Raw genomic sequence first — 56636 nt, forward strand, 5'->3', positions numbered from 1 at the left:
TCCATGCCGATGATCTGGCCCATGCCGCCTGCCTTGCGCTCCTGCGCGGGCCACGTCTGCGCGTGTATAACGTGTGCGATGATACGCACCTGAAGATGGGCGACTGGTACGATGCACTGGCTGATGCCGCCGGTTTGCCCCGTCCGCCACGGGCTACCTGGGCGGAATGTGCAGCAAGTCTGTCGCCTGCCACCTTGTCCTTCATGGGCGAATCGCGGCGGATCTGCAACACCCGCATCAAGCGGGAGCTACGCTGGCAGCCCGCCTACCCGGACGTCGTGGCGGCCCTCCCTCAACTTCTAAAGGATTGAACCCATGCTCTACCTGTGGATGAAGGCCATACACGTCTTCTTTGTTGTCAGCTGGTTTGCCGGGCTCTTCTACCTGCCGCGCATTTTCGTGAATCTGGCCCAGGTGGCACCCGGTAATGCAGAGTATGACCGCCTGCTGGGCATGGCCCGGCGCCTGAAGCGCTTCATGCTGATCCTGATGGCGGGCACCTTCATTTTCGGTGGGGCGGTCATCTTCTCCAATGGCCTGGAAGGTGTGCCTTTCTGGCTTGTGCAGAAATGGCTCTGGGTAAAAGCCGTGCTGGTGATTGGGCTGGTTGCCTATGATTATGGGTGTGCCATCCTGCTGCGCGAATTCGAGCAAGGGCGCAACCAATACAGCCACGTCTGGTTCCGTTGGTTCAACGAAGCCCCCACCATCATTTTATTGATCGTCTGCATTCTGGCGATTGTCAAACCGTTCTGAGGCACGTATGTCCGATACATTTTTCCTGCCATGCCCGCGTGGGCTGGAGCAATTCCTGGTGGCCGAACTCAAGGGGTTTGGCGCCAAAAATATCGAAACCGTGCCCGGTGGCGTGCAGTGCGAAGGCGAATGGGAACTGGCATGGCGCGCCAACCTTGAATCCCGGATTGCCACACGCGTATTGTGGAAGGTGGGCTTTGGCCGTTACCGTGGCGAAGATGACATCTACCGGATTGCCTATGCCACCACCTGGGCGAAGTGGTTCGAGCCCACGGATACCATCCGTGTATATGTCACCGCCATCAAGTCGCCGCTCAAGAGCCTGAACTTCACCACCCTGCGCATCAAGGATGGCTTGTGCGACCACTTCCGGGCCGTGCGCGGAGATCGTCCATATATCGACACCGAACACCCGGACATGCGTATCCACGCATTCCTCACGGAAAACACTTGCACGCTCTATCTGGATACCTCGGGGGACGCGCTCTACAAGCGTGGCTTCAAACGCGCCAAGGTTGAAGCCCCCCTCAAGGAAAATCTGGCCGCTGGCATCATCATGCTATCGGGATGGCAACCGGGGGATGTGTTGCTCGACCCCATGTGCGGCAGCGGCACCTTCCTGATTGAAGCCGCGCAGATGGCGCTCGATATTGCTCCCGGCCTCGGACGCAACTTTGCTTTCGAGCGCTTCCGTCAGCATGATGATGGGGCGTGGCGCAGCCTGCGGACCACGGTCGAACAACGCCGCAAGCATATCCCGGAGCTGCCGATTTTTGGCTCCGACATTGATCCGCACCAGCTTAGCGCTGCGCAGGCCAACCTGGATGCAGCGGGGCTGGGGCGAGCCGTTGAGCTGATCGAAAGCGACATTCTGGACATCGAGCCCCCCTCCGATGAAGGCGTATTGGTCACCAATCCCCCCTACGGCGTCCGCCTGTCCTCTGGCGAGGAACTGGCCGACTGGTATCCGCTGGTGGGCAATGTGCTCAAGCAACGCTTTGCCGGGTGGAATTGCTACTTCCTGTCTGCCGACATGGAACTTGCCAAACGCATCGGGCTGAAAGCCAGCAAGCGCACCCCGCTCATGAACGGCGACCTTGACTGCCGCCTGTTTGAATATCGCATCGTTGCCGGGCAAAACCGTGGCAAGCGCGTGGAAGATGAACAGTAACAGAGTATCCATAAGGAATATCCACCCATGAACCTCAGTTACTGCCGTATCCACCTGCCCAAAGACATCGCCTTGCAGCGCTTTGCTGTTTGGCTCGATTTGCCCCCTGCTGGCCCGCTCAAGCGCTGCAGCTTTGAGGGCGCGATTGACAAGGCCTGCGACGCAGATGGCGCATGGCTCGGAGACGCTGTTTTTGTAGCAGAAATCGAAGGTTGGACCTTGTTCCAGGACCTCTCCGGCGGGCTTGGCGCGATCGCAGCGGAAGACTGGTCACGTCTGGCCGGTGAGGAAGAACTGATCGTCGCCGGGTACAACGACGCCATTCCCAGTGGGGAACTGATTGTTGTCCGCAAGGGCCAGATTGTGCGTGCACTGGTTGATGCACCAGACGAGCAGCGCAATATCGGAACGCCCGACAATGAGTTTGCATCCTTCAAACGCTGGCAGGATATCGCCCGGTATGTGGATGACGATGAGCTGGGCTTTGCCGAAAAGGGGTGGCTCTGGGTGTATCGGGAGCGTGAGGACGATTAGAAGCCGTAACAAAATGATTCTGGCGTTGTACTACAAAAAGTGGGCAAGACCTTGAGTGCGATGGCCTTGCCCATTTTTTTGTTAGCATGTTGCGTGGCAGGACAACTCAAACAGTTGATCTGCCATGTGTTCGATGTCTTCCCTCATGCATAGGCGCTGTAACCAGCGCTGTGGAATCGCGTCGGCGCCATAATATGCACCTGCAATCTGCCCGGTGATTGCTGCCGTGGTGTCGGCATCGTCTCCAAGATTGGCCGCTTTCAAAATTGCGTCAGCAAAGTTGTCTGTGTGGTGGAAGCACCATAAGGCGGCCTCAAGGGAACTGATGACGTATCCCGTGCCAAAGATCGCATCCTCTGTCTTTTGCAGGTAATCGCCTCGGGCAAGTGCTTGAACCTGAGCTTCGGTCGCTGAGTAAGCATGTGCGAGCAAAACATCCTGTTTTGTGGCTCCTTTGAGTGCCTGATACAGCATTGCCGCGAACAGCTCACAGCATTCGAGAGCTTCTGGTGCTGCGTGGGTCGTGCGAGAACTCTCCCTGGCCTGCGCCTGCATGGCCTCTACGTCCGGAAAATAGAATAGCGGCACGGGCGCTAGGCGCATCAATGATCCGTTGCCAGCACTTCTCGGGTCAGTTGAGCCCGCATACGGATTTTGCGTAGTGCGAAACTGTTCCAGTGCTGTGGCAACGGTCATGCCAATGTCAAAACAGCTTCCAGTGGAACTCATGTATCCCCACTGCTGCCAGTTGCAGTAGCGGGTCATTTGATCTTTGGCATCAAACCCCTTGCATTTAATCAGGCTTTCTGCCAGACACAGGGCCATGGAGGTGTCATCCGTCCAATAGCCAGGGGGCAAGGCAAAGCAGCCGCCCCCCACCATGTCGGTGACTGGCGCAAATGATCCCTTGGGCTCGAATTCGACCGTGGTGCCTACGGCATCACCGCAGGCCAGCCCGAGCAGACACCCACGAAAACGCTCCTGTAAGGTCGTCACAGATGCACGCTCCTGGAATCAATCCGTCAGCTTCAGGAAGTGGTCGAGTATGTTGAAGTGATCTTCAAAAAACTCGCCTTCCATTTCGCATAGCTTGGATATCGGCGTCCAGTGGGCTTCGGCCGCGTCGTCGGCGCCTTCCACCTGTGGCGGGCGGGCGTTCTTCAGGTCGAAGAAGTGGGCGTGGGTGATGGTGCGGCCACGCTGGCTGCGGTCCGGGTGGTCGAAAACGGCCACACCTGCGAGGGCTTCTTCCAGTGTTTCGTCGCGCAGGGCGAAACCGGTTTCTTCCCGCAGCTCACGGATGGCGCCTTGCAGCACACGTTCGCGGCCATCCAGAAAGCCACCAGGAACGGCGAGCAGCCCCTTGCCGGGGGCGCGACCACGCCGGATCAGCAGGATCTGGTCAGATGCTTTGACAATGGCATCCACGGTGATGAAGGGGCCGGTGCCCCAGACCTTCTTGTTCTTCTCAATAGCCAGATGCTCCTCGCGCAGGCGGGCAAAGTGCGGCAACTGTGCCCAGCCTTCGATGTAGCGCAGGGACGCAATCGGCATCAGTGGGGCGAGGAGCGAACGGGTGACGTTGGCGTCTTCGCCTTCAAACCAGATGCGGCGCAGCGCAGAGGCGTCGATTTCGCCATACTGGGGGGCGGCGACAAATTCCCAGTCTGGGAAGCGGTTCAGATATTGGCTGGAGGCATCCTTGAGGTGGCCGATCAGGGCCACGCGCTTGCCTGCGCCGCATTTTGCCAAAACGGTGGAGGTTGCAGTGGCGGCCCAGCGCTGGTCATTGTAATAGTCGCGCATGGGCAGGAATTCGACGCGTGCGCGCTCGCTTTCTGTGAGCGAGCAGGCGATCATCGCGGCGCGTTCTTCCCAGGTGAAAGGGTTTTTGGCGTTGCGGGCCGAGAAGGCTGAGCCGAGCAGCACGAACACCTTGGGGGCTGTGGCCAGTGCGGTTTTGAGCAGTGCGGCGTGGCCGTTGTGGAAAGGCTGGAAGCGGCCGATGAGTACTGCAATGTCATGAGTGGTGGTCATCATACAGTCCGTTCTAATCAAAATTCATAACGTGCGGCTATCGGCATCTGCCGGCCGCTGCCAAATGCGCGTGAGCGCAGGCGCAGGATGGGGGGCGCCTGGCGGCGCTTGTATTCGTTGCGGGCAATCATCTTCTTGATGCGGGCGACGAGCGCAGCGCCTTCGGCTGTACCGACCAGTTCCGTGAAGGCCGTCTGCACCTGGGTGCGTTCAGCCCCCTCCAGACGCTTGCCCTCGATGAGCTGCTTGAGGATCACGTCCAGCACCGGGTAGGGTGGCAGGCTGTCGGTATCGCGCTGATCCGGGGCCAGTTCGGCGGAGGGTTCCTTGTCGATGATCGCTACGGGAATGATCTCACGCCCGGCACTGTGGTTGATATGGCGGCACAGATCGAAGACTTCCGTTTTGTAGAGGTCACCGATCAGCCCGAGGCCGCCATTGGTGTCACCATACAGGGTGCAATAGCCAACAGAGATTTCGCTCTTGTTGCCGGTGGTCAGCAGCAGGTGGCCGAAGCTGTTGGAATATTCCATGAGGATGGTGCCGCGAATCCGTGCCTGCAGGTTCTCCAGCGCCAGCCCTTGCAGGGGTGCGGCGAAAGCAGCGTCAAAGCCACTGCCGTATTGGCTGACGATGTCGCGGATCGGGTGCTCCAGCAGGCGAATGCCGAGGTTCTGGCATAGGCTGACCGAATCACTGACGCTACCTGTGCTGGAAAAGCGTGAGGGCATGGTGATGCCGATGACATTGTCTGCGCCCAGTGCTTCAACGGCCAGCGCCATGGTCAGTGCGCTGTCGATGCCACCCGATGAGCCGATCACCGCCTTGGTGAATCCGCAGCGCCGGGCATAGTCGCGTAGCCCGAGCACGATCTGGCGACGATAGAATTCCATGGGAGGGAGTTCTTCTGCGCCTGCCTCGGCGGGGGATGTGAACACGCCTTGGGCGAAGTCCAGGTTGTGGGTGCATTCGACAAACGCGGGTGCCTCAAACACGACTCCCCCTGCCGGGGTGACGGCAAACGATGCGCCGTCATAAACAATCTGGTCATGCCCACCCACCTGATTCACATAGAGTAGTGGCAGATTGTGGTGTTGGGACGCTGCACTGAACAAGGCGTGGCGCTGTTCGCGTTTGCCCAGGTTCGAGGGGCTGGCGTTGATCGACACGATCAGGTCGGGTGCCGCGTCTGCGAGGCGTTCAAAGGGGTTGATGTCATAGTCATGGCGCTCGTCGTTCCAGCCATCTTCACAGACGAGGAAGCCGACGCGTGTGTCGCCAATACGCAGCACACGGGCAACATCCGGCCCCGGTTCGAAGTGGCGGCGCTCGTCAAAGATGTTGTAGGTGGGGAGCAGCTGTTTGGCATAGCGTAGGCATTCGTTGCCGTTGCATAGCACCAAGAGGCTGTTCCAGAGTGACTTGCCCGGGCCGGTGCGATGTAGGGGTGCGCCGATGACCCAATGTAGCCCCGGGGTGGAACGGCTGGCTTCAAGCAGATCGGCAATGCCTTGCTCGATGCGCGCCAGGAAGCCGGGTTCGTCCAGCAGGTCGCCGGGGTAGTAGCCAGTGAGTGAGAGTTCAGGGAAAACGACCAGTTGTGCCTTGTCGGCATGGGCTTTGGCCGCCGCCGCACGCATCAGGGCGATATTGCCGGCAATGTCGCCAATGGTCGGGTTGATCTGGGCGAGGGTGATACGCAGCATGGATTGTGTTCTCTAATAATGGGTGTGGGGTCAGGCCGCCAACAACGTCTGGCGGACACGCATGAGCACCTTGCCCAGGCGGTTCTGGCCCCGCCATTTGGAAGGGTCGTGCGCGCGTGGGTCTTCCTCTTCAAGGCCGATGCCCCAGATGCGGTCGGTGGGGCTGGCTTCGGCGATCAGGGTGTCGCCCGTGGCACGCAGGACCTCCAGCAACTCGGGATTCTGGCGGAATTTTTCCCGCAAGCCGGTATAGACCAGATCTTCGCATTGCGCATCCCAGATGGCTTCGTCAAAGCCGTGGACCTTGCGGCCCAGCTCTTTCTGGCGTCGTGGGATGGCTTCGGCCAGGATTTTGGCGGCGACTTCGTGGTCGCCAAATAGTTTGGCCTTGCTATACATCATCCACTGTTCGCCGCAGTTGAAGCCTTGGCCTTCGACCACGAATTCACTGGGATACCAGTTGGAGAAAACCTCATGGTTGCGCCAGAACAGGGTGAGTGTTTTGGTTTTGAGCATGGTGTTCTCTTTTCAGCCTACACGCGGGTGATGGAAAACCTGCCGCAGATAGGCGAGGAAGGTTTCATCATCACACAGGGTCTTGCCCGGGGAGTCGGAGAGCTTGGCGACTGGTTGGCCATTGCAGGCGGTGATCTTCATCACGATGTTCAGCGCCTTGTGCGGGGTGTCGTTGGTCAGATCGGTGCCAATGCCAAAACTCGTCTGGATGCGGCCCCGGAAGTGGCGGTACAACTCAATCGCACGGGGTACATTCAGGCCATCGGAGAACACCAGCCGCTTGGTACATGGATCAATGCGCAACTTCTTGTAGTGGGCAATGGCCTTTTCGCCCCATTCAGTGGGGTCGCCGGAATCATGGCGCAAGCCATCGAAGAGTTTGGCAAAGTACAGGTCGAAGTCGTTCAGGAAGGCGTCCATCCCTACTACATCCGTGAGTGCCGTGCCCAGGTCGCCCCGGTATTCCTGCACCCAGCCTTCCAGCGCAGCTTTCTGGAAATCCCGCAGGCGGAAGCCGAAGGACTGATAGGCCTGCAGGTATTCATGGGCCATTGTGCCAATCGGGGTGAGGCCATACTGTTTGGCCAGATACACGTTGGAGGTGCCACGGAACAGGGCCGGGGCTGCTTTGGCAAAACGTTGCACCACCTCTTCCTGCCATGCCCCTGAATAGCGGCGGCGCAGGCCGAAGTCAAAGAGCATGAAGGGGAATTTGCCATCGTCCAGCAGTTCAGTCTCTGCCGCGCAGAGCTGGGTCACCTTGGTGTCCAGGCGCTGGCGGGCCACATCCATCACACTAGTTTGGTCCAGGCGGCGGAAGTAGAGTTCATTGACGATGTAGAGCACGAAAATCTCAAAGCCCATCACGTGCACGAGCGGGCCGGTCGCGTGGATCACCAGTTGCCCGTTGTGGGTGGAAACCTGGATGAAGCGGCGCTGGAAGCGGAACACGGTGAGGAAATCCACAAAATCGCTCTTGATGAAGCGCAGGCTGGAGAGGTAATCCAGCTCATCCTGTGTGAAGTTGAGCGTGCACAGGTGGTCCAGCTCGGCTTCCACTTCTTCCTTGAGTTCGGCCAGTGGGAAGGCCGTGGCGTTGCGGCATACGAAACTGTATTCGGCCTGCGCACCTGGGTGGCTGTGCAGCAGCGATTGCCACATGGTGAATTTGTAGAGGTCGTTTTCCAGCAGGCTTCTTACGACGGGTTGATGTTGCGCGTCTCTCATGATCTTGTGTCTCTGCTCTCAATTCATATTGGCTTGCAACGTGGCGGCCAGGTCTTTTGCACGGGCAAACCCGAGTCCCTTGCTGCGCATGGCGGCGAAAAAGGCGCTCTGCTGCGCTTCAAATCCTGTCACAGCACTCATGCAGTCTTCAATCAGCACCAGCTTACCTAAATGCTCAGCGCCGATATTCTCAACGATATGCTCGACGGTTGCCTTAACACAGTGACTAGCGGCTTCTCCGGCGATGAAAATCCGATCAGCGCGACGTAACTGGGTGATGAAATCCATATTGAGTGCGGTGGAGGCGTCTGCGGGATCGGGCACCTCGGCCATCACCGCGCTGTAGTGTTCCGTCCAGGGGTTGGTGCCTTTGACGAGCTTGCCGACGATGTTGAGCTGCTGTTCTTCCCAAAGGTTGCAGGCGGCACGCAGGTCGTGGTGGATGTTGTGGCCCCAGGTGCCGATTTCGCAATGCACCGGCCACACCATGTGGGTGTAGCGCCCGGCGGCTTCCAGTGTATCCAGGTAGGCCTGCACACGGGGCAGGGCGGCTGCCAGCCGGGGGCGGAATTGCCCGGCGCGCACGGCTGCGGCGCTGATCTGGGTGAAGGGGGCGATAGGCTCGCCCTGTGCATCTTGCCAGAAAGTGGGGTGGGCAATATCCAGGTGCTGGTGCGAATCCAGGGTGACGGTGATTTCGCTCAGACCGGCGGCGCTAGCGGAAATCAACCGGGCTAGGCGTTGCATGTCGGCGTGGGCGCCAGCCACTGGCAGTGCAGGTGCCATGCGGGTGCCGCTGAGGGGGTCGGGCGGGCAGTAGGCGGCGGGCAGATCGCAGAAATCGTTCTGGGGGTCGATGATCAGCAGGTGAAAGGCTTGCTTGGGCATGATGGCATCTCCTGTAAGCGCACTCATGTTATCGAGTGCATGAGATTACTCTAAACTACTTAAAATAGTTTTGCAACTAACAAAGACAAATGGCTTTTCTTGTGCCACATCCAACACCAACTTGAAAGACAGGCGCTAAACTAACACCTGATCGGGGTGCATTGGCCCCCGCTTGATTGGTGGAGTGGGTAAAGATGGAATCGGTGATCTGCACGGTCGATGTGGTGCTGCTGACCTTGCGCGAAGGCAATCTGTATGTGGCCTTGCTCTTGCGCGATAAAGCCCCCTTTCAGGGCGCCTGGGCGCTGCCGGGCGGTTATGTGCACGTAGAGGCCGATGAGGATGCCGAGCAGGCCGCCGGCCGCGTGCTGGAGGAAAAGGCCGGTATCGTCAGCCCCTATCTTGAACAGTTGGCCACCTTCTCGGGTCGGGCACGTGATCCGCGTGGTTGGTCGGTCTCGATCAGCTACTACGCCCTGGTGCCGTCTGCCGTGATCGAACGCGTGGAGCGCAGTGACCTGCGTCTGGTGGCTGTCGATCAACTCAAGAATCTGCCCTTCGATCACCTGAACATTGTGCGGGCTGCACTGGAGCGGGTGCGTTCCAAGAGCAGCTATTCGTCCTTGCCAGTCTATCTGTGCAGTGAGCAATTTACGTTGCCGCAGTTGCAGACGGTGTATGAAGCGATCCTCAAGGAGCCGATCAACAAGGTGAGCTTCCGCCGCAAGATGGAAGAGCTGGGGATCCTTGAGCCTGTGCTGGGGGCGGTGGAAACCGGCAAGGCCAATCGTCCTGCGCAGTATTACCGGCTCAAGGCGCAATACCGGCATACCCTGTCGCAAACCGGGCGGGGCTTGAATCCCGGTTCATAGGCGTTGTGCGCACGGTCTGCTGCAAGGATATGCTTCTGGGTTGTATTGCAAGGTGTGCGCCGCGTACTTATTTCGACAGGCGTATGACTTTGTAATTTGCCCCGCCTTTGGGCGCAGGGGTGAGTTCCACGCGATAGGCAATCATCTTGCCGCTACTTTCAATCTGCCAGCGCTCGATATAGGTTGCGCCATCTTTACCCACGTAATCCGCCGCGATCAGACGGGGTGGCGGGGACGAGCGCTTGCCTGTGGCGGCTGCTTCGTAGGCGCTGATCGTGCGCATCACATCCTTGCGCAACTGGGCATCTGCCACCGATTTGATGCGGGCCGCAGAGGTTGAGGCGGAGACTTCGCTCTGAGGCGCCACGGCGGGCGCAGTGGTGCGGGCGTCCGCCTGGGGCGCCATGTCGGCGCAACTACTCAGAAAAAGCATGCCCACGGCCTGGGCAAGGATGATTGCGGTACTACGGGAGGTGTGCATCATATTCATGGTGTGAGACGGCCAATCAAGCGCTTCCTGCGCCATCATAACGGTTTGGCTGCGAACCACGAAATGCAGATGATGCATGGCCCCTGGTGGCCGGGGGCAGGGCGCGTTCTGTACTCCACACAACGCGCCTTGCAGAAACGCCTGAGGGATTTCTAGCGAATGCCCACTCTGAGTGAAGCGCTATCGCCGTAGGATTCGGGCAGGCAGGGGGTGTGCACGCAGGAATTGGTGTCCGCGTTGCGCAGCAGGCGCCATGCCCACCAGCGGTGATCGTACTCGTTCTCCTCCACGCTATATTGCGCACCGCAGAGCACGCAGCGGCACTCGTAGTGGTCTACCCACTTGCCATCAAGCAACACCGTTTTCAGAATATCGATATTCCCTTGGCGTGCTTCTTCTACCGGGTTGAACAGATCATCGGTCAAATACAGGGAGCAGATGCATTCGTGGGATCGCCTGACGTGTTCCAGCTTATGCAAGGCGAATTCTATGTCCATGAAATAGCCACGGAAGCCATCGTTGAATTCGATGTGATCAATGCACTCTCGGATGTGGTCAAGCTCCTGGGCCAGTGCTGCAAGCTCGCCCTTGTCGCGCAGGTGGCGAACGGCGTTGGAGGCAATCCAGGTTCTCTGGGCGTTCTTGGAAGTCAGGTCATTGAGTAGGGGCATCTTATAACTCTGCTAGTAATAAGGGATCGGGTACACCTTTTGAAAACCTTGCTAGGAGAAACTCCCCAGCTTGTAACAATTGGCGCATGTTTGCGCTATATAGGACAATCTGGCCGAAGGGGCATGACCCTGGGCGCGGGGAAGGGCAAAAGAGTCTGATACTATTATTGACAAAGTGACCTTGGTTGGATATCTGTATGGTATATCCTCTGTTTCCGCTCACATGAAATTAGTTCCTTACAAATCATGCTTTTGAAGGCCTAATCGATGAATACTCGCTTTGCTGCAGGAAATCCTCTGCATGCTTCTCTGTACTATAGACCAATGGGCAAGACTTCAAGCCCGGTTGTGAGCTGGTTTTTGAATGGGAAACGCAGGGGATGCGATCAATGAATTTTTCTCTCATGAAGGCGGGGCAGGTGACGAGCGGGCAGCTGACCGCGCTGGTTCCAGAGGATGCTGGTGGTCGTCAGGCGCGTACCAGGGCCGTGTTTGTTGAACGCAATGCGTTCGGCTTTTTTGACCCTTTTATCAGCCAATGTTGGCCTGACTACTCCAACTCGATCCGCAAGCGTGAATACCGGATTCCTACCGAGGTCTGGCGACAGATCATTGAACGCGTGTCAGACTTTCGTATGGCCCTGATGGCCGCGCAGGCGCCCGAAGCGCTGACAGGGATGGGATTTGTCATGGGCAGCCACTATGGCGCAGCGGGGAACAATTTTGCCCAGACACAGCAGGGCATCGCCGGCCTGATTAGCGAACTTGTCGCATGGCTTCAAAGCGAACTGCCGTGCTGTGGTTATGTTGATATCGTGGACTTATGAGCGCCAGCGCTTTGCCTGAAAATGGATAATGATTATTGCGATGACATGCGGCGCGTTGTGTACTAGAACTCTTCCCGACTGATGACACGAATCATCTTTTCCTGCGGGTCGAATGCAATGCTCACGCGTTGGCTGTTGTCGCGCAAGATCAGATTGGCTTGGAAGTAGGTCCAACTCACGTAGATTGTGCCATCCACGCCATAGATGACTTCAGCTGGGGCCCCCAAGGTGGATTTGGCGTCCTGCAAGGTGGTGACACCGGGCTTGAAATTGCGGACGGTATGGTCATCCAGACGCTTGCCAACCGAGGTACAGGCAGACAAGAGCAGGGCGATCAGGATGAGTGCTCTTTTCATGGCAACGTTCCCCGAGAAAGTGGGTTTTCTCCATTATAAAGAGTCTGGCCGCGTGTTATCCCTCCAGTGTGAAACTATTCAGGCTCGTATCCATCAGTTCAGCCAGGGTGGCGGGCAGCGGGGCGAAGCGCTGGGCTGTGGCCGGAACAAGGCGAAGCCACTGGCTGCTGGCGGGCTCGTCCTCCGACACCCAGCCCAGCAGTACCCCTCCTTTGGGGCGTGACTGACAGGCCAGTCGCAAGGCGTCCAGCGGATGGCGGGTGGTGAGGTAGCGCGCATCTCCTTGCCAGTTCAGTGCTTTGCACAGGTGAGCAAGTGCCTGATTGGCTTGCCCTTGCAGAAATCCCAAGGGGAGCGGTTGCCCATCCTGGGCTTCGACCAGTGAGTCACACAGCGCCTGCATGGGGCCCCGTGGGCTGGCGAGGCTGATCAATGCGTTGGCAGGCAGGGTGGAGGCGGAGGAGGTGAACTCCCCCGCATTCTCCAGGCAACACAGGGCACCATACAGCACCAGTTCCGCCCATGTACCGATACGCCGGGGTTTGTGGCCCAGGCGGATGGCAAGCGCTTGGCGCCAGTTGTCAGGCGGTGGGTTCAGGGCGCTGCGCCCAATGATCTGCCAGCCATTCATGAACGGTGCTCCAATATCACCGTGGCATGGCCCCCGCCAAAACCAAGGATGTTGCTCATCAGGTAACGCACGGCTGGGAGTCGGGGCGCAAATCCCGCATTGAATGCCGGATCGGTTGCGTAACGAGCTGCTGGCCAGATTCGTTGGTCAATGCAGGCGGTGAGCAAGGCCAACTCCGCAGCGCCCGAGGCGCCCAAGGTGTGGCCGATTTCCGCCTTGAAGCTGATGAGAGAGGGCAGTTGCGGGAAAATCTCGCGCAAGCCTTCCAGTTCTATCGGGTCATTACCGGGGCTTCCCGCTGCCTGGAGTTTGATCAGGTCGATGTCATCGGCATTGGCACCGCCATCAGCCAGTGCGCGCTGGCACATCTGCGAAACGGCCTCTGCACGGGCCCCGGCAGGATCACAGCCATCTACAACATTGGCACCACCGCAGATACGCCAGGGGCTGGTTTCGCAACTGAGCCGCAAGGCCGCAACGGCTTCACCCAACACCAAACCAGCGCGGTCCGCCGCCAAGGGGCGGGGGCGGCGGGTGTCCAATAACTGCATGGCGCCAAAGCCCGCACAGGTATAGCGGTTGATAAGTTCCACCCCCAGCACCAGTGCTTCCTGGGCATGTCCGTTACGCAGGCAGGATAGGGCAGCCAAGATGGCGTTGGAGGAAGACGTGCAGGCCGTGGATATCCAATACACCGGCCCTTGCCAAGCCAGCCATTCTGTGAGCATCTCAGAAAATTGCAGGCAGTCTTCTTCGGGGGCTGTGCCATCTTCAAATGCGCCGATATTGAGTGAGCAAGACGCGATGAAGAGTGGAATGTTGCGATTGTTGGCACTACTTTCCATTACAACCTGCTGGCATAAGTGGCGTGCCCGCGCGTACCAATCTGGCTGGGGATCGGGAATGGCAAAGTAGGGCCACGCCAATGCTGGGCCTACCGATAATGATTGCGGCGCCACGCCGCCTGCCTGCAGCATGCGCAATGCCGACGGAATATCCTTTCCCAAGGCGCAGGCCAAGCCGCATCCCGCCAGAAAGACTTCATTCATGTGCGCTGTGCGGCCAGATAATCAGCCAGGGTTTGCAGCGAGGCCATGGCCCGGCGCGTTTCCTTGCTGTCTGCAATGCGGATGCCCGTGCGCTTCTGGATGGCGACCGAAATCTGCAAAGCATCCAGGGAATCCAGTTCGAGGCGGGATTCAGGCCCGAACAGAGCCTCATCAGGGCTGAGGCCGCCTTCGGGTTCTTCCTTGTCGCAGGCTTCCAGAATCAGGTGCTGGAGGTCGGGTAGAGAAATGTTTGTCATGATTTGACACGGCGGTGGAACAACAAAACGGCAGTCATACCCATGAGCAGGGCAAAGCCTGCCAGTCGAGTGGCATAAGGCAGCACGGCAGCCAGATCCCCCCCGCGCAGGAGAACCTGCAACAAGCCCTCCAGCGCCCAGTTCATGGGGGAGAAGTGGGCAGCGGTCTGCATGATCGCAGGCATTACGAAGCTGGGCACCATCACTCCGCCAATAGCCGCCATCAGGATATTGCACATTGGCCCCAGGGTGGAGGCTTGGGCATGGGTGCGCACCAGGCAGGCCAGCATCAGGGCAAAGCCAATCGCCGCAAGGCTGGTACTGGTCAGCACGAGGATGAGCGCAGGCCAGTGAATGCCCGCCAGTGAAAGCGCTTCGCCGCCCAGGTGAGGCATCAGCCAGACGCCAACAGACAACATCAAGACTGCTTGTATTGCATTGACCAACAGGTAGGGCAGGGCTTTGCCCAGAATCTGCTTGCCCGCAGGAACGCCAATTGCATGGAGCCGGGCAAGCGTGCCATCGCGCTGCTCCTGCACAAACAAAGTGGAAATCGCAGTGACCACAAAGAACATGCCGAACACCAGCCACGCAGGTACATTCTGCTGCACGGAGGTGGGGTGGGTGCCTGCGCCGATACGTTCTGCCGAAACCATGGCGGGGATGTCTTGCCCCGGCGGGCTGCTGATCCCCATAAAGCGTTCCTGCAAGGCATTGGATCGTTGCATGCCCACGGCTGCGGCCAGTTCCGCTTCGGTGCTGCGGAACAGGGCATGTTCCAGACCCGGCTCTGCATACAGATGCACCTTGATGCTGCGGGGCGCATTCGGTGTGCTCATCGCCTCGGAAAAACCCTTGTCGATGACAAGCACGTAACGCAGCCTGCCTGCGCGAAGGGCCTCACGCCAATCGGCGGGCGAAGCAGTGGCTGCGTTGTGCAGATGTTGCCATTGGGCAAGCAGGGCCTTGGCCTGGGGGCCTTGGTCCTGATCCTGTACGGCGTACTCAAGCTGGCGATTCTTTGGGCTGTAATAGTCTTGCAGCGCCAGAGACATGATGACGATGAAGGCCATCGGCATCAGGAACAGGGCCGCCATGCCATGCGGGTCGCGTAGCAGGGCGAGGAGTTCCTTGCGGATCAGGGCGAAAAGCATCAGTCGTCCCTCAACTGGCGATGGGTCAGATGCATGAACAGGCGCTCCAGATCATGGCTGCCGTAGCGGGCCATCTGGAGTTCGATGCCGTGTGCTGCAATGGCCTGCAAAACTGCTGCAGGGCTTGCTTCAGGATTGAGCTGAAGCTCAATCTCGCCATCCCCGCCTTGCTGCACGCTGCCAAAACTTTGGAGCATTGTCTTTACGGCATCCAGGGGGGCAGCAACGCGTAGCGTCAATAGTGCGCCCCCTTCGGCCAGCAAACTTGCCAGAGGCGCGTGGCGCAGGATGGTGCCGTGATCGAGGATCGCCACGTCATCGGCAATCGCTTCAATCTCCTCAATGTAATGCGTGGTGTAGATCACCGTGGTGCCCGCCTGTGCCAGTGCTTTGACGGCATCAAGCAGAAAGGCGCGTGACTGGGGGTCGACCCCCACGGTAGGCTCATCAAGCAGCAACAGTTCCGGCTCCGCGAGCATGGCAATTGCCAGATTCAGACGACGTTTGAGCCCACCGGAAAGCTGGTTGGCACGCGTGCTGGCAAAGCGTTCGAGTTGCCCCAGCGCCATGCAGGCGGTGATGCGGACCACTTTGCGTGACCCATGAAACTGGCATGCCGAGGCGAAGAAGGAGAGGTTCTCGGCCACCGTCAGCATCGGGTAGAAAGCGTATTCCTGTGGGGCTAGGGCGATCCGCATAGGGCATTCGCGGCGGGATTGTGCTAGCGGCAGGGTATTGATATGGATTTCTCCATGCTGGATGGGTAATAGACCCACTAGGTGAGAGATCAGCGTGGTCTTGCCTGCGCCATTTGGGCCCAGCAGGCCCAGCACACGGCCACGTTCAAGCCCCAGCGATACGGCATTGAGCGTGGTTTGCGCTGCACCCGGATAACGGAAGGAAACATCCTGGATGTTCAGCATGGTGCCTAGACAGTCTTGCCCAATGCCCGGAAGAAAGCTTCTTCGCTGGCGGCCTGCTGCATGAGTAGCGCAGCGATGGCGGGTGGGTCGAGCGCGTCACGTCCCTTGACCATGCGGGCGGCCGCCAGTGCCACATCACGCCAGGCGTCACCAATTTCCATCAGGCGTTCGGAGCATTCGCCCAGCGCGGCAATGCCGGTAATATCACGCGCTTCCTGCAAAAATGCTGCGTAGATAAAGCGGAAACCAGCCCCGCCTGTGCCGATTTCCTCCTGCATGCGTACAACATGACCAATGAACGGGCTGCTCATGGCGTCTTTTGGATCAAGCTTGGCAATGCGCCGTGCCAGCATGCGGATGCCGCGCACGCCGATGATCGGGACCGGGGCCAGCATGTTGCGCGCTGTTGTGCGGATAGCCGGGCGGATGGCCTCGGGCTTTACGTTGTCATATGCAGGGGTAATGGGGTAGTACAGCAAGCCTTGCGGGGCCAGCGCACCTTTGGCAAAGCGGGCGCGGTTCAGGTCTGCTGTGGCACAGCGTTGTGGTTCTTCGGCCACAGGGTCGCCAATGAGGTAGTCGTCCCCCTCTTTGCCATACACAACGAGGTTATGCGCATTGAAGTGGAAACGCATGCTCTCGGGAAAGTAGGGCAGCCAGAATACTGATGTCTGCAAGCCTACGATCTGGCCGCTTGCCAGCAGTTCATCTAGACGACGCTGTCCGTCTTCCACAGAGCGGAATTTCTCGAAGCGGAATTGGGTGCCAAATGGCTTTGCGGCACCCTTGAGGATGGCTTTTGGGAGCATCCGATAGGCGATCAGGGGCAGGCCGTTGATGCGCACGAAAGGCAGGTAGGCAAACGATAGCCCTGCGGCAATCCCAAAGGCCATCGGCTCGGTGATTGTGGCGCCGTGGTGGCGCAGCAGGTTGGCGGCGGTGCCACTCTCGCAATGGGCCGCGTGCTGGTGTTGATAGCTCATGGCTGCTCCGGCAGTCGGCTGATCTGGTCAGGGGTAAGTCCCAGCGCATCGGCATAGCGTGCCAGGAGTGCAGGGGAAAGGCGGGCAAATACGGCGGGGCGCAGATGGCGGCGGATACGCCAGCGCCATAGGCCGGTGACTTGCGCAAGCATCTCTATATCCATGCGTCGAGCATAGATCCAGTATTCCAGCGGTGCGCTTTGCCCTGCCTGTATGCGTTGGCGGGCTGCGTCAGCCTGTGCCTGCAAGGTGTCGATGGCCTGCGTGGTGACGATTTCCTCCACCTCCCAGCCGTTGGATGGGGTCATGACCATGCGCCCGGACTCGTCCCGCGCATACATGGCCTTGCGATAGCCGCCAAGGGTCCGGTTGTTGTCCTGGGGGACTTCGTCAAGTTTCATACTGCCTCCAGCATGACAAAGCCACAGGAGAATCGCCCGCTTTCCGGCACAAACATCAGCAGGCGTTGCCCGCGATGGACGTGTCCGGAGCGAAATAATTCATCTAGCATAATATAAGGTGAGGCCGAACCGGTGTTGCCACGCGTGGTGAGGTTGGTGAACCAGCGCTCACGCGGGATGGGCAAGCCGATTTCCTTCAATGCCTGTTCAACCGGCTCAGCAAAATACATTGAGGAAATGTGCGGAAGAAACCAGTCAATGTTTTCTGCATTGAGCTTGCGTTTGTCCATCAGTGCCTGTAACGGGTCGCGCAAGGTGGCACGCACGATGTTGTCATTGAGGAGCTTGACGTCTTGCTTGACGGCAAAGAACGAGCGTGTGCCCCACTCCGTTTGCGGCGTGTGCCGCCAGCTGTGCAGTGCGTGCCCTTCGTCTTTGTCTGCGCCCATATACATGCAGGCGGGCAGTTCGTGTGCGGCGGATGAAAGCTCGATCCACTCGATGCGCAGCGAGAGCGGGCCACGCGGGATAGATTCCAAAAGCATGGCGCCCGCACCATCGGAGAGCATCCAGCGCAGAAAGTCCTTTTCGAAGGCGATCTGGGGCTGGGTTTGCAGCACGTCGATCTGGTGAGCCGTTTCTGCCTGGAAAAAGTGCCCGCGCAGGGCCGGCGAGGCCAATTCCGAACCGGTAGCCACTGCCCGTTGTGCCTCACCACTGCGCACCGACAACCAAGCATGCTTGAGTGCCGCCGTGCCTGCCAGACAGATGCCTGCAAAAGCGACGGCTTCAAGGCGTGGCCATTTCAATTCGCCATGCACCATCACGGCATGGTTGGGCATCAACTGGTCTGGCACAGAAGTGCCAGTGGCCAGACAATCGATGGGGCCCACATCGCCAAGTTCGCGGATGGCTTCGGCCGTCATCTGCGCATTGCTCATGGCATTTTTGCCGGAGGCCCGGTCAATAGCGTAGTGCCGGCTCTGGATACCGTTGCTCTTGAGGATTAGGCGGCGTGCGCGCGAAGGGCGATTACCCACCATGCCGAGCACTGTTTCAATCTCATCGTTATAAACCGGGGCAAACGGCAGAAAGGCTGCCGTGCGGGTAATGTAAACCTCAGAAGTCATATTGCGACAAACGATCTATGCCCGAGCCGGAGGGCTGTTCAAATTGCTGCTTGAGCTTGTCGAGACGCTTGGCCAGAAAGGGGCGCAGCAGGGTCTGCACGACAAGGCTGATTGGGACCACGCTCAGGATGATGGCAATCAGAAACAGTACGTAGAGCACCAGCAAGGGCTGGCGAAGTGTGGCGCCTGGGGGGCCTGCCCAACGCAGGAGCTTGCCCCACAGGTAAAAACTGCGTGTGCCTGCTTTTTCGCTCACCAGCAGGCGGGGGTTGGCCACCACGGCCTGCAGACCAGGGAGCAAGGGTTGGTCGTTGCACTCACGCCCCGCCAGCAAAGCGTCAAGCAGCGCGCGCCCGAAACGGATGCAGCGCTTGATCTCAAGTTCGGAGATGCCCGCAACGGGCAGGCATGCAAGGGCTTGGCGCTTGCCGGTAAAGAGCCATAGTGGCGTGGTGACCAGACTCGCCAAGGTAGGGGTCTGGTCTGTCAGCACCACATTGTCCAGCAAACGTGCTTGCAGCGCGGTGAGCAGACCACGCATCTTTTCGTGTGCCAACATCCACATGTTACGGCAGCCAATCACGGTGATCACCGGTTTGCCTTTGATCAGACATGCCGCGACCGGGTGCTTGAGGAAGGCGGTGATGGGCTGGCAGGGAGCCAGAAACCAGACCTGGTAGGGCAGGATCACCAGATCGAAGTCTTCCTCGCCGGTAAGTGTCAGTGGTGCCAGGGCGGGAGGGACTAGATGTGCCGATTCCGGGAAGGCATCAAAGAACCTGAAGAACGACCAGGGAAAGGGGAATGCTGGCTCCGGGCGCAGTGTTTCTACATGCACCGCGATACGAGCATCGGCGCGCAGAGGAGCCAGGATGCGCTCAACGATAGCGGCGAGCTGCCCGGTCTGGGAATAGGAAACGACCAACACGCGTTTCAGGGGGCCGGGTGACATGGCCTCGGGAACAGGGTGGGTCACGGAGTCATTCCTAGACAAGTTGTAAGAAAAGGTAAACGGCACATTCTAGCAGGATACATGGTTTCTCATAAGGAATTTGCCCGATGAACGTGCCTTTTGCCGCAAATTTGAAGAGGCTTCTCGTGCCTGCGGATCAGTCGGTCAGCCCCGTAAGCCAGCGGCGATCCGCCAGCCGGTCATCCAGAGGTCGTTAGCGTGGTGCTAGGATGCCCAGCGACAAATCTTGGGCGCGCCAACTGATGGGGGACTACCCTTCAAGAAGTGAAGCCTTCGCTGATTGATGGAGATTTTTATATGAAACCGGCTCAAATCCTTTTAGCTCTGCTTGCGGCACTGGTTGTGATGCCGACACAGGCTGCTGACGTTGGAGTATCCATTTCTGTTGGGCAGCCTGGCTTCTACGGGCGTATTGATATCGGCGACGTCCCTGCCCCGCAGGTAATTTATACCCGTCCCGTCATGATTGAACGGGTGCCGGACGATCGCCCACCCATCTATCTGCGGGTACCGCCAGGGCACGCCAAGAACTGGGGTAAGCACTGCCACGCTTACCATGCCTGTGGTGAACGGGTATTCTTTGTGCGCGATGATTGGTATCAGCGCGAGTACGTGCCACGTCACGAAGGGCATCGAGATGGCCCCGTGATGCGTGACGACCGGCAATTTGAGCACAGGGAAGAGCGTCGGGATGATCGACGTGATATGCGTCGGGACGAACGGCGCGATGACCGCCGGGGCGGTGATCAGGATCGTCGTGATGACAGAGGCGGGCGTGGTCATGGTAATGACCGCCGCGATGATCATGGACGTTAAACATACCTGATCCGCCACAGGCGCCTCCTTCCCTGGCGCCTTGTTCTGTATTGAGCGGCTCGCAAGGCCGCTCAATTTCATTCTGGGGTTTCGCCCCTGCCTCTGGCTTGCGTCCCCGCTTTTGTATCCCCTCTTGCAAAGAGAAATTGACTTTGTCATAGCCCAGGCCGCTCCGCTATGCGGGTGTTGGAGCCCAAGCCAATTCACAGATCGCAAAGTGCCCTGCTTCGGTTCGGGGTTTATGGGCGGTTCAGTAAAATCTATAGCTTGAGTTATTTTATTTGTGGATCAAACACTCGAATTGGATTTTCTTACTTGGGCCATTTAGTATTCGGTTAAGGGTTAATAAAAGACCCACCCCCTTACCAAGATAAAGAAAGAGAGCGCAAAATGGTTCCAACTTTTGGCATGTTTGATTTCCTTCCCGTGCGTCTGGCCCGTGCTGAAGCCGATGATCGGGAGCGTCAAGAATACCTCGGAGAAGTCCGCCGCAACAGCACCCAATTCGGTGCCCATGAAGCTGAAGGCCAAGCCCACGCTGATGCCTGCCTGCGCATGGCTATGTTGCTGAATCGCTTCTAAGCACAAGCGCTTCCCTCAGCAAAAACCCGCCTTTTGGCGGGTTTTTGCTTTTCTGCATCGGAATGCTGTAGCTATGATGAACTACTTTACCGTGCAGAAAATAGAAAACACAAAAATATGTAAATGACCTATTTGTGGCCCGCCGCAATTTTGAGTGTTGCTTATCGGCGTATAAACGGTTTCTTATTTCAAATAATTGATTCCCGAATCAAACACTCCAATTGGAAATGTTGTCTGACAACCTCTATGATTGAGTCATGGGATCAAGACATCCCTTCCCCAAACAGATATAGAAAGAGAGTTCAATCATGGTTCCGACATTTGGCATGTTTGATTTTCACCCCACCCATGTTGCGGCGATGGGAGCGGATGACGCTGAACGGGAAGGCTATCTTGCTGAAGTGACGCGTCACAGCACACAATTTGGTCATGGTGCGCGTAATGAAGCCGCTGCGCATACCGAAGAAGGTTTGCGTCTGGCACTGATGCATCGTTTCTGAGTGTATGTTAATACTATGGCATAGATAAAAGGCCTGCCGAATTTGGCAAGCCTTTTCTGTCATCAAGATAATTGGTGTGTGCTGATGATTAGCAGCTTGTATGACCTGGAGCTTGATTCGGCTTTTCAAGGCTGATACAAACGCAGTGTGGACTCCGTGTGGTGGTAATTCCAGGCCAACCCATGCGGATCGATAATATTTCTTACTATAGGCCGTTGTCTTTGTGTGGGGCAATGGCTGTGCGAACCATGGCTTCGTCCAGATCGGGTGAGCACAATTCGATGAAGCGATAGGCAAACCCCCTCAAGTAATGGCCTCTGCGCACCGCGATCAGGGAAGTATTGCGAGCAAACAGATGTGAGGCATCAATCAGGCGCAGATCAGGATCTTTGCTGGGGTTGAATGCATTCGGGGCGATGATGCCAACCCCCAGACCCAGCTCCACATAAGATTTAATGACGTCTGCATCAAGCGCAGAAAGCACTATGTCCGGCGCCAGATTGGCATCGGTAAACGCCCGGTCAATCTTGCTGCGTCCGGTAAAACCGCTGTGGTAGGTGATGATCGGGTATTCAGCCAGCGCTTCCAGACTCAAACGGGGCTCAGTGAGTAGCGGATGGCCTGCTTGAACCAGCACTGCATGGTGCCACTCGTAAAAGGGGAACGTGACAAGTTCGGGTTCGTTATCCAGCGATTCGGTGGCAATCCCCAGATCGGCTTCCCCCGAGAGCAGTAATTGAACAATTTCCTGAGGGCTGCCCTGGTGCAAAGCCAGATGAACCTTTGGGTATTCATGCTTGAAGGTGGCTACAACGGCGGGCAGGGCATAGCGGGCCTGAGTGTGGGTGGTTGCCACGGTGAGCTGCCCCTGATCGCGTTGTGTGAATTGATCCGCCAGTTTCTTGATGTTGCGCGCATCCAGCAGCATCCGCTCAACAATCACCACGAGTTCCTTGCCGGGTTCGGTCAGTCCGAGCAGGCGTTTGCCGCGCCGAATGAAGAGTTCCACCCCGAGTTCATCTTCTAGGTCCTTAATGTGCTTGGAGACCCCCGGTTGCGAAGTAAATAGGGCGTTGGCGACTTCAGTCAGGTTGTAATTTTGGCGCACAGTCTCACGAACGATGCGTAGCTGTTGGAAGTTCATGGTCTGTCTGCCCCTTGTTTGGACGATCAATAGAGGATGGATTCAGACTAACCATATTTATATGCACTTATGAGAATTATTGGCAATGCTATATTCCCAATCGCAATATCAATCGTTGGGATGAATAGCAGCGCTATCCAATTTGGTGCGTTTCCTACGCCAAACAAAATCCGTTTTGCACCATACCTAAGCAAAAGCTCGGTTGATTTTTCACCATTAAGGTGCGGGTGAATGTCTTTGAGCACTATAAGTGATTGATTTTACAATATGCTTCTTGTGGCCTGAATCGTGCTTAAGGCTCCACCATCGTGCAAAATGGAGTCCAATATGGAGCAGTTCAAGACCGCAAGTGATGCATTGTTTGTGCTGTTAGGCGCCATCATGGTGCTGGCAATGCACGCTGGCTTTGCCTTCCTGGAGCTTGGCACTGTACGCCGCAAGAACCAGGTCAACGCATTAGTGAAGATCCTCACCGATTTCTGTGTATCCACCGTGGCCTATTTCTTCATCGGCTACGGCGTGGCGTATGGCATCCACTTCTTTAGTGGGGCTGAAACGCTGGCACAAAACAGTGGCTATGAGCTGGTGAAATTCTTCTTCCTGCTCACCTTTGCTGCAGCGATTCCCGCCATCATCTCTGGTGGGATTGCCGAGCGCGCAAAATTCTCCCCACAACTGGCCGCCACCTTTTTTATTGTCGGCTTGATCTACCCTTTCTTTGAAGGTATTGCCTGGGGCGAACACTTCGGCATCCAGGCTTGGCTGGAAGCCACCTTTGGCGCTAAATTCCATGACTTTGCGGGCAGCGTGGTGGTCCACGCCGTCGGGGGTTGGATCGGCTTGGTTGCGGTGCTGTTCTTGGGGGCTCGGCGTGGTCGCTATGGGCACAACGGCTCCATCACCTCCCACCCACCTTCAAGCATCCCCTTCCTGGCGCTGGGAGCCTGGATTCTGACGGTAGGCTGGTTTGGCTTCAACGTGATGAGTGCACAAAAACTCGAAGCCATGAGCGGCCTGGTTGCAGTCAACTCCCTGATGGCTGCAGTGGGGGGCACGCTGGTTGCGCTGGTGCTTGGGCGCAACGACCCCGGTTTCGTGCATAACGGCCCATTGGCTGGGCTGGTTGCCGTCTGTGCTGGTTCCGACATCATGCACCCGATAGGCTCATTGGTCGTCGGCGGCGTTGCAGGCGCACTGTTCGTGGTGATGTTCACCCTGACCCAAAACCGCTGGAAGATTGATGATGTCCTTGGCGTATGGCCTTTGCATGGGCTATGTGGCGCCTGGGGCGGCATTGCCGCAGGCATCTTCGGTCAGCAGATGCTGGGAGGCCGTGGAGGCATCAGCTTTGCCTCCCAACTCATCGGCACCGCCGGGGGGGTTGTAGTCGCTCTTGTTGGTGGAGCCATTGTATATGGCATCCTCAAGAACACAGTGGGTTTGCGCCTGGATCAAGAAGAGGAATATAACGGCGCCGACCTGAGTATCCACAAGATCAGCTCCTCGCCAGAGAAAGAAAGCCTCTCGTAATGTTGATGATTGTAGGTAAAAATTAAGTCTGTAACACTAAAAACTAGTCTGTAACAGACCATCCCTAGACAAAAGGGCCACTGCATAGCGGCGGCCCTTTTGCTTTACCTTTCGTATCCAAGGGCAGTAAAAACCGCTCACTGTAGGAGGGCTCTAACCCTCAGCTACGTTAGCTAGACGCCTGAGCATCGTTCGTTGCACACATTCAGGCAGATCCAGTGTTTATTGTCGAACCAGACACCTTGTTTCGTTTTGGCCGCCTCTTAGCTATTTTCACAGCAGCACCGGAGGGCTTTGATTTTTTACTAATATCGCTTGGCAAATACCGACGACCCGGCACTTTGACGATAACGACATGCCTCGGCTCTGCTTCGCCTGATCGCTGTATCGGGCGACACTGCATCAAAGTTCGGATGTGTGGCGTACCTTCGAGTTTCGGCGCGGTTAGGTCAAGAACAAGCAGAAATCCCAATCGAATACTTACATTCTGGTAATCGGTCGTTTGTCCCGTATATTGAACTGCCAGCGAATCAAACGATGCGTTGTCCATTTCACGCTTGATTTCGATCACTATGCGCTCTCCCGTAGTCTTCAGAGCCACGTCGGCGCGGCCTCCGCCAAGGTTCGTGGGCTCTATTTCACCTGATGCGGATTGAGTACATATCCAGCGGAAATAATCGTCTTGAAGAGCACTCTCTGGCGGCAAGATGCCATCAGAGTCTTCAAACAGATAGGCGACCGATGGATCATCCTTCTTTGTAATTTCCAAACGATTTTTAAGAAATCTGGTCGTCCACAGTAAAACGGTGCTGAACAATTTTGCACCTCGAACACTATCCCTGTAGTCCGGGTGATGTTCCACCGAGGCCAAGCAATGGTCAAAGATATCGATCTCCGCCGTGCTCAATCCTTCGAGACTGAACGCATAGGCGTTCAAGACAACTTCGATTACGCGCCGCTCGGTTTCTTTACTGCAACGGGCTTGTGACAGTACGGCAGCGACCGGCGCCCAAACGGTGGCTGCCTCAGTGGGGTTTCGCTGGGCCTCTGCATCAGCGGCCATAAACCGATCAATGCCGCTCAGGATAGCATCGGCCTCGGGGACCTGCTCGTGCTCGCGGTTTTGTTCCAGCCAGCATTTCAAAAGGTACGCCTGTCCCTCGCGCTGCGCGATCGAAGACTCGATCCTGGGACGCAGTAAAGCTTCTAGATATCCATCTCGGCTGCGTTTCAAGATCGTTCGCCCCGCGCTATAAGCTGCGAGCACTTGGCATTCGATCACTACCCTAGGTTCCCACCAGCTAATCTGCTGCAAACTGTCGGCAAGCGACGCAAGCGTTCCTGCAAGATCGTTCCAGCATGCAGCCTGTATATGCCGTGCGCCCAACCATGTTGGCGAATTTTCGTCGGCATGCCAAGCAAGGAGTTCGAAGGCTGATTTCTGAATCGTCGCGCTGCGCGCTCTCAACTCAATGTTGGTCTTGTGGGCTTCGAAGTCTGTCAATAATGTGAGACATTCCCCATACAGCGCTGCCTCCGGTGCCGCTTCCTTCAATGATTCAGCTTTCTTGAACCACTGCAGGGAATCCAGAAAGATGGCATTTGCCATCTCTCTCTTCGGTTCGTCGAGCGCAGCAGCGAGACCTGCCATCCCCAACTCAAAGCTAGCTTCATAGGCTGCGTCTTCGCACTCGGAGAAGATGCGTAGCTTTTCCACCAACCCCGTTTCCCGCCAATGCGAGTGGGCGATTCCCATAATCTTGGCGGCATGACGAAGAAAATGCGGTTCGTCGGAAATTTGAATGCCCAACAAGGCATCCAGCAGGCGAAGCTGCATCCGACGATCAGACGCAGCCAGCCGGAAAGCTCCCTCAAGTGCTACAGCTCGGGCATAGCCTGTTATCGCACCGGAAACATCAACCGCTTTCTGCAAGAAAGCCATGAATACGTCATTTGCAGTACCGTCCGGCAATTGGCAAGAATTCAGCGCATCGACCATTTCGATCAACACAACATCACTTATGGCGGCTCGTACCAAACAATCGATCAGGTCTTTCCATGGATGTACATCCTTGACCAATGCGTCGCTCGCATCTCGGAGAACCGCAGACAAAATTTCGCCAGCAAAAGGGGATGCCCCCAGCGCTGGCGTAGCCTCAACAATTACTTCGAATCCGCCCAGATTGTCGACGTTCGGCAGTTCCCCTTGGCTCAACAACGTATGCAGCGTAACTTCCACCGGATGCAGTTGAGCCCCCTGCGCGGTCATTACCACAGGTAGCCTCCATTTGTGGCTTCTCTGCGATGGCTTTCAGGGACGTGATCGATCATCGCTTTCGAGGTTACGCCTGCAACGAAAATCTGGAGATGGGGAAGTTCGTCACGGATGTCTTTCAACCCCGAGAGCAATTCACGAAGATCTTCTGGCGCGATTTCCTGCGCAGCGGGCGAATCAATCATGATCAAGCCAGGGTGTCGTCCGACGCCCCTTCGTTCACCGACCTGAATCATGGCGAGAACTGTGGCGACTTTCAGCCTTAGGCGCTCACCTTTCGTCACTTTGCTGAACGATGTCTCGGCGCCACCCTTCGTCAGGATCAGATTCGCATTTCCACGCAGTTGAGCCTTTGACAAGCTGTGCATGCCAAAGCGCTGGGCGAAGTGAAGAAGACTGGCGGAGACCTCGCCTAGGAACTCGTCGCGGACAGCTTTGGACCGTGTGTCCGTCTCGCTGACAATGGCTTTGAGCACGGCAGCTTCATCATCCGTAACATCATCGCTACCAGGATCAAAGCCTGCTTCTTCAAGGCGACCTTCAAGTACAGCGATCTCGTTGGCAAGTAGCTTTCGAGCGTCGAACGACCCAAGCTGAAGTGTTAACGCTTCACTCTTGGTCTGGATGTTCTCTAAATCCGTTTGCAAGGCCTGGAGACTTTCATCGGCCAAATTACGATTCTTTTGGGCTTTGTCGAATGCCGCTTTTGACGCTTTGACGCTCGCCTCAAGCTCTTTCCTCAGAACATCCGCGTCCTCGCTGCTCGAAATATTCTCTCCGCACACAGAGCATGAATGGCTAGTCGCCTCTTTTTTCTTCCGTGCCTGATCGATTTCATGATCACAACGTGGGCAGCAACTCGGGTCGAGCAAACGAAAGACTGAACCCGCCGCCGTCGAATCTTGGTGGGCCTGTAATTCACGGCGATCTTGCAGATAGGCAGCGTTTGCCTGCTGCTCTGCGAGCGTCTCTCGATCAAACCGTTCTTGCATTGCCTTCTCTCTACGTTTGGTTTCTGAGTACCTGCTGCTAAGCACAGATAGCTCAGCCTGGATTGCCTCATCCGACGGTTGCGAATTCAATGCTTCTCGTTTCTCTGCAAGCGTTGCTTCGATCTCCTTGACGCGGGCTTGCTTGGCACGTGTACCCTGAATGCGACGGCGCGCCTCCAACTCATTTCCGGACTCGACGAGTTTCAGTGCCGCTGCTGCTGTGGCCAGCGTCGAAACCCATGGAACGCCGAGGTACATTTGCATTAAACGTGCTTGAGTTCCTGTCGTGGCGGGCAGATCACCGAGCACTACGTCATAGTTTGTGCCGATGAACATCGCGCCTGACAATGAAGGCCAGCCATGAACGACTGCATGACCGGTTTTTTCTTCGGAGTCACTTTCACGCCATGTCGCAAGTCCCTCCATGGAGAAAGCACGCAGAAAGAAGTCCGACATGACCATCTCGAACTGCTTATCACTATTGAAGGACGCGAGTACCGTAGGGTTTGCTGTTGCCGATGACCGTCGGCTTAGCGTGCCAGAAGCTCCGCTTTGACAATCGAGTTGCACCTCATGCTCAAGTCCATCAAGATCGAATCGCAAGCAAGCGTTGTGGATCCAGCTCTTGACGTCATCTTGAAGATTCGGAGATGGCTTGCCGCGCATCAGCCATCGCACGACTTCGATGATCGATGACTTCCCGCGCAGGTTGCGATCCGTCATCATTCCCCATAGTCCTTCATTCAGGTCTGGCCATTCAAAGGTGTAAAGTCCGTCGTCCTCAACGCCTTGCTTAGTTCCACCGAAGGCAATACTCAAAAGCTTCATCCTGCGTGGAGCGGGTAGCACCGGGGTTGGCACGATATGCCGTGCGGTCAAAACTGACTCCACGCGACTCGTATCGACCTTGGCTCGGCTTGCGATGGCGTCCAGCCATTCCATGCTCTCTTTTGCCATATCTTCCCCTTCAGACGGTTTGTTTGAGTTGATTTAGTCTTCGTTGTACATCCGTACCAATCGGAGGAATGATCCCGCCAAGTTGGGTTTGAGCATACGTCGCCTGCTCGTACTGCTTATCCTTCAGAGCGCCGCCGCCTCGTGTGCCAGCGATTTCCGCAACCAAGGCCGCCCGTTGGGCATACCATTCAAGAATTGGCTCCTGTACGACAGCGTTCGAGCAGACATCTACTCCGCGAACCGTCAAGATGAAATCGGTTTCGTGGACCTTCACCTTTCCTTTGATGCCCGTAATACGGACTAAGTCACGTGATCGAAGTAAGGAAAGCGCATCGTCGAGTCGTTCATAGGCACCAAACAGATAGCGGATCATTGGAATACGTCGCAAGTCAGGTTCATCGCTTTCGAAGATGGCTTCCGCAGCTTGACGATAGTCCGTGTTGCCCGTTGTTTCGTAGCCGTCCAACAGTTCGCTAGCCAGATAGTCTGGGTTGCGCATCCAGAAGTCGAAGGCATGCAATCGAGCCTCGCCTTTGAAAATTTTGGCGACTGTCGGATCATTTTTGTCCACCAATGGCGTACCACCAGCGTTCAGAATAAAAAGTATCCGGATTGCATCGCGGTGAGGCGTTCGAGCATTCATGCGCTCCCCCTTTTTTCTGAGCATCAGTTAAATCATCGCGAACAGGCGATGAAATAGATAATCAACATGATACACGTCGATGACGGCGACTTGGCTGACATCCGAGTGTCGGATGAGATGGTTATTTTCAACCTTCGTCAGTTTGACCGCTTCCATTTCCCAGAATTGATCTCAAAGTCGGTTCGGTGGCTATGGCATCAAGGATGCTTGGAGCTCATGCCAAAGAGATCAAACGTCAACAGCGAAATTTGCAGGGAATGAAATTCAATGCGGCCAGCCAAATTCATGCACACACAATATCAAACTCTGCCTGCGGCACTGACCGCGCCAGCCGCGCATGACGAAGCGCCGCCTGCAGCAAACCTTCGAAACCATCGACCCGCAGGCCATATTTTTCAGCAAGCTGCTGCCACGGCAACTCTGCGATGAAACCAGAGATCGCCCGTTCTTCGTCCGCCGACCGCAGCCCCATAGGGGTGCTCATCAGCGACAGCCTGATCTCAGCTTGGTTGAGCGCAGCCAAGGCGTCATCGGCGCTATCGAAAAGCAACGCAAGTGCGAGCGCGTAGTACTGAGCCGGATACGCCAAATCTGTGCTGCTGTAGGTCCGGCAAATAGATGAAGCTCTTCCCTTCGTGAAAACATCAGGGATGTATTCCTGTAGCCACCGACGATCAGTGCGTTCGATCGCGAGCTTGTCCATATGATCGCCATGCGATCCAAGACGTCCCCGAAGATCCAGAAAACGCGCCCTGTCACGGATGAGCTGCGCCATCTGCGCAAGATTGATGGGCGCATCCAGCGTCAGAAAGCCTGTGCAAATTTCGCCATAGCGCCGTAACACAGGATGGGCGACAAACTCCTCCGCCATCTCATCGGCCTGGCCCTCGGACACAAATGCCTCAGGTAGCTGCCGCATGGCGTCATCAGCCGCAGTGGAGTAAAGCCCGCACAAGTGCTCGACGCACCAACTGACACCAAACAGCTGATGGCTGCGCCTCCAATACGACACGCCTAGCGATCTGAGATCCTGCTCAACACATTGGGGACAAAAGCGAATAGTCTTGGTCGCTCCCTTTCTTGCCGAAATCATCAATGACTGCCATTGAATAGATTCCGATGTCCAGTCTATGTCCTGCTCTTGCACAGCTTTGAAGAACGGAACCAACGTGTGGCTATATATGTACTGCCTGAGCGGCATGCGACTCAGATCTGCCAGTTGCCCCAAGTACTTTTGATTGTCCGAAGCGGCTCCAATCAGCGACGACAGGCTGCGCGAATGCCTTTTCCGTTCAGGTATACCGGCGAGGATGAAGATCCTCGCCATATGCCCCTGCGCCAGCTCATCCGGCAAAGGCGCAGGTGCGCAGGAAAACCCGGCCATCACAGCGTCCCTCCGTGTTTGTCGCAGTGGTTGAGCGCTGCAAGACTGCGGATGACTCCGACGAGTGCTTTGGCGTGCTCAGAAGTCCCATCCCAAACCTCATCCACTGCCTGGTGAAGCTCCGCCCCTCCCACAAGCTCCGAATTTTCAGGTCGGCTCTGCGCATCAGAAAATACATATTTGCATACAGCCACGAAGAGCTTCGAGCGGCGTTTTGATGTGCCAGAAAATATTCGGCTGATCTGTGACTGACTGGCCTCAAGAGCCGCTGCTATGGCCGATTGCGTAAGCCCACGCATCTTGGCATGCTGGGCCAATTGCAGTGCTTCATCACGTAGGGACGTCTGTGCGCTCATGCGCAAACTATGCGCGAAATATGCATTTATTGCAACCAATGCATACCCAGAAACGCAGTGACGGCAGAACCGGAAAACGCCTCAGCGATGCCAGAGCCCTGGAAGGTTCTCTACCAGCCAAGCGCGATCGTTGTTGTAGAGCCACTGAAAGCCATTGCTCGGCAGCCTCCGGATTTTCTTGATCGGCACACCCGGATTTTCGGCCAAGGTGGTGAGAAACCTCAGCCGATAAGCATCTCGTTTGCGCTCAAAGTGCCGGTTCTGCCAGATTTCTCGCAGCTCCGGTCGTGCCGCCAGATAGTCTTTGATGAAGCTCCGCCGTACTCTCAGAGAGGACGCGATCAGGGGTGGGTCATCTCCTCGGCGCAGCATAAGCTCGACCTGCTTTTCGCGGTCGGTTCCCACAACCCGAGGGCGGGTTCCATATGCAACACCTGCACGCTGCAGGCACTTAGTCGCAAGCGTAACCGTCATGCCCAGCTCATCGGCGGCACGACACACAGAGAGCCCTTGTTCTTGGACCAGGGTTTTGAGCTGCTGCGTCAATCCCGCTCGCTCTTCTGTCAGCAGCGTGCGCCGCTCCGCTGCAGCCAGCGTCGCCGTTTCGTCGTACGCAGCCAGGAAAGCCTCTGGGGACTCAAACAAGAAGGCGAGCAGCAACAAGTGCTTCACAGGATGTTGTCGCCCCGGATATTGGCGGAGCAGCGAGCCAACGAAACCTCCCGTAACCCCGTGGGCTGCAGCAATGAATTCGAAACCGGGCACGGCTTCCAATCCGGCAAAGCGTGACCGAAGCTGATGGCACATAGGTCTGAACATCAGCCGCCCATCACCACCCGACCAGCCTTCACGCGCGGCTTGTCGCACATAGGTATCGCGCAAGTCTTCTGTTTCGAAGAGGCGGACCTCTTGTTCGCTCTTTGCCCTCAACGCGCGCCCCCAAAACTCGATCCTCTGGAGGGCATCCATTACCGAGGTGCAAACACGGGGAAGCTCACCCCATTCATCCGCATTCAACATGTGGGGCAATATTAACTGCTGTCGTCTTGCACGCGAATGCGCGGATTCGGTGGCAACCCTCAGCAGCACTCTGTGCTTCGGGCAGACTCTTGCTCCAGGGAGTTGCTGTTCAACGCGCCAATGTGCCACGTAGTGGGAGCGAACGTCTTCGTCCGCACATGCCGCACATGATTTCAAGGGCGCAGGCGTACCGATGCGACTTGTCGTGAGTCCCATCATCCTGCCTATCGCAAAACTATCGCCAGCACGCATGGCCTGGCTGACCTTGCCAAAAAGGTCAACGCCCAGAAAGGGGGCAAATGCGCCGAACGCCGAGTGCTCGTGGGCGATATGGGCCGCACCACCGAAAGCCCCCGCAGTTCTCTCGACTAGCGCATCAAGCTGCACGGGGAAATCTGTTCTGAGCGCTGCGTGGGGGTTGCCGAACAACTGTCGGCTAGTGGTGCGAGAGCATGCATTGCTCGACAGCACGTGATATCTGGCAACCCAGCTATAGAGGGTTTCATCAGAACGGAGCGGGGGCAGCGACAACCCGCCCAAGCCAGGAAGCTCCAAAAAACCTACACCATGCTCATCCATGGCAGAAATTTCCTCAGATATGCGGTGCCCACTTCCAGTTCAATTGCAGCCCTTTGATCAATCAAGGTCCGAACGATTAATCTGCCATACGCCCCATGCTGCATAGATCATGCCCACCACCGCGAAGACCCAGCGAAACCAGTCATGCGATGGCATCGCCATGGCGCACCCCATTGAAACCGGGGCAATGAAGAGCAGAGTCAGGCCAAAGCGCCGACGCCGTTCGGCACGCACAGAGGCAATTGCAGCGAATTCGCGACTGCCCACAGGCGGCTCCTCAGCGCCTTTTGATAAAGGATCCAAGGCATGACGCACGCTAAGAAAAGCTTTGACGTGATGCCTCACTTGTTCGTCATGGTTTCTCATCACTCCCTCGTCACGAGATAAGCCGTAACGTACGGTTTAGCGCCGCCGGGTCGATATCTTCAGCATTTTCGAACTGTGAGTAGAGCGTACAAAGGAGATCTTCCAGCTTCGGACGGGGAATGCGGACACCATGCTCTTGTGACCACTCCATTACGGCGTCAACCAAGACACTCATCAGGCGCCAATCGAAGCTTTTCGAGAGGTGCTGACCTGTTAGCAAGAAAACCTCATCAAACCCGGCCTCAGACAAGCTCCTAACGTATTCGAGATCAGGAATACGCGCGTCCGTCTCATACGCCACCTGCGTCGTCTTAGAAACTTTGCCAACAACTGCTGCCTGCGCCTGCGTTAGTCCAAGTCGCAAGCGTTCTGCGCGTAGCCTCGGTCCAAAAGATCCGTTTTGTTGAATCATGACAACAATCTGTGTTTACGATTGTTCAAAATTATTCTACATTCACAAAAATCGCAACAGAAAAGTGAGTGCACATGCCGCAAGCGCTACCCCCTGAAGTGCCACGTACGCTGGAACAGGCGAAAGATTGGTTCTACGCGAACGGCGAGTCCGTAAGCAACTGGGCGAAGGCGCGCGGTTTCCGTCGAGAGATCGTGTATGCCGTGCTGGCTGGACGCACACGGGGATGTCGCGGTGAAGCACACCGCGTAGCTGTGGCCCTTGGCTTGAAGGCGCCCCCACCAGATCAGACGCCGCTAGGAGGCGCCATGTCGTAAAACGCCAGCAGTAGAAAGCACAAAGCCCCCAAACCTTTGGCGAGGTCGAGGGGCTTTTCTGGATGTGCTTGTCGCGCGGGTGCTTGACATGCACATCCTCTCCCCGAGAGGCCCCTGTTGTCAACAGGGCCGCCTTGGACGGGTTCGTCGCGTTCGTCTAAACCCTGCGCTGGTAGGTTAGACCGACGCACACAGAGAGGTGTGATCATGAAAATTTTCAGGAGTGGCCGGTGAGCCGGCCAACGCTTGCCCGCCTGCGTCAGATTCTGGACCGCCAGGCCGTCCGACGTTGGGGGGCTGAATATCAGCCAGCAACCCGGTTTTCCATTGGAGAGTTGCCGTCCGAAAGTCGCCCGAGCGCGCTTCGGTCAGCTCTCGTCGGTCGCGACATTGTCACACTGTCGCTGCCGGAACGGGCAGCCGCGCTGGTCGCGTTGCACAATCCAAATCTGTTCGATCTTCAGGAACAGAGGATGCTGGAAGTCTGTGCTGCACCACACCCTCTCGTTGGGCACCCCACAGCAATCGGTTGTAATCTGCTGCCGCTGCGGGGCACGTTGGAAATCGCCTCCGAAAAAGGATGGCTCACGCGGCATGCAAAGACCTGGGATCAAAACAACGCTCGCTGGTTGCCCTTCCCCTTCCTAGGCGATCTGTTGCTATTTCTACGCGATGACAACGGCCCGTACTGCATCAACTGGACGGTCAAGAAGCGCGCCGAGGACTTTGTACGCAGCCCGTTCGCGATGTCAAAGAAGTCGGAGCGCAACACGCCGCAGCAGTCCGTTCTACAGCGGCATGAAATCGAAAGCGAGTTCTACGCTGACGCAGGGATCCCCACCCATCAAATCACCCTGAAGACCTTTGACAAAACGTTCGTCAGCAACCTGCTCAATTTGATCTTGTGGCACAACAGATCAACATCGATCGAGCCAGCTTCAAGCCGATACGATGAAGCAGTTGAATTTGTGCGGCAATGCATCGACACCGACACACCTCAGTATGAGATAGCGAAAAGACTGGCAGCACAATTCAGCTGCCCAGTTCAGGAAGATGCAAAACCATTCATCAAACAGGTGATATGGCACCGGGTAGTCCGTGTGGATCTGTTTCAGACCCTAGGCGACAACATTCCCCTGTGCTCGGAAATCTTCGATCCTTTTGTCCGATACGCAGCACTGTTTGCCAGGGGCGCTCATGTTGATCGGTGAGCAACTGGAGTTTCCGGAAGGCTATCTGTCTTTCGAGAAGGGGAAAGTCTATTCATATGCTGGGGGCAGCATGATCACCGGCCTCAAGACACTGGTCGAATTCACCACCCAGAGGTCCGGCCGGCGGGTTCACCTACATCGCATCGATCAAGACAGATTTCAGCTGGCCGTACGCGAACGATTTCTATGCGTCTGTGAAAAGCAGGCCACAGTACCACCATGGCTGGCGGACATCGCGGGCATGGACATTGATGCCATGGACTTGAAGCGACAGTCAGCGATGCTGACAAATAGGAGTCGCGCCGAACAACGCTATACCTACATCGAACCGCTCCTTGTGCGATTGCCCGAGATACTCGCCGCAAACAACCCATTCTCGATCATCAACGAAGTCGCAGCTCAAGGCCCAAAGAAACAGAACAGGACGCGACTTGCGGAATGGTTCTTCGCGTACATCTGTTTTGGCCGAAATTTGCTCGCCTTGTATCCAGAATTTCACAACACCGGGCGCTATGACCGTAGTGGCGACGAGGGCTACCGCGCCCCCGTGGGCAGACCGTCACTCAGCAAAGGAAAGCTCCATGGCTTTGCGAGTCTTCCGATGGCTGAAGCTATATGCGAATCCTACAGACGACATATGCGGCCTGGAAAACCGATGACAGAAATCTATCGTGACGCGATCATGCAAGATTGGGGGGTGCGGGGCCGTGTGAACAGCAAAGGCCAATGGGAGTTCTATCATCCCGAGGGACTGCCATTTCCTGACAGCTACGGGAAGTTTCGTTATCGAGTCATCATCTCGTTTGGTATCGATTGGGTTCAGCGCAATCTGTACGGCTTGGAGCGTATACGGAACAAGAAATCCCTTTCCAAGGGCTCGTTCTCCGAAGAAGTCAGTAACCTTCTTGAACGGGTGGAAGTTGATGCGTATTACGTTGAGGAATGCCCGATCTCCCCCATCACTGGCAAAGCCATGCCTCGCTTGGTCGTGGTCAGGGCGAAGTGCCTGCGCAGCAAGTGCATCGTCGGAATAGGATTCTCTGTCGAGAATGAGGAGGCAGAAGGCTATCGCAGCATGCTGTTCTCGATGAGTCTAGACAAGCACGAGTATGCCGCGATGCTCGGCATCGGGAATGGCATTCTGCCGTGGCCGTGCCGGGGTCTTCCCGCACACCTCATCCCCGACAGAGGATCTGCCCCCGCAGCGGCCATCGTGAACGACTTGCAGTCGCAGTTTCCTGTTCGTGAGTTGCCCCGCCCCTATTCAGGGCAGGGGAAAGCATCAATCGAAAGCTCGCATCCACGCACCATCACACGGGAAGGCCGTCCATCCGAACGCATTTCCGAACTAAACATGATCCAGCTGGCGCAACGCGAATTTGCGTTGGCAGCCTTGCACAACCACACCAGCGATGTCAGTACCTACATCGCGGGAGATCGTTTGCGCGACATGGAGGCTCCAACGCCATATGCCATCTGGAACGACCTTGATTCGATCGGGCAAAACGACGGAATCTCGATCAGCGAGGAGGCCGCCGTGCGCGCATTTCTCGTCCCCCTGACCGTCGAACTACGTGAAGGGGGAATTTGGGTCGAGGATCGAAATTTCTACTCCGATGAATTTGAAGCCAGCGGCATCATGGACATGGTCATGCCAGGCCAGACCGTCGGACTGAAGGGCTTTTGCATGCAGCTTTGCCTCCTGTATTTGTGGGTGGAGGTCAAAGGCCGCCTCATGAAGCTGGAACAACGCCTGCCATTTCGCGACAAATTCGGGCTGCGACTTCTTTCGCGGAATGATCTCATTGCCGAAGCAAAACTCCGGCGGGAATTGGAATCCTCTCAGAGAAGCGGCGCTGCAGCCGCAGCTGTTTCCGCACGCCATCTTTTTCAGCAGGCGACAGGCAAGGAGTGGGGGAACTATTCGGTCAGAAACTATCGTCCAAAGAAACGCGATGCGTTCGACTCCATCGAGATTCGCGCACTCAAGAGCAAGCGTAGAAAATCCGCATGAACCCATTCGCCCACACATTGAAGAACGATCTGACGGACGTGCAACTCGACGCATACATCCGCCGCTCGCCACCCGCCTTGCAGGGGCTCGGTCGGCTCACGCCAGAGTCTGCCGAATTCAGACTCGGCGTCGCGCTCGAAAAAACCGTAGAGCCAACCGACCAGATGCGGCGGTTGCTGCGACATTTCCTGACTATCGCAGCGGAACACTGTATCGCCCACTACCCTGACGAAGAAACATTCAGAAGACGTTGCTACCAGAGTAATTTGACGGAGGAGCAACCGAAGTTTCTGATTTGTCTGACCGGCCTTTCCGGTGTCGGAAAATCAGGAATTCTCGGCGCCTTAGAACGGATACTGAACGATCGTCACGACATCATTGCGCTGGACAATCTTCCCTCCTATCCGGTGCAGCCTCTTTGGCCCATGACCGTAAAAACCGGCGTAACGTTGCCCAGTCTGCTCAGACCCTTTTTGTCCGAGGTGCTGAAGGCGCAAAAGCAGGTGCTAGGGGAAGATCTGCTGCAAGTCGCCTCAAAAGCTGCACATGCCCGAGGAGTGTCACTCGTTTTTGCGGATGAGTTCCAGTTCATCTCCACCAGCCAGGAAGCACACGCCAACGCGGCAAAAATTCTGCTTCAGCTCAGCCGACTTGGTCCGCCATTGGTCTATTGCGTCAATTACGACATGGTGGGACGCCTAGAGAAGCGCCCCCAGCAAGAAAGATCGCGTCTTTTCAAGAAGACGCTCGTCTTGTATCCGGACTCTGCAGATAGCGCAGACTGGCATGCAACGCTGGCCGCACAACTCGGAGTGGCCGACGAGCTTTGCGGCACAGACAAATCCATCTCTATCGCCCGGTATGGCGAGATGATTCATCACTTCACGTTCGGAATAAAGGGCTTTTCCGCAAAGCTACTCCTCAAGGCGTACAGTTCTGCGAGGCGGTGCGGACGCGAATACATCTCGCCGCAAGACATTGAAATGGCATACAAATCTGGCGGCTATTATGCCGAACGCCAAGATGTAGAGCTTTTGAAACTCCAAGTCATTACAGGCAAGTCGCAAAGGCATGACCTCTGGTGCAATTTTGCCGCTCCGGCATTCATCAGCGACAACGTCCAAGAGATCAATTCATCGATAAAGAAGGACTCTGTAGTCGTTCAAGCGGACCGAGCGATCGCCGAGCACAAACGCAGAGTCCTAGAGTCCTACGCTAAATCGTCTTTGGATCCAGAGGCGCGTGAGGCGTTGGCTTACCTCGAAAAACCGCCTGCAACACAGTCAGCAAAGGTTGTGAAGCTCAACAAGCCGCGAGCAACGAAAGATGAGCTTTTGAAGGGATTTTCAGAGTTCATGGAAAAGCCATGACGGCGCCCGACCGGCTGCCCATGAACATCAATATGCTTCGCAAACGTATTTCTATCGTCTTGGGAGTTAGAACTAATGGCCACTGCTCGTGATTCTGACGTACTGACCCGTCTTTCCAGAGAGCACAGCAAAGCTCGCCGAGAGGAGATCAAGCTCGCGGCGAGCAGACGGCGACGCCAAGCCATTGCCGATTACTGTGCCGCCCAGTGGGACTATTCCGTACGTGACATTTCACCCAAACAATTGTCCGCAAGAGCCGCGTTTTCGCTGCTCTGTATCGTCCGCAACGGAGGGTGGATCACGCCGACTACCGTCGGTGCATTGGATGACGGCCATCCGCGTATTGCACCATATACCCTCGAATTTCAAACAGGTTTCCCGCTCCTTATAACTACGCATCAACTGGCTGTGCCCTCACCAGACTCGCCGCTGAAAGCATTTCCTGACGACACGAAAGGCCAACTCAGCTGGAGCCTAGGAAATGTGCATTGGCAACTGCTGATGCGAAATCCTGTAGTCTTTATCCAGGAACTGGAAACTCTTGTTGCCAGTCGGGCGTGGCCTCTTGGCTGGGCTGAAGAGGTCAGTGAGCTATGGATTGAGCTCGCGATCGCAGAATGCCTTGAATTCGCTGACATAACCGCCGTCAGAAAAGGCCTTCCTATCCCCTGCGTATGGGATATGGCCCCGTTGCTCAAAACCCTGCTCGCTGAGTATTCGGTATCTCAAGTCTTTGCTCTGCTTTGGGCTGCAATTGAAGATACTGCCGCCTTCGTTGAGCACAACTACATTTCCATGAAGCGGGCTGACGATTTTCTCGTCGGCGCGTGCCGACGACGAGCCGACTGGGTTTACGCCGAGGGCTTAACCGTCAGTGGACTTCAGCGCGATGCTATCCTGAGTAGGACACAAGCGAGCTACGTCCTTCATGACCTATTTCTGAATCATGGGGAGGATGGTTTTTTCAAGAGACCTACTCCAGTATAGCCTGTCACCTTTATAATTCGTAAGAGCCAAGAATACGCATATCGACTGAGAAGGTGACTGAAAACATGTTTTTGAAGAGTACGGAGGGGAGCTATGAGCCGGCTTTCTTTATTATCCGAATTGAGGCTGACGAACCGCCGGAACAGCTTGCGAAAGAAAATGAGTCCACATTCATTCACGAGTATCTTCACTTACTTCAAGATCTAATCTTGCCATATTGCATGCGAGAAAATACTGTCTTACTCGAGATATTCATGTCGAAAATTGAGAATGCACGAGAAAGAGGGCAAATCCACTTACCAAATGACTACTCCAATGAGGATATTTCCCTCGCAACAAAAATAAACCAAACCACTTGGGGAGACTGCTCATTTTGCGACAATGTCGAGAAAATCAATCGAATTGAACTGCAGGAAGCGGCCATTGAAGGCAAAAATTACAAGCTACACAAGTACCTTCTCCAGGGTATTGGTATCATTGATTATCATTTTGGTGCTCGAGATTTTCTCGAGTACATCGCCTCCAAGATTGAAGCGCGTCATTTTCCTAGTGATAACAAGCTGCCTGATCTTCCATACCGGACAGTTGATTTAGTCATTGAGCATGAAGGGCTAGGGTATTTGAGTGATGTAAAACGTATCGCGTTGGCAGAGTATTGTCTTTTGAACGATAACCCAGCACGCCGTCTTATGGTCGTCATCGGAGATATCAAAAGTAGAATACTCGAAGGGGTGGAATTTGCAGATGATGACGAATTTATTGATTTTATTTTGCAACTTGAATGGCTAGCACAAGACATTCCTTTTCGAACGATCGCAGAAAAAATCGCGCAGCGTTATGCGCAGTTCCAAGAAACATTGGAACGTCTGTTCCCAGAAAATGCCTTTCCCCTAATCTATGCTTGGCTCTCCGAGACCTTGAGGTCCACTCAGGAACTGATCGCTGGGCGGGGGTTGTTCTCTGCCTTATACCAGATGAACACTGACCAGTTCCGCGAGACGATGAACCTACTGCTCTCAAGGCTGGGAGTTCCACTTATTGTCAATGGAAGTGAACAGCTGGGCACCTCGATCGGCGATGATTCATCGAAGTCGCAGTTTATACAAATGCTGATAGTATATCAATTTTCGGAATATATTAAGAATGATACGACCTCTTGTCCTTTGTATTCGACTTGCGAGGGAGATACGCCGGAACTCATTAATAGTGATTGCATAGATGCGCCGTTCCGACGTGCATCAAACAAGGAATTGTGTCCGTTCGGCCTTTTTGTGAAGACTATGGGCCTTTCCACTGTGACTTGGTATAAGCGGGGGCGTCTGATTCCTGGTTGGCAATCAAGCCCCTTTGGATTAGGGCAACGCTGAACAAGTAGCACCAAAAAAGCCGCATAAGCAGTCCTATAGAAGCGGTACCTGCCCAGCTGCAGCCCGGAGCTCAATCCGGAGGAGTGCCTGAACGCAGGCCTCAAACACGCTATCGACTCAAAGAAGCCCGCGCGAACAAAAGCGAAGCTCAAGGCGGCGGCAACCGAGCACATGCAGGAGCTTGAGCAGTCGCCCGAGCGAGTCATGAAATTCTGCCAGGGGTTACGGGGAAATATGCTGAATGAAAATTTAAACTTTACTTGGCCGGATCAATAGGGGTATGACCTGGATGCAGCTTCATCCCGGCTTCGCCCCATGGCCGATGCCGCTCAGCAGCTAATCCCGGCGGTGCCAATATCCTTCGCGAGCGAGCATCAAATGAAACAAAGCGGTAAGTCGGAGGCTATTACTTTGTCGCGCCGTGTTTATGCTTTTTCCGCGAAATTTTGTTAAGGTATATGACGTTGTTCGCATCTTTAACCTATTGGTGATACGAACCGTCCGCCGTTATTCTGATTATTTGTCACCGCAGGTTCCAATCAAATGAATATCTCATCAGGTTTTCAACGCGTAGCAGCCGCTGTTCTATTGTTCGCTGGGCTGATTGGCTTGGCTTATGGTTTTGTCATCCATCCTGGTGACTACCAAATCATCTCTGACACTGCTCAATGGGTCTTTGTTACGCTTGTCTCAAGCACGGTCTTTTTTGTCGGTTGGGCAGGGCTGCGCCGCAATAAATTGACAGCCTATCACCTTAAGGTAATAGACCTAGTTTGGGTTACTGCTTCCGCAATTGCCGTCGCTTTTGCTGCTATTCAAGCAACTCAGATTTCCGCTGACGCGTACAGAACAGTCATAAAGCATAATATAGAGCAGAGCCGCAGCGTCGCTAGATCCATGCTTCGGCAAGCATATTCCGACGAATGTCTCGTTCATCAGCGGCTCGGCACAGCTCAATGCAGCAGTTTGCGCACACTTGGGATTGTAGTGGAGGGCGATGGGTACCTGTCTCCATCTATCGTCGGTGCCGTTTGTCCTCGAACGATTCAACTTGACGCGCCTCCCGCTAACTTCGGCCCGGCGCTCATTGAGGGGTGCATCAGCGCTGGGTATGCAGCCTATGCAGCGGAGGACCCCGTGCTCGTAGATGAATCGAATGCGTCACGTTGGAAGACGTTCACCGGACTCTGGCCTCTGTTTTTAATCTTGCTGATTTCCCTGCGCGTGACAAAGAGCGCAGCGGAGGTGTTCTGGGGCATTAAGTAAGCAAGAGAAACAGTAGCCAACGTGAAAGGCTTTGCTACGTGTCTCTAGCTCTTAGTAATAGCCTTGATGACAAGGTGGTACCTTGCGCACATGAACTTTTGTGGAGTTACAGACTTTATTTCCAGGCTGTGCAGAGAAGGGCGATAGCTCCATCTTGTGACAGAACGTGCAAATTTCTTTACTTACTGCAACAGTTCAGGGATGCAGTCTCGTTATGTTACAAACTCTATTTTTGACAATATGATAATGAACAATAAAGTCTGTCGGGTTGCAATAAAATCTGTCGGAGATTCCCGGCAGATCTGAAACTTTGCAGACATGCTGAAAAAAGATAGAGCCTTCGGATTTTCCGGGGGCTCTTTTCTTTATGGTTTAGCGGCTGTTCGGTCGAAGTGGTCGGTGGATGTGTGGAGAACTGGCAGCCACTTTCGGCCCGAAGCGGACTAACACTCAATGGGGAATAAGCTGTATCGACCGTGGTGCGGATTCTTGCCGAACAACTGCGACTGGAAGTGGGTCCTAATGCTCATGGGTGGGTCAGCTTCGACCGCAAGATGCCTGCTGCGCAAAAGGAACTTGAGTCGATTTCGAAGGCGGTGGACGAACTCATCTCGCCGAAGCTTGCCTATCAATCCGGGTCACCGGTCTACCTCAAACGACACAGGTATGGCGATTTCCATTTCCCGGCTGGGATGGTCAAAGGGGGCGCTGAGCATGGCTGTCTTGATCGCGTTGGCATCCAGGACGGCATAGCCGCTGCTGTGGGCAATCGTCAGCGTATTGGATCGAATATTGCCGCTCTCTGTGATGGTGAACTTGATAACCGGCGTTCCTTCGTAGCCTTCTTTCTTGGCTTCTTCAGGGTACACTAGATTGCTCTGGAATTTTTTCTTGATCTTCACCAGGTACCGTCTCAGTTCATCCGCATTTGGGTTTGCAGTACTTGATGTCTTTACCGAAGTTTCGTCGTCTGGCTTTTTGGGGGCGACGCCTGCATCAGTAGCCGCAGATACGTCAGGCGGAGAAACTGCCTGTGCGACAGGGGATAAATCCTGATTCCTGGCAACAGCGGTTACAGGCTCTTTGGGGTGTGGTATCTGTTCCGGCGTCTTCCCCGCCTGATCGGCCTTGATGGGCCTTGGTTGAGCGGGGGCGGGGGGTTCTGCCAGCATGCCGTAGAGTTCAAGAGCGAGTTTTTCTGATGCCTTCTGAGCGGGAGGGAGACGCCACAGTGGCATGGCAAGGACGAACAAGCCAAGATGCAGGGCGACTGAGGTGATGACTGCATATCGAACCGACTTGTTCTTGTCGTAACCTGACATACGTTTCCCCTGGTGTGATCCTCTTGGCAAGTACTGATTTTCAATGCGCTGCAGTTTGCACTGCAACTTTGACAAAATTCAGTTGTTTGAGTATGTCGGCTACATTGATGAATCCTTGCAGCGACACATCCTTGTCTGCACGAATGATGAAGGGAGTATCTCTTGCCAGGGGCGTGAGTTCTGCCTTGAGGGCCTCTGCACTCAAGGGCTTGCCATCAAAATATATTGCTCCGTGCGCATCCAGCTCAATGGTCTTGGTCTGCTGCGGTTGCTCCGCGCTCTGGGCTGCATGAGGCAGATGAATCGGAATTCTGCCACTGGCGATAAAGCTTGAGGTTGTAAGCACAATGGTGAGCAGAACCAGCATGATGTCAACGAAGGGTATTACGTTGATCGTGTCAAAAGGCTTTTCATCCATGGCTGATCTCCCATTGCAGCATGATTACCTTTACCTTGCGTAGCAGCGTGTTGTAGACCGATACGGCGACCAACGCCACAATCAGGCCAATAGCGGTGGCTTTGAGTGCTATGGAAAGCCCTGTCATGATCTTGCTGGGTTCCATGCTTGCATCCAGACCCATGTTGTAGAAAGTGAGCATGATTCCAAGAACGGTGCCCAACAATCCCAGATAGGGTGCGTTGCTGCCAATTGATCCGATGACAAATAACTTTTCTGTCAGGGCAAGCTCCAGTGATTTGATGTCAGGAAAATTCATTACTTCCAGGCTGCGGTAAAACATGATCCTCTCGAGTGCAATGGCGACTACCGTGATGCTGAACAATATTAGGATCCCGATTACGCCATAATCGATTGCACCTGATATCCAATCCATTTTCATCGCTTGAACTCCTGGTTTGTCAGAACAGTACGCCAATCTGCGCCAATGCCTTGTTGTGATGATCATTCTTGCGATGATTGCCCATCGGTTGAGATATCTGCATACGGGCAAACACATGGCTGTTCGAGACGGAATAGGACAACCCCGCTTCGCCAATACTGCTATCCCCTGTAGTGGTATAACCACTATGAGCAGCACGCACGTTGCCATAGTTGAAGAATATGCCCGACGAGTTTTCGAACCCAAGCAGCGCAGGTAGCGCGTACTTGATTTCGGCACCTAGAAGAAAGCCATTGTCGCCACTCACCCCTTCAGAAAACGATTTGATACCACTTGCGCCAGTGATACTCAGTTGCTCGCTGCCGTCTAGATTCTTGCCAAGAGAATGCTGTCCGCGTAGCCAGGAGCTTAACGACCATTGCGCATTGAAAGTCAGATTGCCCGTCAAAGACAGGTTGAATTTTGAGTAATCCCCAACAGTGTTGGCACCTGCTGCATTGGCCGATTTCTGTGCGGCATCATCAAACCCAAGTCGCCCATATGTAATGCTTATCATGACATTTGTGTGGCTGACAATGCTCCCGAGTTTGCCATAGCTGTCTTGCTCCAGGCTCAGGCTTGCCACCTTGGCGCGTTTGGCCGTGGTGGTGCTGACCGCAGCGATTTCGTCTTTCAAATGCTTGTTGGCAAGGTTGAGCGCAAGGTACAGGCTGCTGTCCCGGCTGCGAAGAATGGGGTAAGAGAAGGTGGCTTCAACAGTATGTGCAGTACCCGTGGCTTGCAGGTCGGCGTACTCTCCGCCCAGTTTGTATGTGGTACGTGAGGCCGCAATTTCTCCTCTCCATCCGTTCAGTGACAAGGGGAAGGAATAGGCACCACGCCCATTTTGCAGGCCCTTGGCTTTTGAACTCATTGCACTGAGCGAAAGGCGGTCGGCAAAACCCAGGGGGCTTTGAATATCCAGGGCTGTGCTGAGACGATTCTTGCCGGTAAAGCGTGAGCCGTAGTCGTCTGCCACCACGTAGCCGCTGATCCGATTCCGAGGTTTTGCGTCAATTGTGAAATCTGAACTTTCGGGGGTGCTCCCCGGGGCAATGTTGACATCTGGCATGCGGGTGCCGGGCATGTCGTTGACCAGCAGCATGGCACGTTCCAGCGCCGAACGCTGAATGATGCCTGTGGTATCTCGCGCATGCTCAAATGCACCCAGGATCAGAAAGTCCCTGACCGGAGAAGAATTCTTCAGGTGCAATTCTCCGTATCGACCAACGACCACCTTGATCAACAATTCACCACTCTGTGCGTTTTGCTTAGGCACGTAGGCGCGTGCAACCATATAACCACGGTTGCGGCACAACGCGGTAATGAGTCTTGCCGCTTCGTTGATGTCCCTCATGCTCAAGTCTCGGTCGCGATAGGGGGCGAGCAGGGGCTCCCAATCCTTGGCATCGATGAATTCGGCATCTTCAATGCGAAAGACATGAATGTGGATCTTCTCTCCCTCTGCAATTTCCATGGGTTTGTCCATCTCCTGATGGATGTTTGGAGTGTCCGCAGGTGTGGCCTTGGCTGGTGGAATCGGTGCGTTGGCATCTTTTACAGCATCAGAGATCCCGTAGTTTGGTGTAACCGGGTTGGCGGCAAGTGCCCAGGGGGCAAGGAAGGACAGTGCGGACAACATTGAAATCCGCGCCAAGGGGGCTGGGAGTTTGCTCGAAATTACGGCAGAAAACATGACGGAAGCCTCAGTTTGGAGGGAGAGGGCATTTAATGAGCGGGTAGTGTTGATTCATTGGTATGCCTAATTCCCACCACTCTTTTTATGCTTCGTGTTTTCATTCGTATCTTCCAGATCAAAATTTACACCATCAACTTCAATGTTCTTGACGCTGGCCGCATAGTTGCGCTGAGCTTGTACCACGATGTGGTTATCAATCGAGAGTGCTGAATTGACAGCAGACACCTTATCCGCTTCTTCGTCTGTATCAGCCTGCCGGGGCTGAAGCAGGCTGCGTGTGACGCGGGTTGCGCTGTCAACACGAGCTTGTTGCGCCGCTTCTGCCTTGGCGTCGTGATAGCTGCTGTTGGTTACGGTGCCAGTGTTTGTCCCGGTAAGCTTGTCGCCCGTTTCCTCTTTGCTATCAACAGTACCTGTAGCGGTTGAATTGCTGATGCTGCCTGTGTTGCCGCCGGTCAAGCCACCTGCATTCTCCCCCGAGACATTGCCGGTAGCACTGGAGTCAGAAATGCTTCCAGAGTTGTAGCCGGCCAGTCCGCCCACAGTGTTGTTTGTCCCCGTGACATCCCCTGTGGCGTATGAGTGGCTGATGGTGCCGCCGTTGTTTCCAACAAGACCGCCGGTGGCGGCACTGCTGCCGGATACATTGCCGGTAGCATGGGAATCGGTAATGCTTCCTTCGAGATTTTCTCCAACCAGACCGCCCACTCCGCTGATGCCGCTGGTATTGATCACGCCAGAAACATTGCCTGTGGCGTAGGAGTTGGCAATTTGGGCGCCATAGGCATTCAACCCGGCCAGTCCGCCTACGTCACCAGCGCCGCCCTTCACATTTCCCGTGGCGTATGAGTAGTTGATGACACCCAGGGCCCCGCCGTTGGTGCCAACCAGCCCGCCCACATAGTAGGCTTGACTTGAGGTGGTGACATTCCCTGTGGCATAGCAGTCGCTGATTGTTCCATTGGTGTTGCGGCCTGCCAGCCCGCCGATATTGCTCAGGCTATCCTGCGTTTGTGAAGAGATCGTGGTGACACTTCCTGTTGCGTAGGAGTTTGTGATACTACCCATGAAATTTCTCCCCACAAGCCCACCGATATCGCTGTAGGACGTGTCGTAGGTGGTCGAGATGCCGAGTGTTGCGCTGGACGAAGAGGAACTTATTGCTCCCCGGTTATCCCCCACCAAACCCCCTACATGTATGTTGCCGGATACCGAACCGCTGACATATGTATTGCTGATGCTGCCAAAGTTTTGTCCGGTCAGTGCGCCTACGTTCTGATAGCCCTGGATGTTGACGTCTACAAGACCAATATCCCGGATGACAGAAGTGCGGGTGTCGAACGAGCCAGCACTTGCAATCAGGCCGACATTCTGATCGTATTTGCTATCGTCATTGACGCCTGTAATGCTGAGCTTGCTGATTTTGTGGCCCATGCCCGCCAGGGTTCCGGTGAGTGTGGAGACCACAAAATTGGTGTAGGTCTTGCCGGATGCATCCAGATCCTGGGCCAGTGCGTAGTAGCCGGTGGCAGTACCATCGGGGTTGCTACTGATGGCTGCCAGATCGTCCATGCTGTGGATCAGCGTGTAGCTATTGCCATTGATGCTCAATGTTGCATGGGTGCCACTGAGCGTGATGTTCGCGCCTTTGGCTGTATTGATAAGGTAGTCGCCGTTGCTCGTGGTGCTTCCGGTTGTGGCGTAGCCGCCGTAGTTCATCACGAGTCCGGCGCTGGTCCCTGTAACGGAAATCGGCGCATTGATGCGGATGTTGTTGCTGGCGTTCAGCGTAAGCGTGGAGTTGGCTGACCAACTGACGGCATCGTTGACGACAATATCGCCACTGGAGCCGCTGCCTTGCGTGGAGGCAATCGCCACATTGTTTTGATCCAGTGCGGAAGAAAGCGCTGTGGCTGTCATATCGCCACCTGCGCCTACGACAAATCCATCCGGGTCCAACGTCCAAGTGCCGGTTTTGCCATGCAGGGCGAGTGTGGTGATATGGGCGCTATCCGCGATCTTCACCTTGGTGCCAGATGTCTCGATTTTTCCGCCGTCGCCCTGATTGGGGGCGGAAGCATCGAGTGTGCCGCTTACTGATGTTGTGCCGCCGTGAGCGTATAGTTCGATGCTGCCTTTGAGGTCATTGATGCTGTGTGCCTGAATCAGTCCGCTATTGTTGACTTGCGCGGAGAGAAGATCGTCTGCCGCCTGGGCGGTGAGTATGACTTGTCCGCCATCGGCATAGATGGCTTGCTTGTTTTCCACCAGGGCGTTGAGTATGCCCTCGTCAATACTCACGCTGAGAAGTGAGTCACCATTGAAATTCAAGGTGATTTGCTTGCCGCTTCCCAGCACTGCGCTGCCTCGGGTAGCTGTGATCGTGCCTTGGTTCGACACACTTCCCCCCAGCAGCACGACGTAACCGCCTTCTGTTGCTGTGAGTGCCCCCTGGTTGATGATCTGCCCCCCCGAGCCTTTGAAAACATAGCGCCCCGAATTGAAATCCTCATCGCTGATGTTCAGTGTGCTTGCAACAATGCCTGCGGTGTTGACACTGCTTTCTTTTGTGAATAGCAGGCCGTTTGAATTGATAAGAAACACCCGGCCGTTTGCATTCAGCGCGCCTTCTATCACACTCTTTTCGTTGCCAATTACTCGATTTAGGGTTATCGCCGAAGCATCTGGTTGTTTGAAGGTAACAGTTTCCCCATTGCCAATACTGAAGCCCTGCCAGTCGATGGCCGCTTTGTGGGATGCTTGGGTAATTGTTGTTACCTGTCCGGCTTGATTGATGCTGGCGCTGCCACTGGTAACTGTACCGCCCTGTGGTGCGGCATATGCAATGGCTGGACAAAAAAGGGCCGAGATGGCGAACTGAATTCTTGTGAGTCGAACTGGGCAAGGTGTGCGGGCAGTGGTTTTGAGCGGCATGACGAATTCCCCGGGTAATGTCGTTATGTATTAATGAATACAACTACGGTCTATCCAGCATGATTTATGCCATCCCTGTCTCGGTTGCTTTGCTGGCACTATGCGCAGGCAGTGTGAAAAAGTTTTGTCTGAAAAATTAGGAAGACTTTAGGTAATTCTTGATTACCGTATTGCAAGAAAAATAGCATTCATTTCGTGTTCTGATGCTTGTATCAACACGCGTTATGTATTAAAGAATACAATTGTTGTTGGGTTTGGAGAGTTGTGCTCAATGTTATTGAGCAGAACAGCCTGCATAATCTATATGTCTATGCTGCGTCTGTTAGTTCTCTTTGTTGGTACGGGTTTTGCTTATGTATGCCTGTCGTTATATTGTATATTATATTACGACATTCGTAATGGTGGTGTTGCCAACGGGATGGGGAATTGCCTGGCCCATAAGGAGGGCACCTTATTCAAGCCGTAACAAAGTGGTTCTGGCGTAGTTGCGCCGCCTTGCCGTACTGCCTGCGTTGGCGCGCCTTACCAGAGCCGTTGCACTCCAGTTCGTTACTGCTTCTTAACGCAAGGGGAAATCATGTCAAGCAAGTTCATGAAAAGATTGGGTTTGTGTGTTTCCGTCGCTGTATTGATGTTCGCCGCATCGGGGGTCGAAGCGCAGACGATCAAGGTTGCGGTGGCCGCCAATTTTCAGGCGCCACTCAACAAGCTGATCACTGCATACCAGAATTCAGGGCAGAGCTATTCAGGGGCATCCTTCACCGTGACCTCAGGCGCCACGGGGGATTTCAAGACGGAGATTGTTTCTGTCCTGTCTGCGGGAAGTGCTACGCCCTATGACCTCTTTCTCTCTGCAGATGACGAGACACCTACTTCTTTGTACGTAAGCTATCCTAGCGTTGTCCAAGCCCCGTTTTTCTATGCAGAGGGCAAATTGGTACTCTGGTCCAAGTATGGCCCCAATGTTGGCTCAAGTGGATATGCCGGGTTCCCCAATCCGGCAAGCTATGTCTATGCCAATGGTCAGGTGGCCATTGCAAACCCCACTACGGCGCCGTATGGCAATGCTGCCAAGCAGGTGTTGAGCCGGATGTATAGCATCGCCTATCCTGGGGGCGCGTATGACAGGATCTTTACCCAGTACACCACGATTGGCACCACCTACAACGCAATAGTGGCGAGTACTGGCAGCAGCTCTGCACCCAATATGGGGTTTATTGCCAAGTCCCAGATCTGTAGCAATGGCGCGATTGTCACCCCCTTGACTGGGACTTACTATGAATACACTCAGACTTCCGCCAACGGTAGTGCGCCGCACGACAGAATCCTGCAGGATGGCGTTGCCATTCGTGGGCGCAGTGGTGCAAGTGCCGCCGCTGTGGATCAATTTATCTCCTTCATCAAGAGCACATCCGGCAAGGCGATCATCACCAGTTATTGTTATGGTGTAACAGGCTGATTGGTGCCTAGCGCGTACTCTCTTCAATGGGATGCGCGCTTTGTTGATTCATGAAGTTGCACACGGGCAGGTCACATGAGGTGTGTGTCTGTCCGTGTGAGCCTCTCTTTTCGAGCTGAGGCGGGCTTTGCGCTTGCCGGGGTTACGCGTGTTCTCACGGGGCGCGTCAGGCGCATTATCGCGCCTTCTACGCTTTGCTGGTACGTGCCAACTGTGCGACCGCTCTGGCGCTAGCCGTGCCGACTGCATGGCTTTGAATCGCGTACTGATCGAGCAGTTCATCGCTAAGTTCGAACAGGTGCCCGAAGAACTGATCCTGGGCGTGGATGCTTCGGATGGCCTGATGATCTGCTTTGGCAAGCGCACTCCAATATCTGCCAGTGGTCACTGCTGGGTGCGTGATCTCCCAACTGATGCTGAAGCTATCTGTGATTTCTAGAAATAGATGAGAAATTCTAGAAATAAATGAGACCAAATTTTGATCGAAGCGGCTTTGGCCGCTAAATGATTTCATGGAATTTGGGTGGCTGGTTATCGGTGCGGATTCAACCGGTGGATGCAACCCGTCTGTACTGCATGGTTTAGCGGACTTCGCCCTCTGAATAAAGCCTCAACCTTCTCAACCTAAAAAGTATGTTCAACCCCAGGGAATGTCCCAGAGTTAACATCGGCGGCATAATCTTGGGCTGCCTTGAATAACATGGAATGCATGTCGGCGTATTGCTTGACGAAACGCGGGAGGTGGCCTGTGCGTAATCCTGCCAAACCAGCACTTGCGCATCGCAGCCGTTGCCTGCGCCAATACCTACGGTGGGAATTGAAACTGCTGCGGTGATGGCGGTGGCAATATCGCCGGGAACCATCTCAATAAGCAGGGCAAAAGCCCCAGCCTTTGCAAATATAAGAAATCGAGACTATTTTAAAGAGGCCATTTCTGAAAATATTGAAAAAGCGCGCTTGAGAAGACCAATTATTGCGCGTCTAACAGGAAGGTGGGGCATCCCGATTTCTCTCAAATTACCCTCTGATGCTGCAGGCTTTCGATTCGTTGTCGTCGCGGTTGATGTCGGCAGGCTTTTAGCCGTTCAAGAGAATTGGCGTATTAGTCGTCATGGGTGCATTGTGCTAATGCGCGAGGATGGTACTCTGCTATCTAGGACCCCCTTTGGCAAGGATTTGCTTGGGAATAAATTTACGGGCGGCCAAGCATACAAAGAACGACAAGGGAACCCTACCGGGACCTATCTCACAAATAGCACTACCACGGACGGCATAAAACATATTGTCAGCTATGAATACCTAGATGATCTTCACTTGTTCATTATAGTAACTAGAGGCTATGACGAAGCGTTGTATGCATTTTATAAAATCCGAACCTATGCATCTATTTCCGTAGCAATTCTGACTCTTTTTATTCTCGTTGCGGCACTGGCTACTCATAGGGCGCAGAAAGCCCTTCTGAAAGTTCAGCAAAGCTATCAGCATTTGGCACTAGTGGATGAACTAACAACGGTTATGAATAGACGAGCTTTCAATGGCAAGGCTGCGTGGCGAAAGCATAGAGATACTCATTATTGATAATTTCAAAAGCATAAATTACCGATTTTGGCATGCAGTCGGCGATGAGGTGTTAAGGTCAGCTGCCACACTGTGGCGAGGAGCCCTACGACGTCAAGATATACTTGGTTGTCTCGGGGGAGAGGAATTCAGCGTTATTTTGCCGAAAACAGATCTAGAACTTGCCATCGACGTAGCAGAGCGTCTCAGACACCTGGCAGAGCAACAACCTTCAATTGGACCCGAAAATTGCTCCTTTACCATCAGTCTTGGGCTCACAACCCTAAACCATCCTAAGGATGGTATGCAGGAGTTGCTTAAGAAGGCAGACAACGCATTATACCATGCTAAGCAGAACGGAAGAAACCGGGTTGAGGTATACCGCGAATAGATTATACACATGTAGCATATTAAATCCATTTTGGGACTGTTTGCATTTTCTGATTTGTGTTTACATCCTGTCTTTTAGACACAAGTCATGGATCGCCGAATGCTCATCTATGAACAGTGGTCACGCATGGCATTTTATCGAACGGTGTAAGGAGTGGAGCGTTTTGAGCTTTGGCGGTCATGGGTACTGAATCTCCTCCGGCTTCCGTGGCGGCCGGTAGGTTTGAGTCAGGCGGCAATGTTAGGCGATCAATGGCATCACCGGTGGTATGAGCAACGGCTGTGCATTAGTCCAGCAACGAAATTGAAGCGGCTGCAGGATATCCATAGCAGGTTCTAAGCGACCAAATAGTCTGAACCCAACTAGGCAATGCGTGGTTGGATGACCTTTATAGAAACCTTTGGCTATTTGATTCGAGGTGCCCAATCTCCAACACAATTCACATCTTTGTCACGAAGCATCTTTACACTTCGCGCTCTTCATGCAGCCGTCTGGCTTCATTTCCAAAATGAAATGAGCCGTCTCGCCACAAGCGTTGCGGCTCTCATTTCAGCGAGGTTTTAAAATGCGAGCACATTCCACCCGTCATTGCCTATTTTCCGCCACACCCCTTCGTTTATTGACTGTCCTTATGACAAGTATGACTCTCGTCGCTTGTGGAAATAGTGGTAATAACAACAATGACAGCAGTCACAACGGCGGCACAACTGCTGAGGTGGGGCAATGGACGGTTGGCGATTTGCATAGCCACACGACGCAATCTGACGATGCAGATATTTCGCAGACACTGGATCTGGCGCTAGGCAAGGCCTTTAACTCGTACAAGCTGGATTGGTTGGCAGTGAGCAATCACCTACGCTCTTCCTCCCGTGACAATAACGGCAACACACTCACAACCGCGATCCCGTTTGCACAGGGGATGGAGCAGTATGAGCTTACTCGCATCCAGGCGTTACAGGCAGCGGGTACGTATGCGGACAAGAGCATTTTCTCACTCTCGGAGTGGGATATGCCGACCCATGACCATATTAACGTTGGTATATTCAAGACCGGATCTGACGGCACCCAATTGATTCCCGACACTGGAGGTTTCAAGGCTTTCCAGTACATTTTCACCACCTTAGCGGAAAGCACTTTCAACAGCACCGATGTAGCCTCTTGGAAAGCTAAGTACGGTAGCACGCGGTATAACAGCACAGCTACCGATGCCCTGCAAGGCATTACTTGGCTCAAAACCTACTATCCGACCACCAGCTTCATGCAGTTGAATCACCCTTCGCGCAAACCGGTTTATACCATCGACGATCTGCGCACCTTCAATGACATGGCCCCCAACATCTTTTTTACCATAGAGGGCATGCCGGGCAACCAGATGGAACCAAACCGCGGTGGTTACGATAAACCCTACACTGACGCCTTTCTGGTCAATCGTACCTATGGCGGCGCGGATTACTTCGTTGCCAAGGTGGGCGGTGTTTGGGACGCTTTGCTCGGCGAAGGCCGCCACATCTGGACTACCGCCAATTCAGACAGCCATTTCAAGACAACCGCTCAGTTTAGTAGTGGCTATTTCCCTGGCGAGTACGCGAAAAACTATGTGTGGACCAAGAGCAGGGATGTCAAAGGCATTCTTGACGGCCTGCGCACTGGCAAGGTCTTCGCTGTGTTTGGTGACTTGATCAATGGACTGGATTTCAATGCAGCCAACGGTTCAAACAAGAAAGATATGGGCGGCGAGCTTACCGTAGCCAACGGAGCAAGCGTCACACTCACTATCCGTTTCAAGAGTCCGAGCAAGAACAATTACGAAAAACCCATCAATAGTGGCAATTTTGTAGGCACGCCCATTGTTGACCACATCGACCTGATTGCCGGTGATGTGACAAGCAAGGCAGCCTCCGGTACGGCTGCGTATAGTGTTGCAACCAATACGACGACTAGGGTCGTCAAACGCTTCACCAGTGCAGACTGGAAAGTGGATACAGACGGTTACAACACGGTTACCTACACCACCACTGCCACCAAGAACCAATACTTCCGCCTGCGTGGCACCAACCTTGGTACTGATGTGAGTGGTTTGACCGTGGCGGGGGAGCCGCAAGCAGATCAGAAGATCACAACCACGGACAACACCCAACGCTTCAACGATATCAACGACAGAAACTATGCCAGCCTTTGGTTCTATTCAAACCCAGTATTCGTAACAGTGCAGTAAAATGCACATTCAAACAGAATGTATTTTGCGTAGTGGCCTGACTGCATTGACAAGTCGCTGAATAGTTCCGTGCGGCATTTCGTTATCTGAATGACGATGGAGTACGTAGCATAGAGATTTCGTCTCCCGACAGAAGTATGCGAAGCGTGCCGAGACAGCGTCTTCGCCGTAACGTTCTGGATAAGCAGGAAGTACCGAAATATCGCAGATATGTAATTCGGGCTTTCTGCATGCTTGCGCTCCGGTGCTGGAATTTCGGCTCACGCCGATTACCAGCACCGGCCATCCCCATCTTTCAAAATCCGGTATTTTTCAAAGCTGCTTTCAAGATGATTCACGAATGCTCTGACCTTCGCAGATAACTGATTTTTCATGGGATATACCGCATGAATGTCTGCCGGGGGAAGCTGCCATTCCGGCAGGACTTCCCGGAGTTCTCCGGTGCGCAAGTACTTGGCGATATGCCATTCAGAACGCAGCAGAATCCCCAAGCCTCGCAGCGTCCAGTTCAGGGCTGACTCTCCGTCATTGGTCGCGAGCGTTCCCCGCACCTTCACCGCATCCTCCTGGCTACCGTATCGAAGGCGCCATGTTCCGTAGGTTTCGTCACTTTCGCGGATCACAATGCAATTGTGTCGTTGCAGGTCTGCCGGTGTCTGAGGCTCGCCCTTGAGCGCTAGATAGGCGGGGGCAGCGCAAAGCATTCGTCGGTTGGACGCAATTTTCCTCGATGTAATGCGCGCATCGGGGACATCTCCAAAACGGATGCAGACATCAAACCCTTCGTCAATGATATTCATCGGGCGATCGGTCAGCTGCATCTGTACTTCTACCTCAGGATACTTCTCCACAAAGTCCGCGATGGCAGGGGCGATGCACTGTCTGCCAAACCCCAGGCTTGCATTGACGCGAAGCATCCCACGCGGGATCGCATGGCCGGCAGAGATTCTCTGCTCCAGCTCCTCCATTTCGTTGAGGATTCGCTTGCCTTCCTGCAGATAAATCTCTCCCTCGTGCGTAAGCGAGGCACGCCGAGTAGTCCGGTTCAACAGGCGGATACCCAGGCGGGTTTCCAGATTCACCAGACGACGGCTGACGGCGGCGGTGGAAACGCCCAACTCCTGTGCCGCAGCCGACAGGGAGCCGGATTTGGCGACGACCACAAAAAAGGCTATATCCGAAAGCACGTTCATTTTTGCGTTTAAGTTAAAAGCAGTTTGATATTTTAATGATTGTAAATCCAATCGCTCTTCTGAAAAATAGCCTCATTCGGGCAGCATCCCGCATCCCAGTACAGGAAGCACATGAGTACCTCTACACAAACAAGCAAGACGCTTTACGAAAAGCTGGTGGAGACACATACCGTCGCCCGACTGGACGACCAGAATGTGTTGCTCTATGCAGATCTTCACATCATGAACGAGTACACCAGCCCTCAGGCATTCGCCGGGCTTGCGCAAACGGGGCGCAAGGTCTTGCAGCCGGGGCAGAATCTGGCCGTGGTCGATCACATCATTCCCACTCACCCGACGACGATTCGCGTCATTCAGGATGCAGACTCTGCGCTTCAGGCTTCCAACCTCAAACGTAATTGTGAGATGCATGGCATCCCTTTTTACGACGCCAACGACAGGTATCAGGGCGTCGAGCATGTCATTGTTCCCGAACATGGCATGGTTCGACCGGGCATGGTGATTCTCTGTGGTGATAGCCATACCACCACTTACGGCGCATTGGGTGCATTGGGTTTCGGGATTGGCACCTCTGAAGTCGAGCATGTGTTGGCGACGCAAACGCTGGTGTATCGCCTTGCCAGAACCATGCGTATTCACGTTTCAGGAAGGCTTCCTTTCGGCACGACTTCCAAAGACCTGATCCTGATGATCATTCGCAAGATCAGTGCTCAAGGCGCACGTGGTTATGCGGTGGAATTCTGTGGCGAAGCCATTCATGCGCTCTCCATTGAAGCCCGCTTCGCCCTTTGCAATATGGCAGTAGAGGCGGGTGCGCGCGGGGCGCTCATCGCGCCTGATCAGATGGCTTTTGATTACCTTACCCAACGTTGCCCGGATTTGAAGGGGGAGTCCTTGGCCCAGGCACTGAATGATTGGCGTCATCTGCGCAGCGATGCTGGCGCAACGTTTGATGCTGAGTACAGTTTCGATGCTGCAGATGTGGAACCCTACGTGACATGGGGAACAAGCCCGGATCAGGCAATTCCCATCACAGGGTGCATTCCTGAGTTGAGCAGCATTGAGGATGAAACAGAGCGTCAGACTGTTGATCGGGCGCTGCGCTACACAAGGCTTTCACCTGGATCAGCGCTTGAAGGGGTTCCGGTCCAGCACATATTCATCGGCTCCTGCACCAACGCACGTATCGAAGACTTGCGGGCAGTTGCCGAAGTCGTCAAGGGGCGCAAGGTGGCGAAGCACGTGCGCGCCATGATTGTGCCCGGTTCGGGCGAAGTGCGCCGGCAGGCGGAAGTTGAGGGCTTGGCAGATATTTTCCTGGATGCAGGCTTTGAGTGGCGCCAACCGG

General features: G+C 54.9%; 56 protein-coding genes and 2 pseudogenes (2 of these 58 cut by a window edge). 24 read left to right on the plus strand and 34 right to left on the minus strand.

Annotation, left to right across the window (positions count from 1 at the left end; translation table 11 throughout):
* The 4 genes in view from B145_RS0120670 to B145_RS0120685 are tightly spaced (at most 27 nt apart) and all read left to right on the plus strand, a layout consistent with a single transcriptional unit that may run on beyond the window.
* Positions 1 to 311: the final stretch of an SDR family oxidoreductase gene (locus tag B145_RS0120670; protein ID WP_026259344.1), read on the plus strand. Its footprint begins 562 nt before the window's first position; the window shows 311 of its 873 coding nt (coding positions 563-873); the start codon falls outside the window, past its left edge; it ends in the stop codon at positions 309 to 311.
* Between the two features lie 4 nt (positions 312 to 315).
* Positions 316 to 756, plus strand: coding sequence for a CopD family protein (locus B145_RS0120675; protein WP_018609863.1), 441 nt, complete (start codon positions 316 to 318; stop codon positions 754 to 756).
* A gap of 7 nt (positions 757 to 763) precedes the next feature.
* Positions 764 to 1927, plus strand: a complete 1164-nt coding sequence (locus B145_RS0120680) for a THUMP domain-containing class I SAM-dependent RNA methyltransferase (RefSeq protein ID WP_018609864.1) — start codon at positions 764 to 766, stop codon at positions 1925 to 1927.
* Positions 1928 to 1954: 27 nt separating this feature from the next.
* Positions 1955 to 2461, plus strand: a complete 507-nt coding sequence (locus B145_RS0120685) for a hypothetical protein (protein ID WP_018609865.1) — start codon at positions 1955 to 1957, stop codon at positions 2459 to 2461.
* Positions 2462 to 2542: 81 nt separating this feature from the next.
* On the opposite strand, the gene B145_RS0120690 is transcribed toward B145_RS0120685, so the two are convergent.
* The 6 genes from B145_RS0120690 to B145_RS0120715 are packed head-to-tail and all read right to left on the minus strand — an operon-like array spanning position 2543 to position 8835.
* On the minus strand, positions 2543 to 3457 hold the full coding sequence (locus B145_RS0120690; protein ID WP_018609866.1) for an ADP-ribosylglycohydrolase family protein: 915 nt from the start codon (positions 3455 to 3457) through the stop codon (positions 2543 to 2545).
* 18 nt (positions 3458 to 3475) lie between these two features.
* Complete coding sequence (locus B145_RS0120695; RefSeq protein ID WP_018609867.1) at positions 3476 to 4501, minus strand: bifunctional nicotinamide-nucleotide adenylyltransferase/Nudix hydroxylase; 1026 nt, start codon at positions 4499 to 4501, stop codon at positions 3476 to 3478.
* Between the two features lie 14 nt (positions 4502 to 4515).
* The gene (locus B145_RS0120700; RefSeq protein WP_018609868.1) at positions 4516 to 6204 is read right to left on the minus strand and encodes an NAD+ synthase; all 1689 of its coding nucleotides are present in this window, start codon (positions 6202 to 6204) and stop codon (positions 4516 to 4518) included.
* Between the two features lie 30 nt (positions 6205 to 6234).
* A complete protein-coding gene (locus B145_RS0120705; protein ID WP_018609869.1) occupies positions 6235 to 6720 on the minus strand; it encodes a riboflavin biosynthesis intermediates N-glycosidase in 486 nt (161 codons plus the stop codon).
* 12 nt (positions 6721 to 6732) lie between these two features.
* Complete coding sequence (pncB, locus tag B145_RS0120710; RefSeq protein WP_018609870.1) at positions 6733 to 7947, minus strand: nicotinate phosphoribosyltransferase; 1215 nt, start codon at positions 7945 to 7947, stop codon at positions 6733 to 6735.
* A gap of 18 nt (positions 7948 to 7965) precedes the next feature.
* Positions 7966 to 8835, minus strand: a complete 870-nt coding sequence (locus B145_RS0120715) for a cysteine hydrolase family protein (protein ID WP_018609871.1) — start codon at positions 8833 to 8835, stop codon at positions 7966 to 7968.
* A gap of 194 nt (positions 8836 to 9029) precedes the next feature.
* Here B145_RS0120715 and B145_RS0120720 point away from each other — a divergent pair, with 194 nt between their 5' ends.
* Positions 9030 to 9707 (plus strand): NUDIX hydrolase, encoded by a 678-nt coding sequence (locus B145_RS0120720; protein ID WP_018609872.1) that lies wholly within the window; start codon positions 9030 to 9032, stop codon positions 9705 to 9707.
* Between the two features lie 67 nt (positions 9708 to 9774).
* Here B145_RS0120720 and B145_RS0120725 read toward each other — a convergent pair whose 3' ends face one another.
* Both B145_RS0120725 and B145_RS0120730 read right to left on the minus strand, forming a co-directional pair.
* Positions 9775 to 10275 (minus strand): hypothetical protein, encoded by a 501-nt coding sequence (locus B145_RS0120725; protein ID WP_018609873.1) that lies wholly within the window; start codon positions 10273 to 10275, stop codon positions 9775 to 9777.
* A gap of 74 nt (positions 10276 to 10349) precedes the next feature.
* On the minus strand, positions 10350 to 10868 hold the full coding sequence (locus B145_RS0120730; protein WP_018609874.1) for a hypothetical protein: 519 nt from the start codon (positions 10866 to 10868) through the stop codon (positions 10350 to 10352).
* A gap of 389 nt (positions 10869 to 11257) precedes the next feature.
* On the opposite strand from B145_RS0120730, the gene B145_RS0120735 reads away from it, so the two are divergent.
* Positions 11258 to 11695: a hypothetical protein gene (locus B145_RS0120735; RefSeq protein ID WP_157288556.1), complete on the plus strand. Its 438-nt coding sequence runs from the start codon at positions 11258 to 11260 to the stop codon at positions 11693 to 11695.
* A 62-nt stretch (positions 11696 to 11757) separates the two neighbouring features.
* Here the strand turns inward: B145_RS0120735 and B145_RS0120740 are convergent, their stop codons facing one another.
* The 10 genes from B145_RS0120740 to B145_RS0120785 are packed head-to-tail and all read right to left on the minus strand — an operon-like array spanning position 11758 to position 19555.
* Positions 11758 to 12051 (minus strand): hypothetical protein, encoded by a 294-nt coding sequence (locus tag B145_RS0120740; protein ID WP_018609876.1) that lies wholly within the window; start codon positions 12049 to 12051, stop codon positions 11758 to 11760.
* A 55-nt stretch (positions 12052 to 12106) separates the two neighbouring features.
* Positions 12107 to 12682 (minus strand): hypothetical protein, encoded by a 576-nt coding sequence (locus B145_RS26495; protein WP_018609877.1) that lies wholly within the window; start codon positions 12680 to 12682, stop codon positions 12107 to 12109.
* Complete coding sequence (locus B145_RS0120750) at positions 12679 to 13731, minus strand: beta-ketoacyl synthase N-terminal-like domain-containing protein (RefSeq protein WP_018609878.1); 1053 nt, start codon at positions 13729 to 13731, stop codon at positions 12679 to 12681. The genes B145_RS26495 and B145_RS0120750 overlap by 4 nt, the downstream gene beginning before the upstream one ends.
* Entirely contained in the window at positions 13728 to 13988 is a 261-nt protein-coding gene (locus B145_RS0120755) for a phosphopantetheine-binding protein (protein WP_018609879.1), read from the minus strand. The genes B145_RS0120750 and B145_RS0120755 overlap by 4 nt, the downstream gene beginning before the upstream one ends.
* Positions 13985 to 15142 (minus strand): ABC transporter permease, encoded by a 1158-nt coding sequence (locus tag B145_RS0120760; protein ID WP_018609880.1) that lies wholly within the window; start codon positions 15140 to 15142, stop codon positions 13985 to 13987. The genes B145_RS0120755 and B145_RS0120760 overlap by 4 nt, the downstream gene beginning before the upstream one ends.
* Positions 15142 to 16065 carry an ABC transporter ATP-binding protein gene (locus tag B145_RS0120765; protein ID WP_018609881.1) on the minus strand — a complete coding sequence of 308 codons (924 nt, stop codon included), beginning with the start codon at positions 16063 to 16065 and terminating at the stop codon, positions 15142 to 15144. The genes B145_RS0120760 and B145_RS0120765 overlap by 1 nt, the downstream gene beginning before the upstream one ends.
* Before the next feature lie 5 nt (positions 16066 to 16070).
* Entirely contained in the window at positions 16071 to 17048 is a 978-nt protein-coding gene (darH, locus tag B145_RS0120770) for a BtrH-related acyltransferase DarH (RefSeq protein WP_018609882.1), read from the minus strand.
* Complete coding sequence (locus B145_RS0120775; protein WP_018609883.1) at positions 17045 to 17449, minus strand: DarG family dialkylresorcinol biosynthesis protein; 405 nt, start codon at positions 17447 to 17449, stop codon at positions 17045 to 17047. The genes darH and B145_RS0120775 overlap by 4 nt, the downstream gene beginning before the upstream one ends.
* Entirely contained in the window at positions 17446 to 18579 is a 1134-nt protein-coding gene (locus tag B145_RS0120780; RefSeq protein ID WP_018609890.1) for a beta-ketoacyl-ACP synthase III, read from the minus strand. The genes B145_RS0120775 and B145_RS0120780 overlap by 4 nt, the downstream gene beginning before the upstream one ends.
* On the minus strand, positions 18569 to 19555 hold the full coding sequence (locus tag B145_RS0120785; protein ID WP_245541894.1) for a dialkylrecorsinol condensing enzyme: 987 nt from the start codon (positions 19553 to 19555) through the stop codon (positions 18569 to 18571). The genes B145_RS0120780 and B145_RS0120785 overlap by 11 nt, the downstream gene beginning before the upstream one ends.
* A gap of 294 nt (positions 19556 to 19849) precedes the next feature.
* Here B145_RS0120785 and B145_RS28290 point away from each other — a divergent pair, with 294 nt between their 5' ends.
* From B145_RS28290 to B145_RS0120800, 3 genes are all read left to right on the plus strand, one after another.
* Entirely contained in the window at positions 19850 to 20368 is a 519-nt protein-coding gene (locus tag B145_RS28290; RefSeq protein ID WP_083917837.1) for a hypothetical protein, read from the plus strand.
* Between the two features lie 390 nt (positions 20369 to 20758).
* Complete coding sequence (locus B145_RS0120795; protein ID WP_018609895.1) at positions 20759 to 20950, plus strand: hypothetical protein; 192 nt, start codon at positions 20759 to 20761, stop codon at positions 20948 to 20950.
* Between the two features lie 308 nt (positions 20951 to 21258).
* Positions 21259 to 21450 carry a hypothetical protein gene (locus B145_RS0120800; RefSeq protein ID WP_018609897.1) on the plus strand — a complete coding sequence of 64 codons (192 nt, stop codon included), beginning with the start codon at positions 21259 to 21261 and terminating at the stop codon, positions 21448 to 21450.
* Between the two features lie 205 nt (positions 21451 to 21655).
* On the opposite strand, the gene B145_RS0120805 is transcribed toward B145_RS0120800, so the two are convergent.
* The gene (locus tag B145_RS0120805) at positions 21656 to 22594 is read right to left on the minus strand and encodes a CysB family HTH-type transcriptional regulator (protein WP_018609899.1); all 939 of its coding nucleotides are present in this window, start codon (positions 22592 to 22594) and stop codon (positions 21656 to 21658) included.
* A gap of 327 nt (positions 22595 to 22921) precedes the next feature.
* Here B145_RS0120805 and B145_RS0120810 point away from each other — a divergent pair, with 327 nt between their 5' ends.
* Positions 22922 to 24124 (plus strand): ammonium transporter, encoded by a 1203-nt coding sequence (locus B145_RS0120810; RefSeq protein ID WP_018609900.1) that lies wholly within the window; start codon positions 22922 to 22924, stop codon positions 24122 to 24124.
* A gap of 205 nt (positions 24125 to 24329) precedes the next feature.
* Here B145_RS0120810 and B145_RS0120815 read toward each other — a convergent pair whose 3' ends face one another.
* The 8 genes from B145_RS0120815 to B145_RS27805 form a co-directional block, all read right to left on the minus strand.
* Positions 24330 to 26393 (minus strand): hypothetical protein, encoded by a 2064-nt coding sequence (locus B145_RS0120815; protein WP_018609901.1) that lies wholly within the window; start codon positions 26391 to 26393, stop codon positions 24330 to 24332.
* On the minus strand, positions 26393 to 28348 hold the full coding sequence (locus B145_RS0120820) for a coiled-coil domain-containing protein (RefSeq protein ID WP_026259346.1): 1956 nt from the start codon (positions 28346 to 28348) through the stop codon (positions 26393 to 26395). Before B145_RS0120820 ends, B145_RS0120815 begins: the two co-directional genes overlap by 1 nt.
* Positions 28349 to 28358: 10 nt before the next feature.
* Entirely contained in the window at positions 28359 to 28991 is a 633-nt protein-coding gene (locus B145_RS0120825) for a hypothetical protein (RefSeq protein WP_026259347.1), read from the minus strand.
* A 283-nt stretch (positions 28992 to 29274) separates the two neighbouring features.
* Positions 29275 to 30375 carry a TniQ family protein gene (locus B145_RS0120840; protein WP_018609906.1) on the minus strand — a complete coding sequence of 367 codons (1101 nt, stop codon included), beginning with the start codon at positions 30373 to 30375 and terminating at the stop codon, positions 29275 to 29277.
* Positions 30375 to 30731, minus strand: coding sequence for a helix-turn-helix domain-containing protein (locus B145_RS0120845; protein ID WP_018609907.1), 357 nt, complete (start codon positions 30729 to 30731; stop codon positions 30375 to 30377). The genes B145_RS0120840 and B145_RS0120845 overlap by 1 nt, the downstream gene beginning before the upstream one ends.
* An 81-nt stretch (positions 30732 to 30812) precedes the next feature.
* Entirely contained in the window at positions 30813 to 32330 is a 1518-nt protein-coding gene (locus B145_RS0120850; protein WP_018609908.1) for a TnsD family Tn7-like transposition protein, read from the minus strand.
* Positions 32331 to 32387: 57 nt separating this feature from the next.
* The gene (locus B145_RS0120855; RefSeq protein WP_018609909.1) at positions 32388 to 32597 is read right to left on the minus strand and encodes a hypothetical protein; all 210 of its coding nucleotides are present in this window, start codon (positions 32595 to 32597) and stop codon (positions 32388 to 32390) included.
* Between the two features lie 109 nt (positions 32598 to 32706).
* On the minus strand, positions 32707 to 33108 hold the full coding sequence (locus B145_RS27805; protein WP_018609910.1) for a helix-turn-helix domain-containing protein: 402 nt from the start codon (positions 33106 to 33108) through the stop codon (positions 32707 to 32709).
* Positions 33109 to 33182: 74 nt separating this feature from the next.
* On the opposite strand from B145_RS27805, the gene B145_RS28295 reads away from it, so the two are divergent.
* The 8 genes and pseudogenes from B145_RS28295 to B145_RS0120890 all read left to right on the plus strand — a co-directional run bounded on the left by B145_RS28295 (position 33183) and on the right by B145_RS0120890 (position 41640).
* Positions 33183 to 33425, plus strand: a complete 243-nt coding sequence (locus B145_RS28295; RefSeq protein WP_018609911.1) for a DNA-binding protein — start codon at positions 33183 to 33185, stop codon at positions 33423 to 33425.
* Positions 33426 to 33655: 230 nt separating this feature from the next.
* Entirely contained in the window at positions 33656 to 34636 is a 981-nt protein-coding gene (locus tag B145_RS0120865; protein ID WP_018609912.1) for a PDDEXK family nuclease, read from the plus strand.
* The gene (locus tag B145_RS0120870) at positions 34623 to 36650 is read left to right on the plus strand and encodes a hypothetical protein (protein ID WP_157288557.1); all 2028 of its coding nucleotides are present in this window, start codon (positions 34623 to 34625) and stop codon (positions 36648 to 36650) included. The genes B145_RS0120865 and B145_RS0120870 overlap by 14 nt, the downstream gene beginning before the upstream one ends.
* Positions 36647 to 38020: a hypothetical protein gene (locus B145_RS0120875; protein WP_018609916.1), complete on the plus strand. Its 1374-nt coding sequence runs from the start codon at positions 36647 to 36649 to the stop codon at positions 38018 to 38020. Before B145_RS0120870 ends, B145_RS0120875 begins: the two co-directional genes overlap by 4 nt.
* Before the next feature lie 75 nt (positions 38021 to 38095).
* Positions 38096 to 39007, plus strand: a complete 912-nt coding sequence (locus tag B145_RS0120880) for a hypothetical protein (protein ID WP_018609917.1) — start codon at positions 38096 to 38098, stop codon at positions 39005 to 39007.
* A gap of 65 nt (positions 39008 to 39072) precedes the next feature.
* Positions 39073 to 40374 carry a hypothetical protein gene (locus B145_RS0120885; RefSeq protein ID WP_018609919.1) on the plus strand — a complete coding sequence of 434 codons (1302 nt, stop codon included), beginning with the start codon at positions 39073 to 39075 and terminating at the stop codon, positions 40372 to 40374.
* A gap of 45 nt (positions 40375 to 40419) precedes the next feature.
* A pseudogene (locus tag B145_RS28300) lies at positions 40420 to 40650 on the plus strand (hypothetical protein); the annotation flags it as partial.
* 267 nt (positions 40651 to 40917) lie between these two features.
* Entirely contained in the window at positions 40918 to 41640 is a 723-nt protein-coding gene (locus B145_RS0120890) for a hypothetical protein (protein WP_018609920.1), read from the plus strand.
* 638 nt (positions 41641 to 42278) lie between these two features.
* On the opposite strand, the gene B145_RS0120895 is transcribed toward B145_RS0120890, so the two are convergent.
* The 5 genes from B145_RS0120895 to B145_RS26510 all read right to left on the minus strand — a co-directional run bounded on the left by B145_RS0120895 (position 42279) and on the right by B145_RS26510 (position 48473).
* Positions 42279 to 42962: an energy transducer TonB gene (locus tag B145_RS0120895; RefSeq protein WP_018609921.1), complete on the minus strand. Its 684-nt coding sequence runs from the start codon at positions 42960 to 42962 to the stop codon at positions 42279 to 42281.
* 40 nt (positions 42963 to 43002) lie between these two features.
* Entirely contained in the window at positions 43003 to 43380 is a 378-nt protein-coding gene (locus B145_RS0120900; RefSeq protein ID WP_018609922.1) for an ExbD/TolR family protein, read from the minus strand.
* Entirely contained in the window at positions 43373 to 43801 is a 429-nt protein-coding gene (gene exbB, locus B145_RS0120905) for a TonB-system energizer ExbB (RefSeq protein ID WP_018609923.1), read from the minus strand. The genes B145_RS0120900 and exbB overlap by 8 nt, the downstream gene beginning before the upstream one ends.
* A 19-nt stretch (positions 43802 to 43820) precedes the next feature.
* The gene (locus tag B145_RS26505; RefSeq protein WP_083917838.1) at positions 43821 to 45536 is read right to left on the minus strand and encodes a ShlB/FhaC/HecB family hemolysin secretion/activation protein; all 1716 of its coding nucleotides are present in this window, start codon (positions 45534 to 45536) and stop codon (positions 43821 to 43823) included.
* Between the two features lie 66 nt (positions 45537 to 45602).
* Positions 45603 to 48473, minus strand: a complete 2871-nt coding sequence (locus tag B145_RS26510; protein ID WP_018609925.1) for a GLUG motif-containing protein — start codon at positions 48471 to 48473, stop codon at positions 45603 to 45605.
* Positions 48474 to 49050: 577 nt separating this feature from the next.
* Between B145_RS26510 and B145_RS0120920 the strand changes: the two genes are divergently transcribed.
* Positions 49051 to 49932, plus strand: coding sequence for a substrate-binding domain-containing protein (locus B145_RS0120920; protein WP_083917839.1), 882 nt, complete (start codon positions 49051 to 49053; stop codon positions 49930 to 49932).
* Between the two features lie 247 nt (positions 49933 to 50179).
* A complete protein-coding gene (locus B145_RS0120925; RefSeq protein ID WP_018609927.1) occupies positions 50180 to 50371 on the plus strand; it encodes a hypothetical protein in 192 nt (63 codons plus the stop codon).
* Between the two features lie 185 nt (positions 50372 to 50556).
* On the opposite strand, the pseudogene B145_RS29705 reads toward B145_RS0120925, so the two are convergent.
* A pseudogene (locus B145_RS29705) lies at positions 50557 to 50795 on the minus strand (3-methyl-2-oxobutanoate hydroxymethyltransferase).
* Here B145_RS29705 and B145_RS28850 point away from each other — a divergent pair.
* The 3 genes from B145_RS28850 to B145_RS0120940 all read left to right on the plus strand — a co-directional run bounded on the left by B145_RS28850 (position 50743) and on the right by B145_RS0120940 (position 54095).
* Entirely contained in the window at positions 50743 to 51510 is a 768-nt protein-coding gene (locus B145_RS28850) for a PDC sensor domain-containing protein (RefSeq protein WP_169558564.1), read from the plus strand. The pseudogene B145_RS29705 and the gene B145_RS28850 sit on opposite strands and share 53 nt — an antisense overlap.
* Positions 51467 to 51880: a GGDEF domain-containing protein gene (locus tag B145_RS29710; protein ID WP_018609929.1), complete on the plus strand. Its 414-nt coding sequence runs from the start codon at positions 51467 to 51469 to the stop codon at positions 51878 to 51880. Before B145_RS28850 ends, B145_RS29710 begins: the two co-directional genes overlap by 44 nt.
* A gap of 631 nt (positions 51881 to 52511) precedes the next feature.
* Complete coding sequence (locus tag B145_RS0120940; RefSeq protein WP_211209892.1) at positions 52512 to 54095, plus strand: CehA/McbA family metallohydrolase domain-containing protein; 1584 nt, start codon at positions 52512 to 52514, stop codon at positions 54093 to 54095.
* Positions 54096 to 54364: 269 nt separating this feature from the next.
* Here B145_RS0120940 and B145_RS0120945 read toward each other — a convergent pair whose 3' ends face one another.
* The gene (locus tag B145_RS0120945) at positions 54365 to 55339 is read right to left on the minus strand and encodes a LysR family transcriptional regulator (RefSeq protein ID WP_245541895.1); all 975 of its coding nucleotides are present in this window, start codon (positions 55337 to 55339) and stop codon (positions 54365 to 54367) included.
* Between the two features lie 60 nt (positions 55340 to 55399).
* Here B145_RS0120945 and leuC point away from each other — a divergent pair, with 60 nt between their 5' ends.
* Positions 55400 to 56636, plus strand: partial view of a 3-isopropylmalate dehydratase large subunit gene (gene leuC / locus B145_RS0120950; protein ID WP_018609932.1) — the 5' portion only. It continues 188 nt past the right edge of the window; 1237 of the gene's 1425 nt are visible here — the first part of the coding sequence; it begins with the start codon at positions 55400 to 55402; the stop codon falls past the right edge of the window.

This window comes from Uliginosibacterium gangwonense DSM 18521 (assembly GCF_000373965.1).
GTDB lineage: Bacteria > Pseudomonadota > Gammaproteobacteria > Burkholderiales > Rhodocyclaceae > Uliginosibacterium > Uliginosibacterium gangwonense.

Bases quoted from the DNA above. Each gene is read 5' to 3' on its own strand.
- B145_RS0120685 (WP_018609865.1), top strand. From the start codon at position 1,955: ATGAACCTCAGTTACTGCCGTATCCACCTGCCCAAAGACATCGCCTTG.
- B145_RS0120815 (WP_018609901.1), bottom strand. From the start codon at position 26,393: ATGACCGCGCAGGGGGCTCAACTGCATCCGGTGGAAGTTACGCTGCAT.
- B145_RS0120845 (WP_018609907.1), bottom strand. From the start codon at position 30,731: ATGAGCGCACAGACGTCCCTACGTGATGAAGCACTGCAATTGGCCCAG.
- B145_RS0120735 (WP_157288556.1), top strand. From the start codon at position 11,258: ATGAATTTTTCTCTCATGAAGGCGGGGCAGGTGACGAGCGGGCAGCTG.
- pncB (WP_018609870.1), bottom strand. From the start codon at position 7,947: ATGAGAGACGCGCAACATCAACCCGTCGTAAGAAGCCTGCTGGAAAAC.
- B145_RS0120675 (WP_018609863.1), top strand. From the start codon at position 316: ATGCTCTACCTGTGGATGAAGGCCATACACGTCTTCTTTGTTGTCAGC.
- B145_RS0120780 (WP_018609890.1), bottom strand. From the start codon at position 18,579: ATGACTTCTGAGGTTTACATTACCCGCACGGCAGCCTTTCTGCCGTTT.
- B145_RS26510 (WP_018609925.1), bottom strand. From the start codon at position 48,473: ATGCCGCTCAAAACCACTGCCCGCACACCTTGCCCAGTTCGACTCACA.
- B145_RS0120900 (WP_018609922.1), bottom strand. From the start codon at position 43,380: ATGGATGAAAAGCCTTTTGACACGATCAACGTAATACCCTTCGTTGAC.
- B145_RS0120885 (WP_018609919.1), top strand. From the start codon at position 39,073: ATGTTTTTGAAGAGTACGGAGGGGAGCTATGAGCCGGCTTTCTTTATT.
- B145_RS0120695 (WP_018609867.1), bottom strand. From the start codon at position 4,501: ATGATGACCACCACTCATGACATTGCAGTACTCATCGGCCGCTTCCAG.
- exbB (WP_018609923.1), bottom strand. From the start codon at position 43,801: ATGAAAATGGATTGGATATCAGGTGCAATCGATTATGGCGTAATCGGG.
- B145_RS0120715 (WP_018609871.1), bottom strand. From the start codon at position 8,835: ATGCCCAAGCAAGCCTTTCACCTGCTGATCATCGACCCCCAGAACGAT.
- B145_RS0120895 (WP_018609921.1), bottom strand. From the start codon at position 42,962: ATGTCAGGTTACGACAAGAACAAGTCGGTTCGATATGCAGTCATCACC.
- B145_RS0120700 (WP_018609868.1), bottom strand. From the start codon at position 6,204: ATGCTGCGTATCACCCTCGCCCAGATCAACCCGACCATTGGCGACATT.
- B145_RS0120750 (WP_018609878.1), bottom strand. From the start codon at position 13,731: ATGAATGAAGTCTTTCTGGCGGGATGCGGCTTGGCCTGCGCCTTGGGA.
- B145_RS27805 (WP_018609910.1), bottom strand. From the start codon at position 33,108: ATGATTCAACAAAACGGATCTTTTGGACCGAGGCTACGCGCAGAACGC.
- B145_RS26495 (WP_018609877.1), bottom strand. From the start codon at position 12,682: ATGAATGGCTGGCAGATCATTGGGCGCAGCGCCCTGAACCCACCGCCT.
- B145_RS0120800 (WP_018609897.1), top strand. From the start codon at position 21,259: ATGGTTCCGACATTTGGCATGTTTGATTTTCACCCCACCCATGTTGCG.
- B145_RS0120810 (WP_018609900.1), top strand. From the start codon at position 22,922: ATGGAGCAGTTCAAGACCGCAAGTGATGCATTGTTTGTGCTGTTAGGC.
- darH (WP_018609882.1), bottom strand. From the start codon at position 17,048: ATGAGCTATCAACACCAGCACGCGGCCCATTGCGAGAGTGGCACCGCC.
- B145_RS0120850 (WP_018609908.1), bottom strand. From the start codon at position 32,330: ATGGATGAGCATGGTGTAGGTTTTTTGGAGCTTCCTGGCTTGGGCGGG.
- B145_RS0120720 (WP_018609872.1), top strand. From the start codon at position 9,030: ATGGAATCGGTGATCTGCACGGTCGATGTGGTGCTGCTGACCTTGCGC.
- B145_RS0120875 (WP_018609916.1), top strand. From the start codon at position 36,647: ATGAACCCATTCGCCCACACATTGAAGAACGATCTGACGGACGTGCAA.
- B145_RS0120925 (WP_018609927.1), top strand. From the start codon at position 50,180: ATGGCTTTGAATCGCGTACTGATCGAGCAGTTCATCGCTAAGTTCGAA.
- B145_RS0120940 (WP_211209892.1), top strand. From the start codon at position 52,512: ATGACAAGTATGACTCTCGTCGCTTGTGGAAATAGTGGTAATAACAAC.
- B145_RS0120730 (WP_018609874.1), bottom strand. From the start codon at position 10,868: ATGCCCCTACTCAATGACCTGACTTCCAAGAACGCCCAGAGAACCTGG.
- B145_RS0120870 (WP_157288557.1), top strand. From the start codon at position 34,623: ATGTTGATCGGTGAGCAACTGGAGTTTCCGGAAGGCTATCTGTCTTTC.
- B145_RS0120825 (WP_026259347.1), bottom strand. From the start codon at position 28,991: ATGAATGCTCGAACGCCTCACCGCGATGCAATCCGGATACTTTTTATT.
- B145_RS0120920 (WP_083917839.1), top strand. From the start codon at position 49,051: ATGTCAAGCAAGTTCATGAAAAGATTGGGTTTGTGTGTTTCCGTCGCT.
- B145_RS0120880 (WP_018609917.1), top strand. From the start codon at position 38,096: ATGGCCACTGCTCGTGATTCTGACGTACTGACCCGTCTTTCCAGAGAG.
- B145_RS0120680 (WP_018609864.1), top strand. From the start codon at position 764: ATGTCCGATACATTTTTCCTGCCATGCCCGCGTGGGCTGGAGCAATTC.
- B145_RS0120795 (WP_018609895.1), top strand. From the start codon at position 20,759: ATGGTTCCAACTTTTGGCATGTTTGATTTCCTTCCCGTGCGTCTGGCC.
- B145_RS0120740 (WP_018609876.1), bottom strand. From the start codon at position 12,051: ATGAAAAGAGCACTCATCCTGATCGCCCTGCTCTTGTCTGCCTGTACC.
- B145_RS0120775 (WP_018609883.1), bottom strand. From the start codon at position 17,449: ATGAAACTTGACGAAGTCCCCCAGGACAACAACCGGACCCTTGGCGGC.
- B145_RS0120760 (WP_018609880.1), bottom strand. From the start codon at position 15,142: ATGCTTTTCGCCCTGATCCGCAAGGAACTCCTCGCCCTGCTACGCGAC.
- B145_RS0120755 (WP_018609879.1), bottom strand. From the start codon at position 13,988: ATGACAAACATTTCTCTACCCGACCTCCAGCACCTGATTCTGGAAGCC.
- B145_RS28295 (WP_018609911.1), top strand. From the start codon at position 33,183: ATGCCGCAAGCGCTACCCCCTGAAGTGCCACGTACGCTGGAACAGGCG.
- B145_RS0120890 (WP_018609920.1), top strand. From the start codon at position 40,918: ATGAATATCTCATCAGGTTTTCAACGCGTAGCAGCCGCTGTTCTATTG.
- B145_RS29710 (WP_018609929.1), top strand. From the start codon at position 51,467: ATGGCAAGGCTGCGTGGCGAAAGCATAGAGATACTCATTATTGATAAT.
- B145_RS0120705 (WP_018609869.1), bottom strand. From the start codon at position 6,720: ATGCTCAAAACCAAAACACTCACCCTGTTCTGGCGCAACCATGAGGTT.
- B145_RS0120725 (WP_018609873.1), bottom strand. From the start codon at position 10,275: ATGCATCATCTGCATTTCGTGGTTCGCAGCCAAACCGTTATGATGGCG.
- B145_RS0120765 (WP_018609881.1), bottom strand. From the start codon at position 16,065: ATGCTGAACATCCAGGATGTTTCCTTCCGTTATCCGGGTGCAGCGCAA.
- B145_RS0120805 (WP_018609899.1), bottom strand. From the start codon at position 22,594: ATGAACTTCCAACAGCTACGCATCGTTCGTGAGACTGTGCGCCAAAAT.
- B145_RS0120840 (WP_018609906.1), bottom strand. From the start codon at position 30,375: ATGGCCGGGTTTTCCTGCGCACCTGCGCCTTTGCCGGATGAGCTGGCG.
- B145_RS28290 (WP_083917837.1), top strand. From the start codon at position 19,850: ATGAAACCGGCTCAAATCCTTTTAGCTCTGCTTGCGGCACTGGTTGTG.
- B145_RS0120820 (WP_026259346.1), bottom strand. From the start codon at position 28,348: ATGGCAAAAGAGAGCATGGAATGGCTGGACGCCATCGCAAGCCGAGCC.
- B145_RS26505 (WP_083917838.1), bottom strand. From the start codon at position 45,536: ATGTTTTCTGCCGTAATTTCGAGCAAACTCCCAGCCCCCTTGGCGCGG.